The sequence below is a fragment of the Acetivibrio cellulolyticus CD2 genome (assembly GCF_000179595.2).
In the GTDB taxonomy this organism is placed as follows: Bacteria; Bacillota; Clostridia; order Acetivibrionales; family Acetivibrionaceae; genus Acetivibrio; species Acetivibrio cellulolyticus.
In genome coordinates this window covers 395,635-453,305 of record NZ_JH556653.1, presented here as the reverse complement: position 1 = coordinate 453,305, position 57,671 = coordinate 395,635, and the positions used below count along the sequence as shown (strand labels likewise).

At 38.0% G+C, this 57,671-nt stretch carries 51 protein-coding genes, 1 tRNA gene and 2 pseudogenes (1 of these 54 running past the window's edge); 41 read left to right on the top strand and 13 right to left on the bottom strand.

Annotation, left to right across the window (positions count from 1 at the left end):
* Positions 1 to 85 precede the first annotated feature (85 nt).
* Positions 86 to 6,190: an S-layer homology domain-containing protein gene (locus tag ACECE_RS26565; protein ID WP_456049005.1), complete on the top strand. Its 6,105-nt coding sequence runs from the start codon at positions 86 to 88 to the stop codon at positions 6,188 to 6,190.
* A gap of 625 nt (positions 6,191 to 6,815) precedes the next feature.
* On the opposite strand, the gene ACECE_RS0204210 is transcribed toward ACECE_RS26565, so the two are convergent.
* The 3 genes and pseudogenes from ACECE_RS0204210 to ACECE_RS26560 all read right to left on the bottom strand — a co-directional run.
* A complete protein-coding gene (locus ACECE_RS0204210) occupies positions 6,816 to 7,121 on the bottom strand; it encodes a hypothetical protein (protein ID WP_010244500.1) in 306 nt (101 codons plus the stop codon).
* 91 nt (positions 7,122 to 7,212) lie between these two features.
* Positions 7,213 to 7,509: pseudogene (locus ACECE_RS30005) on the bottom strand (transposase); the annotation flags it as partial.
* A gap of 561 nt (positions 7,510 to 8,070) precedes the next feature.
* Positions 8,071 to 8,214, bottom strand: a pseudogene (locus tag ACECE_RS26560) (demethoxyubiquinone hydroxylase family protein); the annotation flags it as partial.
* 178 nt (positions 8,215 to 8,392) lie between these two features.
* Between ACECE_RS26560 and ACECE_RS29035 the strand changes: the two are divergent.
* The 6 genes from ACECE_RS29035 (at position 8,393) to ACECE_RS0204175 (ending at position 12,933) form a co-directional block, all read left to right on the top strand.
* Entirely contained in the window at positions 8,393 to 8,845 is a 453-nt protein-coding gene (locus ACECE_RS29035; protein ID WP_010244496.1) for a cytochrome b5 domain-containing protein, read from the top strand.
* Positions 8,842 to 9,741 (top strand): hydrogenase small subunit, encoded by a 900-nt coding sequence (locus tag ACECE_RS0204195; RefSeq protein ID WP_010244493.1) that lies wholly within the window; start codon positions 8,842 to 8,844, stop codon positions 9,739 to 9,741. The genes ACECE_RS29035 and ACECE_RS0204195 overlap by 4 nt, the downstream gene beginning before the upstream one ends.
* On the top strand, positions 9,738 to 11,150 hold the full coding sequence (locus ACECE_RS0204190; protein ID WP_010244488.1) for a nickel-dependent hydrogenase large subunit: 1,413 nt from the start codon (positions 9,738 to 9,740) through the stop codon (positions 11,148 to 11,150). Before ACECE_RS0204195 ends, ACECE_RS0204190 begins: the two co-directional genes overlap by 4 nt.
* Entirely contained in the window at positions 11,147 to 11,596 is a 450-nt protein-coding gene (locus ACECE_RS0204185) for a hydrogenase maturation protease (protein ID WP_010244485.1), read from the top strand. The genes ACECE_RS0204190 and ACECE_RS0204185 overlap by 4 nt, the downstream gene beginning before the upstream one ends.
* A 294-nt stretch (positions 11,597 to 11,890) precedes the next feature.
* On the top strand, positions 11,891 to 12,484 hold the full coding sequence (locus ACECE_RS0204180; RefSeq protein ID WP_010244481.1) for a ferritin: 594 nt from the start codon (positions 11,891 to 11,893) through the stop codon (positions 12,482 to 12,484).
* A 2-nt stretch (positions 12,485 to 12,486) separates the two neighbouring features.
* A complete protein-coding gene (locus ACECE_RS0204175) occupies positions 12,487 to 12,933 on the top strand; it encodes a staygreen family protein (protein WP_010244478.1) in 447 nt (148 codons plus the stop codon).
* Between the two features lie 205 nt (positions 12,934 to 13,138).
* Here the strand turns inward: ACECE_RS0204175 and ACECE_RS0204170 are convergent, their stop codons facing one another.
* The 3 genes from ACECE_RS0204170 to ACECE_RS0204155 all read right to left on the bottom strand — a co-directional run bounded on the left by ACECE_RS0204170 (position 13,139) and on the right by ACECE_RS0204155 (position 15,772).
* Complete coding sequence (locus ACECE_RS0204170; RefSeq protein WP_010244476.1) at positions 13,139 to 13,630, bottom strand: hypothetical protein; 492 nt, start codon at positions 13,628 to 13,630, stop codon at positions 13,139 to 13,141.
* 140 nt (positions 13,631 to 13,770) lie between these two features.
* A complete protein-coding gene (locus ACECE_RS0204165) occupies positions 13,771 to 14,346 on the bottom strand; it encodes a cupin domain-containing protein (RefSeq protein WP_010244473.1) in 576 nt (191 codons plus the stop codon).
* Between the two features lie 745 nt (positions 14,347 to 15,091).
* Positions 15,092 to 15,772, bottom strand: coding sequence for a DNA/RNA nuclease SfsA (locus ACECE_RS0204155; protein WP_010244468.1), 681 nt, complete (start codon positions 15,770 to 15,772; stop codon positions 15,092 to 15,094).
* Positions 15,773 to 15,966: 194 nt separating this feature from the next.
* On the opposite strand from ACECE_RS0204155, the gene ACECE_RS26550 reads away from it, so the two are divergent.
* The 6 genes from ACECE_RS26550 (at position 15,967) to ACECE_RS29030 (ending at position 25,233) form a co-directional block, all read left to right on the top strand.
* Positions 15,967 to 16,248, top strand: coding sequence for an ATP-binding cassette domain-containing protein (locus ACECE_RS26550; RefSeq protein ID WP_010244465.1), 282 nt, complete (start codon positions 15,967 to 15,969; stop codon positions 16,246 to 16,248).
* A 311-nt stretch (positions 16,249 to 16,559) separates the two neighbouring features.
* Complete coding sequence (locus ACECE_RS0204145) at positions 16,560 to 16,979, top strand: Fur family transcriptional regulator (protein WP_010244462.1); 420 nt, start codon at positions 16,560 to 16,562, stop codon at positions 16,977 to 16,979.
* A gap of 27 nt (positions 16,980 to 17,006) precedes the next feature.
* Positions 17,007 to 17,543: a rubrerythrin gene (rbr, locus tag ACECE_RS0204140; RefSeq protein WP_010244460.1), complete on the top strand. Its 537-nt coding sequence runs from the start codon at positions 17,007 to 17,009 to the stop codon at positions 17,541 to 17,543.
* A 115-nt stretch (positions 17,544 to 17,658) separates the two neighbouring features.
* Positions 17,659 to 18,216, top strand: a complete 558-nt coding sequence (locus tag ACECE_RS0204135) for a hypothetical protein (RefSeq protein WP_010244457.1) — start codon at positions 17,659 to 17,661, stop codon at positions 18,214 to 18,216.
* A gap of 283 nt (positions 18,217 to 18,499) precedes the next feature.
* Entirely contained in the window at positions 18,500 to 21,115 is a 2,616-nt protein-coding gene (locus tag ACECE_RS0204130) for a cation-translocating P-type ATPase (RefSeq protein WP_010244454.1), read from the top strand.
* An 851-nt stretch (positions 21,116 to 21,966) separates the two neighbouring features.
* On the top strand, positions 21,967 to 25,233 hold the full coding sequence (locus ACECE_RS29030) for an S-layer homology domain-containing protein (protein ID WP_010244452.1): 3,267 nt from the start codon (positions 21,967 to 21,969) through the stop codon (positions 25,231 to 25,233).
* A 132-nt stretch (positions 25,234 to 25,365) separates the two neighbouring features.
* Here ACECE_RS29030 and ACECE_RS0204120 read toward each other — a convergent pair whose 3' ends face one another.
* On the bottom strand, positions 25,366 to 25,641 hold the full coding sequence (locus ACECE_RS0204120) for a hypothetical protein (RefSeq protein WP_010244450.1): 276 nt from the start codon (positions 25,639 to 25,641) through the stop codon (positions 25,366 to 25,368).
* A gap of 182 nt (positions 25,642 to 25,823) precedes the next feature.
* Between ACECE_RS0204120 and ACECE_RS29025 the strand changes: the two genes are divergently transcribed.
* Together ACECE_RS29025 and ACECE_RS0204110 are read left to right on the top strand one after the other, a co-directional pair.
* The gene (locus tag ACECE_RS29025; RefSeq protein WP_010244447.1) at positions 25,824 to 26,393 is read left to right on the top strand and encodes a FecCD family ABC transporter permease; all 570 of its coding nucleotides are present in this window, start codon (positions 25,824 to 25,826) and stop codon (positions 26,391 to 26,393) included.
* Positions 26,386 to 27,153 (top strand): ABC transporter ATP-binding protein, encoded by a 768-nt coding sequence (locus ACECE_RS0204110; protein ID WP_010244443.1) that lies wholly within the window; start codon positions 26,386 to 26,388, stop codon positions 27,151 to 27,153. Before ACECE_RS29025 ends, ACECE_RS0204110 begins: the two co-directional genes overlap by 8 nt.
* 455 nt (positions 27,154 to 27,608) lie before the next feature.
* On the opposite strand, the gene ACECE_RS0204105 is transcribed toward ACECE_RS0204110, so the two are convergent.
* Together ACECE_RS0204105 and ACECE_RS0204100 are read right to left on the bottom strand one after the other, a co-directional pair.
* Positions 27,609 to 28,562, bottom strand: coding sequence for a nitrate/sulfite reductase (locus ACECE_RS0204105; protein WP_010244440.1), 954 nt, complete (start codon positions 28,560 to 28,562; stop codon positions 27,609 to 27,611).
* 27 nt (positions 28,563 to 28,589) lie between these two features.
* Positions 28,590 to 30,215: an FAD-dependent oxidoreductase gene (locus ACECE_RS0204100; protein WP_010244437.1), complete on the bottom strand. Its 1,626-nt coding sequence runs from the start codon at positions 30,213 to 30,215 to the stop codon at positions 28,590 to 28,592.
* Positions 30,216 to 30,362: 147 nt separating this feature from the next.
* On the opposite strand from ACECE_RS0204100, the gene ACECE_RS0204095 reads away from it, so the two are divergent.
* From ACECE_RS0204095 to ACECE_RS0204075, 5 genes are all read left to right on the top strand, one after another.
* Complete coding sequence (locus ACECE_RS0204095; RefSeq protein ID WP_010244435.1) at positions 30,363 to 31,289, top strand: LysR family transcriptional regulator; 927 nt, start codon at positions 30,363 to 30,365, stop codon at positions 31,287 to 31,289.
* Between the two features lie 208 nt (positions 31,290 to 31,497).
* The gene (locus ACECE_RS0204090; protein WP_010244432.1) at positions 31,498 to 31,758 is read left to right on the top strand and encodes a type II toxin-antitoxin system Phd/YefM family antitoxin; all 261 of its coding nucleotides are present in this window, start codon (positions 31,498 to 31,500) and stop codon (positions 31,756 to 31,758) included.
* Positions 31,751 to 32,044, top strand: a complete 294-nt coding sequence (locus tag ACECE_RS0204085) for a type II toxin-antitoxin system RelE/ParE family toxin (protein WP_010244429.1) — start codon at positions 31,751 to 31,753, stop codon at positions 32,042 to 32,044. Before ACECE_RS0204090 ends, ACECE_RS0204085 begins: the two co-directional genes overlap by 8 nt.
* A 109-nt stretch (positions 32,045 to 32,153) precedes the next feature.
* On the top strand, positions 32,154 to 32,471 hold the full coding sequence (locus ACECE_RS0204080) for a hypothetical protein (RefSeq protein WP_162862478.1): 318 nt from the start codon (positions 32,154 to 32,156) through the stop codon (positions 32,469 to 32,471).
* Between the two features lie 86 nt (positions 32,472 to 32,557).
* Positions 32,558 to 32,633, top strand: a tRNA-Met gene (locus ACECE_RS0204075).
* Between the two features lie 80 nt (positions 32,634 to 32,713).
* On the opposite strand, the gene ACECE_RS0204070 is transcribed toward ACECE_RS0204075, so the two are convergent.
* Positions 32,714 to 32,935: a hypothetical protein gene (locus ACECE_RS0204070; protein WP_010244423.1), complete on the bottom strand. Its 222-nt coding sequence runs from the start codon at positions 32,933 to 32,935 to the stop codon at positions 32,714 to 32,716.
* A 613-nt stretch (positions 32,936 to 33,548) separates the two neighbouring features.
* Between ACECE_RS0204070 and ACECE_RS0204065 the strand changes: the two genes are divergently transcribed.
* From ACECE_RS0204065 to ACECE_RS0203960, 21 genes are all read left to right on the top strand, one after another.
* Positions 33,549 to 34,190 carry a DUF6273 domain-containing protein gene (locus ACECE_RS0204065; protein WP_010244421.1) on the top strand — a complete coding sequence of 214 codons (642 nt, stop codon included), beginning with the start codon at positions 33,549 to 33,551 and terminating at the stop codon, positions 34,188 to 34,190.
* A gap of 292 nt (positions 34,191 to 34,482) precedes the next feature.
* Positions 34,483 to 35,328, top strand: coding sequence for an IclR family transcriptional regulator (locus ACECE_RS0204055; protein ID WP_010244418.1), 846 nt, complete (start codon positions 34,483 to 34,485; stop codon positions 35,326 to 35,328).
* Positions 35,329 to 35,713: 385 nt separating this feature from the next.
* The gene (locus tag ACECE_RS0204050; RefSeq protein ID WP_010244415.1) at positions 35,714 to 37,501 is read left to right on the top strand and encodes a hydantoinase B/oxoprolinase family protein; all 1,788 of its coding nucleotides are present in this window, start codon (positions 35,714 to 35,716) and stop codon (positions 37,499 to 37,501) included.
* Between the two features lie 12 nt (positions 37,502 to 37,513).
* Complete coding sequence (locus tag ACECE_RS0204045) at positions 37,514 to 39,622, top strand: hydantoinase/oxoprolinase family protein (protein WP_010244412.1); 2,109 nt, start codon at positions 37,514 to 37,516, stop codon at positions 39,620 to 39,622.
* A gap of 127 nt (positions 39,623 to 39,749) precedes the next feature.
* Complete coding sequence (locus ACECE_RS0204040) at positions 39,750 to 41,009, top strand: ABC transporter substrate-binding protein (protein ID WP_010244409.1); 1,260 nt, start codon at positions 39,750 to 39,752, stop codon at positions 41,007 to 41,009.
* A gap of 80 nt (positions 41,010 to 41,089) precedes the next feature.
* Positions 41,090 to 41,977, top strand: a complete 888-nt coding sequence (locus ACECE_RS0204035) for an ABC transporter permease subunit (RefSeq protein WP_010244406.1) — start codon at positions 41,090 to 41,092, stop codon at positions 41,975 to 41,977.
* Positions 41,978 to 41,982: 5 nt separating this feature from the next.
* Positions 41,983 to 43,017 (top strand): branched-chain amino acid ABC transporter permease, encoded by a 1,035-nt coding sequence (locus ACECE_RS26535; protein ID WP_010244403.1) that lies wholly within the window; start codon positions 41,983 to 41,985, stop codon positions 43,015 to 43,017.
* Entirely contained in the window at positions 43,017 to 43,736 is a 720-nt protein-coding gene (locus ACECE_RS0204025; RefSeq protein ID WP_010244402.1) for an ABC transporter ATP-binding protein, read from the top strand. The genes ACECE_RS26535 and ACECE_RS0204025 overlap by 1 nt, the downstream gene beginning before the upstream one ends.
* A 101-nt stretch (positions 43,737 to 43,837) precedes the next feature.
* Positions 43,838 to 44,536, top strand: a complete 699-nt coding sequence (locus ACECE_RS0204020; RefSeq protein WP_010244400.1) for an ABC transporter ATP-binding protein — start codon at positions 43,838 to 43,840, stop codon at positions 44,534 to 44,536.
* 17 nt (positions 44,537 to 44,553) lie between these two features.
* Positions 44,554 to 45,879, top strand: a complete 1,326-nt coding sequence (gene glnA, locus ACECE_RS0204015; protein WP_010244397.1) for a type I glutamate--ammonia ligase — start codon at positions 44,554 to 44,556, stop codon at positions 45,877 to 45,879.
* Positions 45,880 to 45,924: 45 nt separating this feature from the next.
* Complete coding sequence (locus ACECE_RS0204010; RefSeq protein WP_010244395.1) at positions 45,925 to 47,163, top strand: aspartate aminotransferase family protein; 1,239 nt, start codon at positions 45,925 to 45,927, stop codon at positions 47,161 to 47,163.
* Between the two features lie 2 nt (positions 47,164 to 47,165).
* Positions 47,166 to 48,314: an iron-containing alcohol dehydrogenase gene (locus ACECE_RS0204005; RefSeq protein WP_010244394.1), complete on the top strand. Its 1,149-nt coding sequence runs from the start codon at positions 47,166 to 47,168 to the stop codon at positions 48,312 to 48,314.
* 103 nt (positions 48,315 to 48,417) lie between these two features.
* Positions 48,418 to 49,092: an L-serine ammonia-lyase, iron-sulfur-dependent subunit beta gene (gene sdaAB, locus ACECE_RS0204000; protein ID WP_010244392.1), complete on the top strand. Its 675-nt coding sequence runs from the start codon at positions 48,418 to 48,420 to the stop codon at positions 49,090 to 49,092.
* Positions 49,082 to 49,981, top strand: a complete 900-nt coding sequence (sdaAA, locus tag ACECE_RS0203995) for an L-serine ammonia-lyase, iron-sulfur-dependent, subunit alpha (RefSeq protein WP_010244390.1) — start codon at positions 49,082 to 49,084, stop codon at positions 49,979 to 49,981. Before sdaAB ends, sdaAA begins: the two co-directional genes overlap by 11 nt.
* Positions 49,982 to 50,206: 225 nt before the next feature.
* Entirely contained in the window at positions 50,207 to 50,794 is a 588-nt protein-coding gene (locus ACECE_RS0203990) for a TetR/AcrR family transcriptional regulator (protein ID WP_010244388.1), read from the top strand.
* A gap of 16 nt (positions 50,795 to 50,810) precedes the next feature.
* Positions 50,811 to 51,050, top strand: coding sequence for a zinc ribbon domain-containing protein (locus tag ACECE_RS0203985; protein WP_010244384.1), 240 nt, complete (start codon positions 50,811 to 50,813; stop codon positions 51,048 to 51,050).
* A gap of 125 nt (positions 51,051 to 51,175) precedes the next feature.
* Positions 51,176 to 52,000, top strand: coding sequence for an MBL fold metallo-hydrolase (locus ACECE_RS0203980; RefSeq protein WP_010244381.1), 825 nt, complete (start codon positions 51,176 to 51,178; stop codon positions 51,998 to 52,000).
* A gap of 301 nt (positions 52,001 to 52,301) precedes the next feature.
* Positions 52,302 to 52,712 (top strand): YjdF family protein, encoded by a 411-nt coding sequence (locus ACECE_RS0203975; RefSeq protein ID WP_010244378.1) that lies wholly within the window; start codon positions 52,302 to 52,304, stop codon positions 52,710 to 52,712.
* A gap of 96 nt (positions 52,713 to 52,808) precedes the next feature.
* Positions 52,809 to 53,342 carry a rubrerythrin gene (gene rbr / locus ACECE_RS0203970; protein ID WP_010244376.1) on the top strand — a complete coding sequence of 178 codons (534 nt, stop codon included), beginning with the start codon at positions 52,809 to 52,811 and terminating at the stop codon, positions 53,340 to 53,342.
* A gap of 18 nt (positions 53,343 to 53,360) precedes the next feature.
* On the top strand, positions 53,361 to 53,747 hold the full coding sequence (locus ACECE_RS0203965; RefSeq protein ID WP_010244373.1) for a desulfoferrodoxin family protein: 387 nt from the start codon (positions 53,361 to 53,363) through the stop codon (positions 53,745 to 53,747).
* A 353-nt stretch (positions 53,748 to 54,100) separates the two neighbouring features.
* The gene (locus ACECE_RS0203960) at positions 54,101 to 54,829 is read left to right on the top strand and encodes an alpha/beta hydrolase (RefSeq protein WP_010244370.1); all 729 of its coding nucleotides are present in this window, start codon (positions 54,101 to 54,103) and stop codon (positions 54,827 to 54,829) included.
* A gap of 186 nt (positions 54,830 to 55,015) precedes the next feature.
* On the opposite strand, the gene ACECE_RS0203955 is transcribed toward ACECE_RS0203960, so the two are convergent.
* From ACECE_RS0203955 to ACECE_RS0203945, 3 genes are all read right to left on the bottom strand, one after another.
* The gene (locus ACECE_RS0203955) at positions 55,016 to 55,810 is read right to left on the bottom strand and encodes a mechanosensitive ion channel domain-containing protein (protein WP_162862477.1); all 795 of its coding nucleotides are present in this window, start codon (positions 55,808 to 55,810) and stop codon (positions 55,016 to 55,018) included.
* 95 nt (positions 55,811 to 55,905) lie between these two features.
* Positions 55,906 to 56,946 (bottom strand): mechanosensitive ion channel family protein, encoded by a 1,041-nt coding sequence (locus ACECE_RS0203950; protein WP_010244365.1) that lies wholly within the window; start codon positions 56,944 to 56,946, stop codon positions 55,906 to 55,908.
* A 12-nt stretch (positions 56,947 to 56,958) separates the two neighbouring features.
* A protein-coding gene (locus tag ACECE_RS0203945) for a hypothetical protein (protein ID WP_010244360.1) crosses the window boundary here: on the bottom strand, positions 56,959 to 57,671 show its 3' portion. It continues 139 nt past the right edge of the window; only the last 713 of its 852 coding nucleotides appear in the window; the start codon falls outside the window, past its right edge; its stop codon occupies positions 56,959 to 56,961.

The window sequence follows — 57,671 nt, the reverse complement described above, 5'->3', positions numbered from 1 at the left end:
CAACGAATACGATTACATCTGGTCGGGAAACGGAACGAGCAACGAGACGACATCGTCACTGACGATAAATACGCTGAGCAACGCGGTGGACGCGACCTGCACGGTGACGGGCGCAGCGGCGGCTTCAGTTGAACTCACTGATATTGACTGGTCAAATTCGCCGTCCTATACCTGCAGATTGGATATGTCCGAGACGTCTAGAATGGTGACCATTTCCGTAGACAGCGGGTATTTTACTATACCGTCGATTGGTACAGCTCTCACCTATCAAGGCGGCACGAACGCCTCAAACTATATTGATACATATTCCAACTCGACGCAATACGATAGCATAGTCTTTTCCTTTAGCGATGTTGCAGTGGCGGAGACGCTTCTGAGTGCAATAATTTATACGCCGGCAGATACGACGCAGAAGATCACGGCCACCTCCAGTACGGTATCACCCATAGACGGCGATTTGTATTTTGAAGGACACTTTTACCGATATGTCCCCGTTGGCCTCCGAATCGACTGGCCGAGTGCGGTGGTCGCCGCCGGCAGCACAGCGGACACCCATTACTTCGGCGGACGCGGATATATCGCCACGGCTACGAGTCAGGCGGAAAACTCAATCCTTCTCAAGCTGACAGACACGGGCGGCGTCGGCGATGACCACTGGTACGATGCTTGGATGGGCGGCCTCTGGCAGCGAAACACAGGCACCGTTGATTCTCCGACTATCACTCGGGGCATAGACGGCAATGAGATTACGTATACCGACCTCTCTGGCGCAACATCCGATCAACGCGTCAGTATTCTTAAAGATTTCTCTCAAACCTACAGTGATGATACTGTCTGTACCGGCACGACAAGCGGAAAATATATCTATGAGCATTCGGACGTCGTGCGTTATTACTGGATTGACGGTCCCGAAGCCGGACAGGAAATAGCATACAATACAACTGATTTCTCGCCGTGGCATGGCGGAGAACCTAACGGCGGTGACTTCGTCTATATCGGCTGGGAAGGTGCGTATTGGGACGATCTTAGTGCCTATAATAACGATACAGGTTTGAGTTTTGACAAGCTTGATGGTTACATTGTCGAATTCTCCGGCTTTAATGGCGGTTCAACAGCCAGCAAGATTGCAAGTGCTACAAAAACGGTTAACTCCGTTTATACGGTTACTCTTAATACAAACGGCGGAACCGTCAACAGCGGAGACATCACGTCTTATACCTATGGCGTGGGCGCCACACTTCCCACCGATGTTACTAAGTCCGGTGCTACCTTCGGAGGCTGGTTTGATAACGAAAGCCTAACCGGCGATGCTGTAACAACGATCAGCACAACAGATACCGGCAATAAGGCCTTTTGGGCAAAGTGGACGTCCGATTTGTCAGTCAATCTGGGCAATTCGGTATTCTCAAACGATACTGACTACAGCTTTCCTGATTTGACACTTGCATCTTCAATCAACATTGGCGTTGTGACTATCAGCGTAGATAAAGCGGCAGCTGAAGGCAGTACAATCACCCTGCCGAATTCGACACCCGGTGGGGATCCAACAGTACTAACTGACCTTGATGGACTGACCAAGACGGTGGTTTTTGCTTCAGCACAGAGTGCATCAAACGTCCAGGCTTATCTGCGTGCTGTTCAATTTGCTCTGAGTCCGGAGGGTACACAGACTGTCACGATGACAACAGATGCTAACCAGACAAGCGGCTTAAGTTCGACCATGAAACTTACTGCCTTCTATAACCATCCTGATGGTACGACCCATTATTATCTATATGCGGGCACCAATAGAGTCAGCTGGGTTGATGCCTATAACGCTGCAAAAAATATGAAGTTTATGGGAATGACCGGCTATTTGCCGACGATTACCTCTGAAGATGAAAATAATGTATTGCATAATATCTCCGAAAACGGTGCTTGGTCGGGAGGGACTCGACTCAAAGCAGGCGGTACTACCATCCTAGAAGATCCGTCCTCATTGACCAGCAATGACTATGCCGCGCTGAATACGACGACTGATTATTTCTATTGGGCGTGTGGTCCGGAAGCAGGACTTCAATACTACACAGGTAATAACACAGAAGGATCTTTAGTCGACGATGCCTTTTATGATGACGCTCCATTGGCTTCGTTCTGGTACAGCGGCGAACCCAATAATGCCAATGGCAATGAAGCTGAACAGTGCATGCAGGTGAATTTTAATAATCAGGCATGGAACGATGTGCCGTATACGTTCGATGGAAACTTGTACTATTTCGTTGAATTTGGTGGCTACATAGGTAGCACGGGTACAATTAAGAAAATTGCCAATGATCCGGGCAGTCCTGACGCATTATTGACAGTCAGCGCTTCGGCGACAGTAGTAACCTATACCATCACCTATAACCTCAACGATGGTACAAATCCTGATAACGCACCTACAGGCTACACCCACGGGACAAGTGTGACGCTGCCGACACCAACAAAGTCGAACTTCACCTTCGGCGGCTGGTTTGACAACGAAAGCCTAACCGGCAATGCTGTAACAACAATCAGCACAACAGATACCGGCAATAAGGCCTTCTGGGCTAAGTGGTCTATCATTCCTATCACAGCAGCAGGTGTGACGGGAATGGTAGCACCTTCAGCAGGCGGCACACCCATAGCAGTGGGAAGCCTGACAGCTGAAGCAGGAACCTACACCGTAACAAGCCTTACATGGAAGAACAATGACGGAACAGCTGCAACGCTGACCCCGGAAGAGAAATTCAAAGCAGATACCATATACAAGGCAGAAATAGAGTTGACATCAGCCGTAGGAAATAAGTTCCAAGCATCAGGCTTCACCCCGACGGTAAATGCAGGGACAGCCGGTGCAGGAACCGTAAGCGGTGGCGATGTTGAAGGAAATAAACTGACTTTTATGGTTACCTTTGATACAACCGCGGCACAATCTGTAACAGGCATCGGTGTAACCATCCAGCCAACCAAGATGAGCTACACCGAAAGCACAGACGGAATCCTTGCGTTGAACGGCATGGCGATAACAGAAACCTATAATGACGGGTCAACAGGGACAGTGACCTTCACAGACGGGACAGCGGCAGGCTATACCGCAAGTCCGGTAAATGGAGACACACTGACCAATGCAGCCCACAACAACATAAAGGTAACCATTACACATACAGCATCAAGCCAAACGGCACAGACCGTCAACCTGACTGTAAACCCAGTGCCGGATACACAAGCAACACCAAGCTTCAGTCCTGCATCCGATGCTATTGCCTTCGGCAGCACAGTGACCATCACCTCAGCTGGAGCAGACCATATTTACTACACTACTGACGGAACCAACCCGGCCACGACGGTAGGCGGTTCCACATTAGAATACACTGCACCTGTCACAGTAAATGCGGCAGTAACCATCAAGGCAATTGCCGTAAAAGCAGGAAACCTTGACAGCGACATAGGAAGTGCGAGCTACACCCAGGCGGCAAGTGCAGACCTGGCAAACATCGTGATAAGTGGCACCCCTGCAAACTTCACTTTTGCAGGAAGTACATATACCTACAACGGAGTAACCGTTGCAAATGGAGTGTCTGGTATCACCGTCACCCCATCGGGAGCAGGAACGATTACAGTGGACGGAACACTGGTAACCAGCGGTCAGGCATCGGAAAGTATTGCCCTGACAGCAGGAGTTGAAAAGACCATCACCGTAGTGGTTACCGAAACTGGCAAGAGCCCTAAGACATACACCATCAAGGTGACAAGAGAAGTAATAAACGCACCGGCAGCAACTGCCATTCAGTCTGCAGTTGCTGGTGACGGCCAGGTCACAATAACATGGAGCAATGTTTCAGGAGCTACAAGCTACAAAGTATATAAGAGCTCTACATCGGGTACATACGGAGCACCGGAACAAACTGTTGCTGAAAATGTGTACAGCTATGATGCTGTAGGCCTCACCAACGGAACTACATACTATTTTGTAGTAAAAGCAAGTAATGCAGGGGGAGACAGCATAAATTCAAATGAAGTAAGTGCGACACCACAGGTAGCAGCACCGGGAGCACCTGTTCTGCAGACTGCGGTTGCAGGAGACGGACGTGTTACATTGACATGGAGTGCAATAGAAGGTTCTGATGGATACAAGGTATATGAAAGTACAGCTTCCGGAACTTATACTACACCTGCAAACACAGTTGCGGGATCGGTATATAGCTGTGAAGTGATAGGACTAAACAATGGAATGGCATATTACTTTGTAGTAAAATCAAGCAATCCTGGAGGAGACAGTGCTTATTCTAATGAAGTAAGTGCGACACCGCAAGTATCTGCACCTTCTGCACCAACAGGTGTAACGGCAACAGCAGGAAACGCAAAGGTAGTATTGAATTGGACTGGTGTATCGGGTGCTACAGGCTACAAAATATATCAGGCTGCTTCAACTGAGGCATATGAATCACCATTAACAACAGTTGCGGGGGATGTTTACAGCTATGATGCTACTGCGCTTACAAATGGAACAATCTATTACTTTGTCATCAAAGCAACAAATGAGGGTGGAGATAGTACCAATTCTGTGGAAGTCAGTGCAATGCCTAAAACTGTACCAGGTACGCCTACAAATGTATCAGCTATAGCAGGAAACGGTGAAGCAACGATTACATTTACGGCACCAGCCGATAATGGAGGAAGCCCAATTACAGGATACATTGTAACATCCGGTCCTAGCAATATAACAGCAACGGGCACCGGTACAACAATTACGGTTACAGGCTTGACTAATGGTACGACCTATACCTTTACAGTCAAAGCAGTCAATGCTGTAGGGAATGGAGCAGATTCAACAGCTTCAAATTCTGTTACGCCGCGTAGGCCATCAAGCGGAGGAAGTTCAAGCGGAAATACAACACCAGCAACCCCGACTGAACCAACAAAGCCTACGGAAACTGGTGTTGAAATACAGGTGAATGGCAAAGTCGAAACTGCTGCAACAGCAACTACCATTAAGGTTGATGAAAAGACCGTTACAACCGTTACAGTGGATGATAAAAAGGTAGAACATAAGCTTGAAGAAGAAGGTAAAAATGCTGTTGTAACCATTCCCGTAAATAATAACGCAGATGTAGTGGTTGGGCAGTTAAACGGGCAGACTGTCAAGAACATGGAAACAAAGGAAGCTGTTCTTGAGATTAAAACTGCCAATGTTACATATACGCTGCCAGCATCAGAAATAAATATTGATGCTGTATCCAGTCAAATTGGTCAGCAGGTGGAACTTAAGGATATAAAGGTTAATGTTACCATCGCAGCACCACCCCAGGACACTGTGAAGGTGGTAGAGAATACAGCAAGTAAGAACAACTACCAGGTGGTTATTAAACCAGTTGATTTTGAGATTACCTGCACAAGTGGAAATAAGACTGTTGATGTTTCAAAATTCAACGGATATGTAGAAAGAACAGTGGCAATCCCTGATGGAGTAGATCCAAGCAAAATAACAACAGGTATTGTGCTGAACGGTGACGGAACCTTCTCGCATGTTCCGACAACCGTCACTGAGATTAACGGAAAGTATTATGCAAAAATCAACAGCTTAACTAATAGTACCTACTCAGTGATATACAGCCCTAAAACCTTTAAGGATGTTGAAAATCACTGGGCAAAGGATCAAGTGAATGACATGGGCTCAAGGCTGGTTATCAGCGGGGTATGCGAAGATAAGTTTGACCCTGACAGAGATATTACCAGGGCAGAATATGCTGCAATCGTAGTAAGGGCACTTGGGCTTATGCGTTCGGGAGCCGGAAAAGATATCTTTACTGATATGAAAAAGGATGCATGGTATTATGATGCAGTAACAATTGCCTATGAATACGGAATCATATCGGGTTATGGCAACGGCAAATTTGGATCGGAAGACAAAATAACCCGTGAACAGGCCATGACAATGATATCCAGAGCAATGGTTATTACTAAGCTGAAGGCTGAGTATAAATCTGAAGATGCAAAAGCACTGCTTGCAGATTTTGGTGATTCAGGAGAATCATCAGAATGGGCGAAGGAACACATTGCGAAATGTATAAAAGCAGGAATTGTATCAGGAAAGGGTAATAAAATGCTTGTTCCGAAAGACAATATCACTAGGGCAGAGGTAGCAGCGATCACAAGAAGGCTTCTGCAAAAATCGAATCTGATTAACTAAAAACAAGTATATCTATCTATATTAAACCCTTAAAGTAATCTCAAAAAGCCTTGAAAATTCATCTGTATAGACGTTTTTTCAAGGCTTTAACTAAGTTGAATTTTTTTAACTTAGTTAAAGCATAAGGCATCTTTATTGATATGTAAATGTGTTTTCTAAAAATAAACTATGTTTTTATATAGTGTATTTGGTGTAATTGAAATTAGAAGTTGGTTGGCTAGATTAGCATTGAATTTGGTACAAAATTTTGGGTAAGGTAATCCACTAGCACCTCATGAGGTGAGTTTCGTAGAAAAGTATTATTATCAAAAATGTATTACTAAATTGTATACGACCTATGTGGTAACGCATCTCGTACAAGGAAACATACAAATAATTGAGAATAGATTAAAATGTAATTTATGGTGATGCACCCCACTATAAAGTTTGCACCCCCTCTTAGAATCATCAACCAAGGAAAAATTAAATTGTATCAATGACGCTCATTTTAGACACAATTTGTCTGAAAACCCTTGTGTATCAAGGGTTTTTGGCATTTTAATGAGAAAAATAGCAGCAAAATTTAATGTTTTTCATTATACTTTGCTGCTATTTTTTATGAATTTATCTTTTTTATCTTGAATCCTTATTGTATTGCTTGAATTAATTTCCTTACTCCCACCATATTTATTGCTCTTCTCATATTATAGGCAAGGAAACTAAGTCCCAGCTCTGCGGTTGCTTTTTCTTTACCCTTGCATAATAGATAATGTGCTCCATGATACCATTTGACTGTTCCAAAAGGATGTTCAGACAGGCACATTAGTTCTTTTATCTTTTGAATATCTTCCTTGATTTTAAGAACGATTTTCTTTTTAGTAGAGAAATCTTTTCTACCAAGAGTGTGATTGAATGGATTCATAGGAATGTCATGAGGAATTGGGTTCAACATACAGCCTGGACTACCTTACATATGGACAGGTACATATTTTGTATTTGGTCCGAAGCTTACTGTTTTAGGGCCATTAGAACTAGTACACTCATAGCTTTACAAAAGCACGGAACACATTTTTTAAGGCTTTTGCGTTGCCCTTTCGAAAATCTGCAATAGTTCTGAAATCAGGCGTAAGTTTTCTAAGGAGGTAGAATAGTTCAATGTTCCTTGTGCATTCTATCATCAGCTTCCGGCTGGAGCGTATTTTATTGAAGTAACCATATACATACAATCTGAGCATGTCCTTTGGCGAATAGGGTGGTCTTCCTGTTTCATTTGGAGTAGAATGGATAAAGCCGGTTTCTGTAAGTTGAAGACTTTCAACAAAAGCATCTATGATCCTGACCTTGTATATATTTCATAATGCCCTCACATAATTTGTATTATATACATTATATCATAATTATGGTATAATGTGTTAAATAAAAGGTTGTTTTTGTGGACTTTTCGGACAGCCTGACCAAATTAAAAGACTGTCGTTGATACAATGGCAGTTTTTTATTTTGCCATGAAACGGTTTGTATTAAGCACTTTGGGTGATATTTGCGTTTGTATTGGGGATAAAACGAACTTTAATGGTGGTATAATTTGTAAATTACGAACCCGGTATAGTTATTTTATACTCCCCTTTAAATAAATTCTTTGGAATAATTAAAAGGTTTAGGTATCGTTAAAAGGTTTGAAATGATATTTTTATTTATATAGGGGGTCGCAATTTTACGTACCTTAAACAAATATGCAAAAGGAAAGATGGTCTTGCATATTTGTTTAAGGTAAAAAATGGCAACAACCATCTTATGCCTGAAATGGAATATTCTGTAGTGATCATCTCGCCTCGTTTTACCTATATAGTTTCATTTAGAGTATCAACTTCGGGAAGAATTAGAGGATAGCGGCCGTCGATTACATCATTTGTTGCCATTTCGTGAGCCTCATATCCGATGATTGCTTCAAGTTCTCCTGCAATATCGACTCGCAGCGCCTGAGCCAATTCATCATTAGACATTTGTCTTGGTATATTTGCCACAAAAGGGTTTCCTAAAAGGGCCATAAAAACACATCCTTTTTTAAGAGTCTAACATTTATCTTTCGCAAAGTACAAATTTATATGTATTAATTTGAGTAACTGAAGCAGTAAGTGCAGCATAGTATATATTATCTTTATCTGTTCTGTTTTAATGAGCTAATATTTATTCAACTAAATTAATATATTTGTAGGAGTGGGTTTTATGAATTGCTATGATAACACTATATGCGAGAGGATAAAAACAATTACCGCAGAAGTGGAGAACTATATTAATTTAGTATATGCAGCACCGTGTATGTACACCAGAAATATGCTTCTGTATCAACTCAGGGCAAAAATGAACGAGATTGATTTTTTAAGTGGCATGATATGCTGTCAGATGCAGGTAAGCCCTGCAGCTTTGCCACAACAGAACCAGCAGAACCAAAGAGACCTTATACTTCAGGAACTGGCGAAGTTTAACGGAAAAAATGGAAATCCTGCTTATGTGGCAGTGAACGGAACAATATATGATGTCACAAATAATGCTGCCTGGGCTGCTGCATCACACTTTGGCCTTACGGCGGGAAAAGACTTAACAAGTGAATTTGCATCATGCCATGCAGGACAGACCATATTAAACAAATTAAAAGTGGTTGGGAAGTTGATTGGATGAATACAACACAGACTTGTCCCGAGTATGCTGCCCGTCTTCAGACAGCATCGGATTTATTTAATAAAGTGAAGGATGAAATCAGAAATGGTACCTTGGTTAAGAAGAATCTGGTTTGGCTTGAACTAACAGGTTGCTCAGGAAACATCATTTCACTTTTGGATGGATCAAATCCTGATTTCAAATATTTAATCTCTCAGATGACCGACTTTGTCTATGATAATAGCTTGATGGCAGCTGAAGGTGAAAGTGCCATGGAGCAATTAATAGGCATTACTGATAAAGAGTATATTCTTGCAGTAGAGGGAGCGGTGGCAACAAGAAATAATGGTCTATATAATGTGATCGGCCGATGGAAGGGTGAGCCTGTTACTGCCCTTAAGGCAATCAAGCTGCTGGGAGAAAAAGCTTCACATGTTATAGCACTTGGGGCCTGTGCTACTCATGGGGGAGTTTCAGCAGCTAAACCAAACCCTGCCGCATGTGTCAGTGTGCAAAGTGTACTAAAAAGAAAGGTTATAAAGCTTCCGGGATGCCCTTGCCATCCGGACTGGTTTTTAGGAACACTGGCACATATTCTCCTATACGGTGAGCCCGAGCTTGATAGCAGGGATAGGCCGTTATTGTTTTACAGTACCTTAATCCATGACCGTTGCCCCAGGAGATCGTTTTTTGATAAAGGAATTTTTGCAAAGAAGCTGGGTGAAAGCACCTGTATGTTCAAGTTAGGGTGCAGGGGACCTGTTACCCGTATTGACTGCCCGGTACGAAAGTGGAACCAGTATGTGAACTGGCCCATCGAAGATGACACGCCGTGCATTGGCTGTGCCCAGTTTGGATTTCCAGATCAAATGGAACCGTTCATCACCTATAATACTACAAGAGAGGTAAAAGAATGACAAAGAGGATTGTTATAAACCCAGTCACTCGAATCAGTGGGTTCATGGAGATAGATGCAACAATTGAAAATAATACAGTGGTTGATGTTAAAACTGAGGGACTGCTTTTTCGTGGGTTTGAAAAGATGCTTGTAGGAAGAAATCCTTTTGATGCTGTATATTTTACACAGCGCATCTGCGGCATATGCTCTACAGCCCACTCCATGGCATCAACCCTTGCTCTTGAAGCTGCGATGGGTGTTGTTCCAACCGAGCAAGGAAGGTATCTGCGCGATATCCTTCATGGGTGTGAGTTCCTGCAAAACCACATTAGGCATTTTTATCAATACACTATCCCTGATTTCGTTAGGCTACCAGACAAATACCCGCTATATGTGACGGATCATAATGATTTCAGACTTCCTAAAGATAAAAATGATGAGATAGCTGCTCACTATTTCGAGTCCCTGGATATCAGCAGGAGTGCTCATGAAATGCTTGCAGTACTCGGAGGGAAGGCACCACATAATCACGGGATTTTTGTGGGTGGAATTACTACTCAGGCAACGACAGACAGGATTATCAAAATCAAATCCATATTACATACCATACAGCAATTTATAATTAGCAGAATGGTACCGGATGCTTACACCATTGCCCGGTATTATAGTGATTACTATAAAATTGGTGGAGGATATGGAAACCTTCTGAGCTATGGGTGTTTCAACGGATATAAGGAGCTTGGGACTCTTTATGTGAATCCTTTAGTCTACTCGCAGGGAAAGGTGAATATGTTTAATCCAGGTGAAATAACTGAGGAGATTGATTACTCATGGTACCAGGATAAGATGGATGAATATAAGCCTATGGATACAGTGCCGGAAGCAGAAATGAGTAAAAGACAAGGGTATTCCTGGGTAAAGGCTCCTCGATATAATGGTATGCCCTATGAAGTAGGACCTCTGGCAAGACAATGGCTCTCTGGTGAATATAGAAATGGGATATCCACAATGGACAGAACTGTTGCGAGAGTTCTGGAAGCAAAGAAAATCACAGAAATTTTAAGCATACTTATAGAAAACTTAATTCCTGGAGTATCTGTACAGAAGGAATATGCTATTCCAACTTCCTCAGCAGGGGGAGGTCTTATAGACACAACAAGGGGAGCTCTTGGACATTGGCTTAAAATTGATAATGAAAAGCTTGCTTTTTATCAGATAATAACTCCTTCCGCATGGAACCTTTCCACCCGTGGAAATAACAATTTGAGAGGAACCTCTGAACAAGCATTGGTGGGAACAACAATACAGAACCTTGACAACCCGGTTGAACTGGGGAGGATCATACGTTCCTTTGATCCTTGCGTATCCTGTGCAACCCATGTATATTCAAAGGGGGAGTGTATTAAAAGCATACAAGTGATACCATGAAAGAAGTGCTTGTCCTTGGAATCGGAAACCGGTTAATGATGGATGACGGGATTGGTGTGTATGTAGTAGAAGAGTTGGAAAAGAGAAACACAAATCCCGATATCCGCTATGTCATTGGAGAAACCGATATTTACTACTGCCTGAATTATATCAAAAAAGCAACATATATAATCGTTGTAGATGCAGCTTGTCTTAGTAAAGAGCCCGGAGAAATAAGTACCATTCCGCTTGAGCAAGTCTTTAAGAATCCCATACAACCAATATCAATTCATGACTCACATTTACTCAGCGAAATTGAAATGACAGGTAAAAGCATTGAAGGTCTGTTTTTTGGTATTGAACCATATGAGATTAATTATTCCTTTGGTTTGTCGGCAATTCTTCAGGAACAGTTTTTCAAAATTGTTGAGGGGATAGAAAACATAATTACTTCCCATGTTCGGTGAAGGTGCATATATAACCCCTGACACAAGAACCTTTTTAATCTTCTATGCATAAAATATTATGTAAAGGTATAACGAGCATACTCTATGTATTGCAGGACAGTGTTCAAGTCAAGATCCTTCTTATACAGTTATTTGTATTACAAAACGGATGCAGGGTATATGTTGAATGCGTTCTAAGCTTGATTGATACATTACAACTATTTTATGGAGGGAAAAATTATGTATAGTAATGACATGAGAAATGGACAGCAGGCTTATCCTATGTATCCTTCACCTATGTAATGGAGCCCTTATGTGCAGCAGTACAACACACAACCAATGTTTAATGGACCGGTTATAGGATATACTGTGCGCCAAGGAGAAACTTCAAGAATAAGTCCGTCCATGCAAAAGGTAATCAATGATTTAATACAGGTAGATTTAAACTCTGCCTATTTATATATATCTATGTCCAATTATTTAAATAGGAATGGATTTAGTGGTTTCGGGAGCTTTTTAAGAGCTCAGTATACGGAAGAACTTAAACATGCGGATACGCTCATAAATTACTTATCCAGAAGAGGTGGTGTTGTAGAAATTAAGCAAATTCCAGCCCAGCCTGTAAATTTCGGTTCGCTTTTGGATACCTTCCAAGCACTGCTTGAGCATGAACAACTCGTGACAAAGACTTACACACAGGCCTTGAATATTGCGATAAGGGAGAATGACATTCAAAGCCAGAGTGTTATACGCACGGCAATTGATGAGCAAGTAGACGAGGAAGCAGTTCCAGCAGAGATTATTGATAAGATAAAAATGACAGGCGGAAATTCTGCTGCGCTCTTAATGCTGGATCAGCAGTATGGGCAAATGGCAGCACAACCTGCAGCTCCTGGACAGGGAGGATAATTATGGAGAAACTGAATCCAGATAAATTATACGTTGAATTCAGACCAGGAGTTACAATGACTGAACCTATAATAGGACGTAAGTATACATTAACACACTCAGATATAACTGCAGACCTCTTTCTCACTATAGGTCTGCAGTTTGCCTATGATAAGGTAAATGCCATGAGAGATGAAGTGCTTGCAGAATGGAGAACAAATAATAGATTTCAGTTCCTATATGTATATGTGTATGTAGATGGTCAGTTCGGTCCAGCAGTATCTGGAGTGCGTAACGCTGTTTTCAGGCGTGAGCTGCCATTGGCTTTGGAAGCTATCAGGTATGGTGATAGAAGATTCTTTGCTGCACATCCAGAGTTGGACAATGCACCGATATGGATACATTTTGACTCGACAAACCCGGAATATAACCGGTTTGAAAACTGGGGTACTCCTAATGATTATAAGTAATGCGATATCTCTTTAATAAAACCAACTTTCAATGAGAATTTGATTTTTCAATAGAAAGTTGGTTTTAATTTTAGTACCCTTTTAGTTATGATGTTGCTAACTTATGTGAATGCTATATAAGCAAAGGGACTTCAGTACATGTCTTTTTGCAAGTTACAACAAATTTGAAATTATTAATTTATAATAGGATTACTATGAATTACACCTACTGGCACATGACAATAATCTTATAAGGCACCGTTTGGGCAGGAATACTCATTGTTGGTGCTCCATAAATTACAATTAAATTCCTGTTTGCAATATTAGCTGTAAACAGTTGACCATTTTCTTGAATTATTTGAGTAAGGGAACTAATTATAAGCTTTAATATACCATCACTACTGATTAATTGGGTGTTGAAAAAATCTACCTTTATGTTTTGATTTTGTGTAACCCTTGCCATTACAATTGCCCGATATTGTGGGGGATATATTAACGGGACAGGAGCATTGAGATCATAAAATCCGATTACCGGATCTCCAACCGATATCATTACATGATTTACAAAGTAGGTAGTTGGCGTTATTACGAAGTTAACCGTATTTCCATCTCTGTTTTGGATTGTCATTAATTTATAACATCCTGATGGTGATTCACTTCCTGTCCAGAAATCGCTGATCGTGGTAACAATGCCGAAAAAAGAACCAAAAGTCGCCATTTTTCTTCCTCCGTATCATAAATACTCTACAATAGAATATGAAACATTAATATATTATGTTACCCTTGAGTGTTATTATATAAAAAACTTTAGAAGTGATCATCGAAATCTTCTAAAGCTTTTTATATAGTTCTTAGATATTAGTGATCATGTGCTTCTTCCGCATCTGCTTTAGTTCTGTGAACTGTACCATGTGGATGCTGAGGTGGTGCATAAATAGAATATAATTTCAGTGGCGTACTGCCTGTATTGATTAAGTTGTGCCATTTACCCGCAGGTATAATAAAAGCATAGTCATCGCTTACATTAGCTTGAAAATCCAACCTGTCTTTCGAATCACCCATTTTTACAATGCCTTGGCCTACTTCAATACGTATGAATTGATCAAGGTTTGGGTGGATCTCCAAACCTATGTCTTCTCCAACATTTATACTCATTAAGGTAAGCTGCAAATACTTTCCTGTCCATAAAGCGAGACGGAAGTTATTGTTTTGTTTGGTAGCCTCATCAATATCAACTACAAACGGACAAGGTCCGTAGTCTTTTAAGATAATTGGGGTACTGGTTTTAGTTTGATTCGTATTAGGAAGATATTGGTTAGGAAACTGGTTTCGTAAATCAGGGTTATACATTGGGATATTGGCAAAGTACGGACACTGGTACATATTATATGCGTCACGCATTGGAGTATTAGCTTTATAAGGGTATTGATACATAGCATTCATTCCTTTCATAAGCTTATAGTATTATTATATGTTTTATGTAAAAGAGATGTGCATTGATTCATAGAAATGTGAATTTACAAAGGCTTGATTCATCAACATAAAATCAGCCCAAAAGCTATTTATATGTTTCCTTGTACGAGCAAAAGTAAAAAGTGCAAGTAACATCTTCGCTGTTTCCTCATGACAACTGGTATAGAGGAACATTTTAAAAATAAGTTTTTGCTTTGGTGAGACTTTAGGTGTTCGCAATTTTGGATGCACCCCCCGATACAATTTGCACCCCACTCGGAAAATCAACAATCGAGGAAAAATTAAATTGTATCAATGACGCTCATTTTAGACATATTAACTACCATCAATTGATAAAAAGATTTTATCAATTGATGGTTTTTGTTTTGCTCTGAAACGGCAGTAATAAAGCTTTTTCCTGCTTGCCGGCAAGAAGATTTTAGGTTACAGAGTTGTTTTTAGGAGACAAATAGGTTAGTCCAGGTCTATTTCAGTAATAATGCAGTATGGTAATCGTTGAAAGATAGATGGGGTGTGCATAGTAATAGGGTAATCGTTGAAAATTTGATGAAATCGTTAAAAATTGGATAACTGGCCACTTCTCTCGTTGTGCAAAATTATACTTATTATGCTACATCCTCTTTTCCATTTAAACATATAAAGTCTGCTAACATTCCCCTTGTCAGAAGCTGAGGATGAACATAAGGATTTCCTTTGCCTTTTAGAGCTACAATGCTATTTTGATTTTTTTCTTGATTCTTGCAACACCCTGATAAATATACAAAGATACAGCAAGTAGCTGCATGCCCTTATCAATGCAGGGATTTAATGCTTCATAAAACAGTGAAGCATGGTCAATTTGTATCTGTTCTACATAAGGACTCAAGGAAGCAATGACAAGTGCCGAATTATAGCCACTGTCCATTAAAGATGATATCTCCTTAAGCTGATCGAGTGTCCTTTGAGAAAATACCGATGGAAACACCGCATCCTTCCCTAAAGAAAGCACACTTTTGACCTCCAACAGGGTTCTAGTATTGGCAATATATAAATCGCTTTTATATGAACCAATTTTGTGCTCTCTATATATTTCTGAACGTTTGCCTAGAGAGGAAAAGCATCTTCTTTTAATATCATGCTCAACCGCCCTGTTGACCATTCCAATGTTCAGCAAAATATGATTACGTTTGAATGGAAGAGCAAACAATGAAAACCTTGTCCTTGCGTTCGGTGCTTCTGTCGGGAGTAGAAGCACTCGTTTACCATGTAAATCAATAAAATTATCAAGACGGCAGGAGGATGGGACATAGCATTCTATGGCCTCATCCTCCACCATAACCTCACATATAAAGCGGTTCTTTCGCTCTTCTATAAATATGCCCTCTGTGGGCTTCTCCAATGGAATCACACGTCTTATGCTCCTTTTTCTTCCGCTATGAAGCTTGATAGCCCCTTTTTAGATATATAAAAGTCCAACATCCTAATAATCAATATCAGTCATCGCTACGATATCGCCCTTGCAAAGCAAATCAGAGGTGCAAGGGTGATATCGTAGTATGGCCTTCAATGAAGAAATTAAAATTGTTTCTCTGAGATGAGCCTATGAACGGACTTGACCCAAAGACACAGAGATGGCTAGTTGATTTCTTAAACAAACTGAATAAAGCAGGAAAAACCTTGATAACTTCTACACATAATCTTGAGATTCTACATGAAATATCAAACAGATCAATTCTATTTGATGAAACACATACTATTGTAGCTGACCTACCTACAGAAGAAATACTGGAAGATATCGAGTTATTAAAAAAAGTTAATTTGGTTGATGAATATTATCATTTTCATGGGAGTAGAGAACATAGGCATTTTCATGATCATAATTAAAAGTGTTTTGAAGTCGAGAATGTTGTAAATCAGCGGTTTCTTTAAAACCTTATATAAATCGATACTTGGGAAGGGGCGTGCAAAATGAACACCTCATCTTTAAAATGGTTGAAATGGAAGTAGATGTGTTTGATTACAAACCGCCAATTGGCGAGATATGATCAGCTCTCTGGATTGTTTTTTACTAATTACAGCCAGGGTTTGTCTTGCATATTGACAAGTAAATTTTAAATGACTACAATATATTTGTAATCATTACAGTTATGAAACCATTTTAATTATACATTATTGACAAGAAGGAAGGGCTTCTCGTGGATGGGAAAATTGAAAATATAACCGAATATTTGATAAAAAATAATATAAGACCTTCTTTTCAGAGGATAAAAATTCTTGAATATCTTGCAAATAATAATAACCATCCAACAGCGGATGAGATATTTAAAGATGTTGTTAAAGAGATACCAATGTTGTCAAAAACGACAGTTTACAGTACATTAACACTTTTTTTAGAAGCAAAAATTCTACGTGGGCTTTATATTGAGGAAAATGAAATAAGGTACGATGCTATATTGTTCAATCATGGGCATTTTAAATGTAAAAAGTGCGGAAAAATCTACGATTTTGCAGTTGAGATTGATGAATTTAAGAGTGAAGGATTAGAGAAATTTCAAATACAAGAAAAAGGTGTTTATTTTAAAGGGATATGCCCTAAGTGCATTGAAAATAAATGAATTCAAAATCGAAGGAGGCAAAAAAGAATGCAGAATTTAAAAGGAACAAAAACCGAAAAAAACTTGGCGGCAGCATTTGCAGGTGAATCACAGGCAAGAAACAAATACACTTACTTTTCATCAGTTGCCAAAAAAGAAGGCTACGAGCAGATTGCAGCTATATTTGAAGCAACTGCAAATAATGAAAAAGAACATGCGAAACTTTGGTTTAAGGCGCTTGGAGAACTCGGAGACACAGCTACCAATCTGCTTCATGCTGCTGAAGGTGAAAACTACGAGTGGACTGATATGTACGAAGGCTTTGCAAAGGATGCAGAGGAAGAAGGATTTACTGCACTTGCAGCACAGTTCAGAATGGTTGCAAAAATTGAGAAGGCTCATGAAGAAAGATATCGTGCGCTTCTTAAAAATGTTGAAATGCAAAAGGTTTTTGAAAAATCAGAAGAAACCATGTGGGAATGCCGTAACTGCGGACATCTTGTAATGGGTAAGAAGGCTCCTGAGATGTGTCCTGTTTGCGCACATCCAAAAAGCTTCTTTGAAGTAAGAAAAGAAAACTATTAATTTGATTCATGTAAGGTATTTAAGCTTATAGCTTAATATAAAAATAAAATTAAAGGAGGAATTTACATGTCAAACGATAAGTAAAATACTTGAACAAAAAATGAGGAGGTATACTATGGAAAACTCAAACTATAAAAACAGTCTGGAAGAGCTGTTTTTCTTCAAAGAAAACGCACGCATACGGGAAAAATACAGGGAAATGCAAGCAATGAAGGAAACCAAAGAATCACTTAAGCAGGTTTCAGGTATTCAAGATGAAATGATTTTGGATAAATTTATAGCATTAAATATTAGACCTGAAACACTTGCTTCTCTTGCACTTATTCCGCTCATTGAAGTAGCATGGGCCGATAATGTTGTAAGTACCAATGAGAAAACAATGATTTTAAATACAGTAGCCAAATTTGGGTGGACGGATGAAAGCGTAGATTATGCATTGCTAGAAGAATGGCTTAGTCGCAAACCGATCGACTCTCTTTTTGACGTATGGCAACATTATATAAAATCTTTATGTATAAAAATGAACGAAGAAGAAATTAAGCATTTTAAAACTGAAATTTTATTACATGTAAACCTTGTTGCAGAAGCTGAGGGGGGATTTTTTGGTATAAACTCAATATCAAAAGAAGAAAAAGAAGTATTAAATAAAATAGAAAGCTCATTTTGCAGATAAGAATTTTTGTCTAAACAATATATCTTTTTGAGGCTTCGAATATTGGGACGATAGGATTTGCAATTGGTTTTATGATAATGATGGCCCTTGATGTGGCCCTTGGTTGATATTAGGTACATCAGCCACAGAGAGCCGATTTATTGCAGTAGGTATCTTCAGGTATACTTATAAAAGGGCTTTGTATAATCAATACTATTTTGCATAAGCCCTATTCTTATTGCAGAATTTTTTCAATGGGATGAAGGTATCTTAAGAAGCTGACTTTGATACGCGGAGGACTGGAATGAAATCTTTTTACCAAATGAAGTATGAAGAAGTGGTTAAACAGACAAATAGCCAGGTTACTGGTTTAACGAATAAAGACATAAATAAACAGCGCGAGACCTATGGCAGCAACCAAATTGAAGAAAGCAAGAGTCAATCTCCTGTTATTATTTTTTTCTCACAGTTTAAAGACTTTCTTGTTATCATACTGATGATAGCAGCCGGTGTATCGGCAATGATGGGAAAATTGGAGAGTACACTAGTCATTATTTCTGTACTAATTCTTAATGCTTTACTTGGTACGGTACAGCATATTAAGGCTGAGCAATCACTAAAAAGCCTGAAGGCTCTTTCGGCACCAAGCTCAAAGGTTCTGCGTGAGAGCAAGGTGATTGAAGTTCCTTCTACGGACGTTGTTGTTGGTGACATCTTGATTGTTGAAGCTGGGGATTTTATCGCAGCAGATGCAAGACTTATCGAAAGTAACAGTTTGCAGGTGAGTGAAAGTGCTTTAACAGGTGAGTCGGTTAGTGTAGAAAAAGTAACAGAGCCTATTAGTAAAGATGATGTAGCTATAGGTGATCAAGTGAATATGATTTTTTCCAGCAGTCATGTTACCTATGGTCGAGGAAGGGCTGTGGTCACCGGTGTTGGTAAAGGTACAGAAATAGGGCGCATTGCATCTCTGTTAAAGAATGCTAAAGAAAAAGCCACACCGCTCGAGGAAAATCTGGATCGTTTCGGAAAGAAGCTTGCTCTACTGATCATCATTATTTCTGCCATCGTCTTTGGGATGAGCCTGTATAGAGGCACGCCTGTTATGGATTCACTTATGTTTTCCATATCCCTTGCAGTAGCGGCAATTCCAGAGGCACTAAGTTCAATCGTTACGATCGTTCTTGCACTGGGTACCAGAAAACTGGCTGAAGAAAATGCGATCATTCGAAAGCTGCATTCCGTGGAAAGCTTGGGAAGTATATCAATAATATGTTCTGATAAAACAGGTACATTAACGCAGAACAAGATGACAGTTCAAAAGATTTTTACAGATAACAAGCTGATTGATGTTAATGATATAAATAAGGAAAATAGACTTCATCATAAACTTGTAATTGCGGGGCTCTTATGTAGTGATGCAATTACAACGAAAGAGAAAGAAATTGGCGATCCAACAGAAATTGCCTTGGTTGACCTTGGAGAACGCTTTCATTTGGACGAATTGATTGTTCGTGAAATTACGCCACGCATTTCAGAGTTGCCCTTTGATAGCGATAGAAAGCTTATGACTACATTACAGCACATTGATGGCAAAGCTGTCGTTTTCACTAAGGGAGCTATGGATGTCCTTTTAGAACGCTCATCACATATTGAGACAGCAGAAGGTGTTCGTCCTATTACACAGCAGGATAAAGACATTTATAATAAGATGAACTTTGAACTGGCCAATCAAGGCTTGCGTGTATTAGCCTTTGCATGGAAAGAAGTAGAGGAGCAAACCTTAACCTTTGCACATGAAGAGGAGATGATTCTTTTTGGATTAGTCGCCATGATGGATCCGCCAAGGGCTGAATCAAAAGCAGCTGTTGAAAGCTGTATGGAAGCTGGAATTAAACCAATTATGATTACTGGGGATCATAAGGTCACTGCATCTGCAATAGCGCGACAAATCGGCATCCTAAAAGAAGGCGAACAAGCAATTGAAGGAGCAGATATTGAACACCTTTCCGAGGTGGAGTTGATTGCTTTGGTGCCTAAAACATCCGTCTATGCGAGGGTATCACCGGAGCACAAGATACGTATTGTTAGTGCATGGCAGGCTCTCGGTCATGTAGTTGCCATGACTGGGGATGGTGTTAATGATGCTCCGGCTCTCAAAAGGGCGGATATTGGTATTGCTATGGGTATTACCGGGACTGAAGTTGCAAAAGACGCTGCAAGTATGGTTTTAACCGATGATAATTTCTCTACTATTGTCAAAGCGATAAACAATGGCCGTAGCATTTTTGGCAACATCAAAAATGCTATACGATTCTTGTTGGCAGGCAATACGGCAGGGATTTTGTCGGTTGTATATGCATCCGTTGTTGGTTTGGCGGCACCATTTTCCCCGGTTCATTTACTCTTTATAAATCTTTTAACTGACAGTTTACCTGCAATAGCCATTGGTCTCGAGCCAGCCTATGGGGGATTAATGAAAGAGAAGCCAAGAGATGCCAAGAAGCCAATTCTTGATAAGGCCTTTGGACTACATGTGCTTTTAGAAGGGTCAATTATTGCTCTTGTCACTATGATTGCTTATTATTTAGGTTATCAAAATGGCGGTCAGGGAGCAGGAATGACAATGGCCTTTGCGACATTAAGCTTATCTCGCCTTGTACATGGCTTGAACTGCCGATTTGATGCACCTCTTACTTTGAAAAATTTATGGGTTAATCAATATAGCTACCTTGCATTGATATCAGGAACTCTTTTGCTATCAGCGGTGTTGTTCCTGCAGCCTTTGCATAAAACCTTTGAAATAAGTATCTTAACGAATCAGCAATATATGAGCATTGCACTTTTATCAATAGTGCCTCTTATTGTTGTTCAGGTTATCAAACGTATTAGTCGAGTCTTTAAATATAAAAAGGCTTGAAAAACATAAGTAAGCACCTGAATCGGCTTATCCTCCTTGGTCTGTAGTGGTAGAAAGGGATAAGCGACTACATCAATTAGAACGATACAATGAAGAGTAATACTTGTTTATCTTGCACACCCCTAAGCCAAAATGCACACCCCTTATCTAGAATCGTTGAACTTTTGACAGGGGGGGTGTGCATTGTATCATTTGATAGTAGATTAGCCAAAAAGGACTACAATTATATTGTAGTCCTTTTATAATGCAATAAACCTTTTATAGAAGTCTTCTTTTGCTTTAATTTGTTGATCAGAGTATCTACCGTTTCTTGGAGTTAAAGATTTGTATTCGGAGATAATTAACTGAGATCTTTGTTTCTTTGATGCGTCGAATCCAGGCAGTTTTATGACAGCAGAAGAATTAAAAAAAGCCTATCCTCAGAATTAATCAATTCCACTCAACTGTTGAAAGGGAGTTTATTTCTAGTAAAAAAGATCTCATCATTCTTGTCATTTCAATAAGAAGAACAGAAAATTATAATAATATTTAATTTGCAAATAGAGCAGGCGATACACTCTTTGAGTGTGTGGGGCCTCTTGTGAAGATATTATAGAAAAACTCAATTTGTGGCAAATATCACCTTTTGGTGAGTCGAATAATGTTTGCTTTATTTAACAAATGCGTATAATCTAATGAATTACTTGAACCGATAAAACAATATGAAGCTTATGAGAAGGTTGGTGAAGATGAGAGATATATAAAGATTAGATTAATTATTGTTCTTCTCCTTGTTAGTTTGTTGATAAGCCTTGTTATTAATGGGAGATTTGTGGAGTATATAATCATCATGAAAAAAAGGAGGCTATATTATGTTGAAGCAGCAAAAAAGAAGAGGGAAAAGGCGAATGAAAAGTACGTTTTCGCTCATTGTTATTGTATGTATTCTGGCTATGTTTTTACCAGTACAGCCTGTATTTGCAGAAGTTGACAGTAGCAGATTTGGGGAGGTACTGGTTAGTGATTCGGGTACAGACTGCACGATAGAACAAGGTAATACCTCCAGAAACCTTGCAGTATCACCAAATGGTACCATCTATGCTGTTTATCAGTGCAATGAGGGTATACGTGTTGCAAAAAGTACTGATAATGGAGATAGTTTTGCGGCCAGTGTATCAGTTTATGAATCCAAATATGAGGCGGAAATTGCCGTATCATCTGCTGGGACTGTTTACGTGTGTTGGGTGGAAGACAATAATATCAAGCTTAGTAAAAGTACAGATGATGGAGCTACCTTTTCTGTTCCCGCAACAGTGGGGCCAATTACACTTGGAGAAATGGGAGGCAATGTTCATATGGCTACAGATGGCAGTTTCGTTTACATGATTGATTCGTGTGGCGAAAATTTCTATTCCAGTGGTAACGAGGGTGATGATTTTACCCACTATGATTTTAATGAACAAATGGTTTTTAGTGATGTACATGTGGATTTCTCAACGGGGGATGTTATTGTTCAAAAAGATGATCCAACAATTAAATATTATAAGAGTACTGATCATGGAGCAACATTTGAAGTAGCAGTTGTGCCCGGAGGAAGTGTTATGTATTCTGTTGGAAGCATTGCTTCCAGTGGCATCAACAAATATCTCCTGATTGCAGGTTCGGGGACGAACTTTCAAAAAATCAACCTGTCCACTGGAGTACAGACCAGTCCTTCCATTGGAGTCTGTGATTCTGAACAGGGAAGGTCGTTAAGTGCGGACAATTATGGGAATGTAGTTACAGGATACACTAATGAAGGCAATGTATTGTTTGAAGTAAGCAACGATATGGGTGAGAACTTTGGAGGTGCTACAACAGTTGCTGCATCTACCATGGCAAATGCAGCAATCAATACTACCAATGGAGATGTAATGTTTTTATACCAAAAGGCAGATGGGAAAGTTTATATGAAAGTATATGCAGGTTTGCTGACTGGGTATACCCTGAACGTATCAAACAGTAATCTCTTTTTTGATGCGGATATCAATGATTTAAACAAAACAGTTACTATTACCAATGTTTCAGGGGATACCATCACAATCAATGATATTACTGTAGAAGGTGCATTTACCATTGACAGATCGGACATTGGGGAATCCCTGGCAGCGGGTACAAGCGGAGACATTGATGTAACTTATGTTCCACCAGAAAGTGGAACACATACCGGAAAAGTGATAATATCCAATGGAGAAAATCCAGATAGAATTGTTTTTCTGACAGGTACAAAAACAGCTCAGGCATTGGAAGCACCTGTTCTCCAGAGTGCTGTTGCAGGAGACAGATGTGTTACACTTACATGGAGTGCAGCAGAAGGTTCTAATGGATATAAGGTTTATGCAAGCACAACCTCTGATTCTTATACGATACCAGCAAATACAGTTGCCGGATCAGTATATAGCTGTGATGTAACTGAACTAACAAATGGAACCATATACTATTTTGTTGTAAGATCAACAAGTATAGATGGAGACAGCGTTAATTCCAATGAATTGAGTGCAACACCGCAAACTGTGCCGGATGCTCCGACAAACGTATCGGCTACAGCAGGTAACGGTAAGGCAACGGTTACATTTACAGCACCGACTGATAATGGAGGAAGCCCAATTACAGGATATATTGTGACTTCAAATCCGGGATCCATAACAGCAACAGGCACAGGAGAAACTATAACTGTTACAGGACTACAAAATGGCATCACCTATACCTTTACAGTCAAAGCAATCAATGCTGTAGGGAATGGTGCAGAATCGGCAGTATCCAATGCAGTTACACCTTATACACCTATAAGTAGCACAACACACACAACACCAACTACTCAGACAGAACCAACCAAACCTGCTGAAAATTATGTTGAAATACAGGTGAATGGAAAAGCCGAAACTGTTGCAACAGCATCAACTATTAAGGTTGATGGTAAGACGGTAATCACGGTTACAGTCGATGATAAAAAAATAGAAGAAAAACTTAATAAAGAAGGTAATAATGCAGTTGTTACAATACCTGTAAAGAATGATGCAGATGTTGTTATTGGAGAGTTGAATGGACAGACAGTCAAGAATATGGAAGTAAAAGAAGCAGTCCTTGAGGTTAAAACCGATAATGTGACATATACTTTGCCGGCATCACAGATTAACATTGATAGCATTTCATCTCAAATAGGCAAAGAGGTTCAATTAAAGGAAATCACAGTAAATGTTAAAATTGCGGATGCTCCTCAGGATACTGTAAAAATAGTTCAGAATACAGCAAGTAAAAATAACTATCAAGTAGTTGTAAAACCGGTTGATTTTGAAATAACTTGTACAAATGGAAATAAGAGCATTGATGTATCTAAGTTCAACGGATATGTGGAAAGGACATTGGCAATTCCTGAGGGAGTAGATCCGAGCAAAATCACAACAGGAATTGTGCTGAATTATGACGGAACATTTTCACATGTTCCTACAACGATAATAGTTATTGATGGAAAGCATTATGCAAAAATCAACAGCTTGACTAATAGTACCTACTCAGTTATCTGGAGTCCAAAAACATTTAAGGATGTTGAAGGCCACTGGGCAAAAGATGAAGTCAATGATATGAGCTCCAGACTGATTATCAGCGGTATTAGTGAAGATACGTTTGATCCTGAAAGAGACATTACCAGAGCCGAGTTTGCGGCAATCGTGGTTAGAGGATTAGGCTTAAAATCTGGAACAGGAAAGAATCCGTTTACCGATGTAGGTTCTGATGAATGGTATTGCTCATATATAGAAACTGCTTATGAATATGGAATTATCGCAGGGCACGGAAACGGTAATTTTAGACCAAATGACAAAATTACCCGTGAACAGGCCATGACTATGATCGCAAGAGCGATGAAGATAACTGGATTGAAGGTTGATTTTAAAGACGGTGAGATGAAAAGTATTCTTGAAGTCTTTATAGATTCCGATGAAGCAGCAGACTGGTCAAAGGAGAGTATATCAGCATGCTTGAAAACTGGAATCGTAAAGGGAAAGAACGGAAAAAGACTTGAGCTAACAGACAACATAACTAGGGCAGAAGTTGCAGTAATTGTACGCGGACTTCTGCAAAATTCAAAATTGATTAACTGACAGAATATGCCGGAATTCCTGTGGTAGTAACTGCAATTTAGCATTAATCTAAACTTTTAGCGGAATTCGATTAATGCAAAATTGTATCAAAATCATAGTTGTTAGTCACAATTTGTCAAAAAACCTTGTGTATCAAGGTTTTTTGCATTTTAACGAGAAAAATAGCAGCAAGCATCCGTCGAAGGGAACCATAGGGTTCCCTAGCGAACAAGTAAAGTCCTGAGTGAAGCGAATTTTCTTAATTACATTCACTTTTTGAGTTCCTCTATCGGTTAGCGTGACAATAACGCGGCTATCTGCTGAAATAAGATCAAGGTCACTGGATTGATCGGTTTGCTCAGAAGCTTTTACCTTCTCACTGCTACTGTTGATATTTGCTCCAACTTCATTAAAATCCGCTGGCTCCAATTCAACTACTTTTCCTAAGGCAATCGTCTTTCCGTTTTCATGAACTTCGAAGTCAACCTTGCTTCATAGGGAAGACAAAAATTTATAGGTAATACCTATCATAATAATTACATAATTATATTTTACAATGAATAGCTAAAGTAATATGATAAAAGAAGTAAACAACTACGAGGTGTGAATAAATGAAGAATGTATTTAATAATAGAAAAATTAACAATAGCTTGAGAGTTAATAACTTCAAATCAATAGTAAGTGTAGTTTATATAGTACTTATAATTAGCTTGTTTTCACAGCTCCTTACAGGATGCAAAGTCCAGACAAAAGAAGCTTCTACTATTACGTATTATTATAGCTTTGTTGATTCATTAAACAATGAGGTTAATTTGAAAGACAAGCCTCAAAGAGTAATTTCACTTGCCAGATCCTTAGGTTTGAATGCAGCTAGGTTACGCTTTATCTATTTAATTCTTGCAGCAATACTAGCAGGCAGCGCTATAAGCTTTGCTGGCTTATTGGGATTTGTTGGACTAATTGTTCCTCATGCAGCAAGGCTTTTGGTCGGATATGATAATAGAATTTTACTTCCAGCATCAGCATTATTAGGAGGTATTTTCACTTTGTTGTGTGATTTACTTGCGCGAGTTATCTTTGCACCTTATGAAATACCGGTTGGTATTATCATGTCGTTCTTGGGAGGTCCATTCTTTATCTATTTATTAATAAAAGGCAAAAGAGGTCTGCTTTATGATTAAATTAAATAATGTTACTGCGGGATATAATAAAGTTGAAGTAATTAAAAATATAAATATAGGTTTTGAAAGAGGTAGTATTACAAGCATAGTAGGTAAAAATGGTTGTGGAAAGACTACCCTATTAAAAACAGCGTCAAACTTATTAGCACCTTTTCGTGGAAACGTTACTATAAGTGGCAAAGATATTTCAAACATATCAAACAAGGAACTTGCAAAGAAGGTTTCCTTTTTACCTCAGCTTAGAATGATCCCTAATATAACGGTTTTTAATTTGGTCATGCACGGCAGATATCCATATTTGGGATTTTCCCGTACTCCACAGAAACAAGATAAGGAAATTGTGAGAAAGGCTATAGAGAATATGAGTCTAAAAAAATATATAGATAAAAATATTCAGGAGCTTTCCGGCGGTCAGCGTCAAAAGGTTTATATTGCAATGGTTTTAGCCCAGAATACAGATATCATATTTTTAGATGAACCAACTACCTATTTGGACGTTAATCATCAACTTGAAATACTAGAAATACTAAAAAAGTTAAAGCAGATGGGAAAAACGATAATTATGGTGCTTCACGATTTAGGTAATGCGCTTTCCTATTCAGATAAAATTTGTTTGATGGAAAATGGAGAAGTAGTAATATATGAAACACCACAAGCTGTGTTTGAGAGTAAAGCAATTGATAGGATTTTTAAGATTAATTCTGCGCAGGTGTTAATTGAAGATAAAGGTGAGAAGCAGTATGTGTTTTATCTAAAGTAGAATTTAAAAAACCTTCAAATGAAAGCACAACCTACAATAGTGCAAGTGTATATTATGGAAAGAACATTGCGAAGAGCCTTAGAGAATGTAGACGAAGCGTAGGATAAGTCGAATCACCTGTTTGAGCGAAGCGAGTTTGATTCGACCCGCAGCGAGTCATACATTCTCTTAGGTTTGTAGCTTAGTTCTTGGAATAATATGCACTTGCACGGCGGCGAGTACCCATCTTTCTCACAAAGACTTTCTCAAACTTACTAATTCCAATCAATCCACTACATGAGTTTGAACGGGTGTCAGCCACATTTGTTCTAGGAACGTTACAATATGTAAGACCATATATAGAAACCTAGGTTGTAACTGCTGAAAAACATCTTCCATAGTTTGTTTTACGAATAAATGTGACTATACGTCTTTATTCGTAAAACAAACTGACAAGATCAGCACTTTCACCTAAATTAGCAGGTAGCACCACCTGCAATATGAAGTTTTGCTTCCAGAATTTCTTTCTTCCTAGTAAGAAGGTTATCTGATAATAATTGAGCTTCTACATTTTCTAAGCCAAGTCTTTCAATAGTTTGAGCAAATCGTTCACCGGTTTTGCCTTGTTCTCTATATAAAAGAATAGCCTTTTCTATTATATCCATAGCCTCGTCCTTGTTAGTAAAAATCTTGCTAATAGCCTTTCCATGAGCAACAAGTTTACCCCATCTTCCACCGATGTATATCTTATACCCGACCTTGCTGTCTTCAATAGCGTCGAAGTGACACTTACCATCGCAACGTCCGCAGTTATTGCATATTTCTTTATTTATTTCAAGAATACCATCTACAACTTTAGCTGCATTCATTGGACAAGTATCTTCTATGGAACATTTTTTACATCCATTACAGGAATCCTCATCATAATTAGGTATCATTTGTCCTATAATGCCTAAATCATTTAGATCTGGTTTTACACAGTTATTAGGGCATCCTCCAACTGCAATTTTGAATTTGTGAGGAAGCTTAACATCAGAATATCCATTGAAGAATCTCTCATGAATTTCTTCTGATAATCCAAACGTATCGATTAAACCATACTGACAGGTCGTACCCTTACATGAGACAACTGGACGTACCTTTGAACCGGTACCGCCTGTAACAAGACCCTCCTTAGCAATATAGGTTCTAAAGTCTTCAATTTTATCATAAGGAATTCCCTGAACTTCAATTGTTAATCTAGTAGTTAAAGTTACAACACCATTTCCATAGAGCTCAGCTGCCTCTGATAAACATTTGTTTTGAGCTGCTGTTATTTTGCCATTTATGGTAATGATTCTCCCTGAGAAGTTATCAGTTCCTTTGTTGCTCAGAAATCCTAAAGCTTTTACTCTTTTTTCGTCAGCAGCGCTGATAGTTAAACATGCCATAATAAAAACCTCCATTTAAATCGTTATTTATATTTTTATTTCATTAAAAGTGGTACCACCTTCAAGAACCCTTGTATTAGTGTATCCGAAATACTTTAAACGGTTTTGAAGCATGTAAGCTCTTTTACCTTTCGCACATACTAAAAGAAGTTTTTCATCCTTCCCAATTTCAGAAAGCACTCCATTAACCTTGGTAAGGTCTATATAAGGAACTCCATCTATGCTCGGATTAATAGAGGCATCTATTATTTTATAGTCCTCAGCTTCTTTTGCAGCGTAGGCAGCAGGCGTTACAGTTTCAAACACACCCTCAATTTTATTTATTAAAATATTCACAGTATGTGAGAAAGGATGAATTGCTGTTGAAAATGGCGGAGCATATGCTAAATCCATATTTTCAATATCATAAAGAGTTGCTCCCATAGTAATTGCTGTAACTGCAATATCGACCATTTTATCTACAGCACCTTTTCCAAGTACCTGCAGGCCTAATAATTGTTTGGTTTCTCTGTCAGCTATCATCTTAACGATAAAGGATGAAGCGTTGGGATAATAGTGAGCCTTGTCGTCTACAACTGTTACGACACTTACAGTATGAATGCCAGCCTCTCTGGCAGCTGATTCTGTTAAACCGGTTCTTCCTGCATTTAATTCAGGAAGCTTAGCAACTGCAGTTCCTAGAACTCCTGGATAAACTAGCTTGGCACCGGTAATATTTTTTGCGGCAATACGACCAGCAATATTAGCAGTAGAACCCATAGGAGACCAAACCGGTTCTTTCGTAAGCCGATTTGTTACAGTAGCACAGTCTCCAACGGCATAGATATCTTCAATATTTGTTTGTAAAAACTCGTTTACTTTAATCGTTTTATTTGGCATCAGTTCAATATCTGAGTCCGCCAGAAAAGCTGTGTTAGCTCGGATTCCTACTGAAAGAATAACGGCATCTGCTTTAAAAGTACGCTTATTTGTTTGAATTTTCTCAACCTTTCCTTCGCCAAGAATAGCTTCAAGCTTTGTTTCGGTAAAGGATATGATACCTTGGTCTGCTAGATAGTTTTCTACATACTCAGTAAACTCCTCATCAAAACCGGGAAGTATATGCTTTGCCATATCAATAACAGTAATCTTAACACCCTGAGAGGATAAATTTTCAGCAATCTCTAGTCCTATGTATCCTCCTCCAACTACAACTGCACGCTTTATTTCGCCTGATTCTATGGCATTACGTAAGGTGTCAGCATCATCTGGTGTTCTTAGAAAGAATACATTTTTTAAGTTTATACCATCAATTAGTGGCTTGATGGCTTCTGCACCTGATGCAATAACTAGCTTGTCGTATTTATATTTAAGAGGTTCCTGTGTTTTTAAATTTAGTGCATCTACGGTTTTTTCAGCAGGATTAACTTTTGTAACTTCTACTTCAGTTAGTACTAAAACTCCAGTTAATTCTGAAAAACCCTCGGGAGTATTGACAATTAATTGACTGCGATCTGGAATTACCTTGCCAACATAGTAGGGAAGACCACAACCAGCATAGGATATATCTTTACTTTTTGTTAAAATGGTAACCTCACAGCTTCGGTTTTCCCGTTTTAGCTTTGCTGCAACCTTAGTACCAGCTGCCACACCGCCAATAATAAGAACTTTCATATATTAACACCTCTTTGCTTAAATTATAACAACCAATAATAATAATATATCACTTGTTGAATTGATAATAAAATGATATTATCTAATTAAAGTGATAGGTAAAACCTATTAATGATTTAAGCTTAGCTTAGAATAGAGGAAGAAAATATGACCATAAGACATTTAAAAATATTTATTGAAGTTGTTGATAGCGGCAAAATGAGTACTGCTGCATCAAGACTTTTTATTTCGCAGCCTACAGTAAGCCAAGCAATTAGAGAGCTTGAAGAACATTATGGCGGGCTCTTGTTTGATAGGCTTTCTAAGAAATTATATATAACTGCAAAGGGAAAGAGGCTTCTTTCCTATGCAAGAGAAGTGGTAAAGAAGTTTGATGATATGGAAGAAATGATGCTGCAAGATAATTACGTAGAGAAAATAAGGATTGGTGCTACGAATACAGTTGGTAACTGTATACTTAGTGAAGTTGTCAAAAGTTTTGGAGAAATGAATCCTAATATTGAAATATACTCTTATACAAATAATACAATGGACATAGAAGAAAAACTGCTAAAATCGGAATTAGATATCGGTATCGTAGAGGGAAAGGTGAAAAGTCCGGATTTGATTTCAATTCCTGAAGTAAATGATTTCTTGGTTCTTATTTGCAGTACCAAGCATGCTTTTGCTAAGAAAAAAAGTATTAGGCTGGAAGAACTTCAATATGAAAGCTTTGCTATGAGAGAACAGGGCAGCGGAACAAGAGAACTTTTTGAAAGATATATGTCAGAGAAGGAAATACCAATCAGGATAACTTCTGAGGCAAACAGCTCAGATGCAATTAAAAAAGCTGTTATAGATAATCAATGCTTAGCAGTCATTTCTATACGGCTAGTAGAAGAGGAAATTAAAAGTGGGAAAATACATGTTATTCAGAATAAAGACTGTGACTGGGACAGATTTTTTAGTGTTGTATACCATAAAAATAAAGTTATAACCGATGAAATGAAGAGTCTTATTGAGATAGTAAAAAATTATAAACATGTAGATGTTCTTCAAGGAATTAGCACAGGGGAGATTTCGGTAAATGAGTAAACTGTATGAGAATTCCGAGAAGAATTCTGAAGATTATGCACAATGTTGATTGTGCAAGAATCTGGGAAGCTGAATCGAATTCTTTATTTTGGATAAGTGAGGATACGATTTGCACATTATGACACATATCATATTAAATATACGGATTTTTTCATCATTTTCGTTCAAATTGACGGTGTGGCATAATTGTGGGAAGGGAGTTGAAAATATGCCTGAGATTATTCCAATCCGTGATTTAAAAAATACAAGTAAGATATCTCAGAAGTGCCATGAGTCAAAAGAACCTATTTTTGTAACTAAGAACGGTTATGGAGATATGGTAATTATGAGTATGGAAATGTATAAGGAAAAAATGTTTATGTTTGATGTATATGATAAACTTATTGCAGCCGAGGAGCAACTTAAGGAAGGAAAAGTGCTTGATGGGGAAGCATCTTTAAAAAGCATAAGAGAAAAATACAATGTATAAATCGGTTGTTACTGAGCTCGCCCATCAAGATCTTGATAAAATCGTTTCGTATATTGTAGTTGAACTAGTTAATCCAAAAGCAGCCGGAGATTTACTGGACGAAGTTGACAAATGTTACAGGTATCTTAAATCCAATGCATGGATGTATGGGAAATGCCAGAATAAGCGCTTGGATAAGGAAGGATATAGGAGAGCATCAATCAGGAATTATTTGGTTGTTTATAAAATTTATGAAGACTCAAAAATAGTTAATATAATGCCATGTATTGTACTATTTATTAATTGAAATGATTTTAGATAATGCTGAAGGAAAATCATCATGATTAAAAAGATTCATTTAAGCATACTATATATTCGTAAATATTTGTAAATATTTGTACATTAAGGGAGCTAAAATGATGAGAGTATGTTATGTATGTGGTAGAGTTGGTAATCTAGGTAAGCATCACATTATACATGGGCATGGAAAGAGAAAAGCTTGCGAAACAAGGGAGAGTCGTATAGATATATGCTATGCTTGTCATAAGCTGGTACACAGCACTGAAACATCTGAACTAGATGTCAATTTAAAGTTGCAGCTTCAGAACATATACTTTCAGAAAGGCTATCCAGAACAAAAAGTCCGGATGTTAATGGGTGGAAAGATTATGACCGACACGCGCAATTGTATAGGCAACTACTATAATGGAAGATCTATTGTTGAAACTATTTGAGCCTGTAATACAGGGCAAGCAGTATACTGAAATTTACATTTACTTTTATCAGAAAGTGTGTTATGCTACAATAACACACTAGATATCGCGGGGTGGAGCAGTTGGTAGCTCGTCGGGCTCATAACCCGAAGGTCGTTGGTTCAAGTCCAGCCCCCGCAACCATAAAAAAATGAAGGCTTAAAAGATTTTTAATCTTATAGGCCTTTGTTTTTTTATGGTAAATCAGATACTTACCCAATAACCTATTTAAGCGGTGCAAATTCAACAGCTTCTTTGTTTTTAAAAATAGTTGTCCTCCCCTCCCTTAAGTCGGATAACAAGAGGCTATCTTTGTAATACGGGAATTGAATGGTAAGGAAGTTATCATTTGCTGAAACATATTTGCCTTGCCGCTCACGAACTTTTCTACTTGGTTTATCAAAAACGAGTAATTCATCCTCGGGTTTTATATCACTAAAGTTCATTTAATTACCTCCTGTATAGTAAGGTTTGTGTTATCATTGGATAGATATTTCAAAACATCTTATCTTAAACTAGGATGGTCCAAATATTTTTAACGGATTCTTCTGACCCGAAGGGGTAATTTCAGAATTCTGTATTATACTTACTATTTATTTAGTGTTCCCTGTTACAACTAATATAAACAAATATTTAATATAACGTGATACATATGTTATGTTTGGAAGGCACTTACAATAATTGCACGATGTTAATTTAGTAACGACAAATGAGAAACCAATTTTTATTATCTATTAAGTTTTTGCTGTGCTGATATGTCCTATTTATTTTGTTTTGTGCATGTACTATTTTATTATTATAATTCTGCTGGATATTGATGTAAACAATGCAGTCCGTTGCCAAAATATTTGTTTGGATGCTTGAATAATTTCGTTCGAACGAATAAAATGAAATATGGGGCTGACTACCTGGAAAAATTCACCCCGATAAATCAGTTTTTCAATATATCCATGTCAATAGATATACCTATGATCATTTTGCTTTTGAAAGTCTTTTTCAAAAATGTAACACAGAATATATGAAGATTTATGTTGCGATAAAATAAGAAAGAGGAGAACTATGAAGGTTGGAGATCAATTAGTATTTGGGGAATATGAATGGATTGTTGTTGAAGTGCAAGAAGATAAAGCTTTGATTCTAACTCAAGAAATCGTTGAGTTACGGGATTATCATAATAAGAATACAGATATCACCTGGAAAGACTGTGAATTAAGAGAATATCTAAATAGTGAATTTTATAATAAATTCAGTGAGGAAGATAGAGAAAAAATAATTGAAACCTTAAATATTAATCCCGGAAATTCGTGGTATAAAGTGGATGGTGGAGAAGATACAATGGATTATATTTTTATATTATCTATTGATGACGTTGTCAGATCATTTTTTGGTGATAGTAGTAGGCTATTGGATTATCCGGGAAAAAATCAGAGGTACTGGTTTCAAAGAAAAGATGAGAACAATAGCAAGCGAATAGCAAAATTCTTAAATTCAACATGGTGGTGGTGGATACGTACATCAGGAAAGAATAATCGTGTAGCAGCTTATATACATGGGGATGGCAACATTGGAATACAAGGAAATGGCGTTTCAAAGCGAAATACGAACGTAATTCATCATTTAGCCAATGACACAAGAGGCGGAGTTCGTCCGGCTCTTTGGATAAAAAGTGATAGAAGGAGACTTGAAAATGGACAAATATGAAATTTTTCCCAAAGGCTTTTTAGCAAAGGAATTCCCCCTCCGGGGCCATATTCTTTGTTTTCAAGGATCGGTTGCTCTAATTTAGTCATTTGTATCACCCAAATCATCAAAGTAACAGTAAAAAATACTATCCTTTTTGATTTTTGGGAGATTTTGAAAATGTCAAGTGTTTTTCGACATTTTCTTAAAATTATTTTTTGGTATCAATTTACATCAAGTGCATAACACCTGTATAATACAAATAAAGGTTAAATTTTAAGAATTTAGAGTAATATTAATCAAATGGCACTTTGTGTCTCATTTAATATTTTGTGTTGCACTTAAAAATGATGATGCTTTCATTAATGGTGAAAATACTGTAAAGGGGAATAAAAGCTTGGGTAAAAATCATCAACCAAAAGTCAAGTCACTTTATAAAGCATTAAAACTGTTGGATTATTTTGATGAAGAACACAAGGAACTTGGTGTAACAGAAATAGCTGAAATGAGCGGAATAATAAAAAGCAGTGTTCATAATATACTTCAGACCTTTGAGTGTTGCGGTTTTGTTACTCAGATCTATGGCAGCAATAAATACAGAATAGGTAGTGCTGCTTTAGAGTTGTTTGAAAAGTACAGAACTTCACATCATATTGACTATAGGGTTTCGGAAAGTCTTCAGGAAATTCGCAATAAATATCATGTTAATGTTTATTTGGGGATGAGAAACGAATTTGAAGTTATTTATATATGTGCCGAGGTTGAAACAAAGAATAGCGGCAATCTCCATAAGATAGGTGCAAAAACTCCTCTGCATTGTGTTGGCTTAGGAAAGATACTTCTGGGATATTCGGAAGTTGATATAAGAGAAGCATTTTATAAGACCGAGTTACAAAGATTTACACCATATACAATTTGTGATCAGGAAGTTCTTAGAAAAGAAGTGGAAGACGCAGTTTATTTGGGGTATGCAAAAAGTAATTCCGAATATGTTATTGGAATGAATAGTGTTGCTGTTCCGATAATAGTTGGATACGAACCGATTAAATATGCTTTGGGAGTATCTTCAAATGAGCCTTTCAGTGATTTTGACCTAAAGAAAGTTCTTGCAGAGCTAAGGGAAAAGAGTAAAATTATAGCAAGTCTTTTGAATGAATAGTAAACAATTTAATAAGTAATTAAGAGGCAGTTAAATATTACTTCCCGGCTTAGATGGAGCTTATTAGTATATCAAACTATTAAGCTAAACAAGTAATGGAAGTTTTATTTTTTGGTGTTTTTTTGGGGCTGTATTCATTAATGATGAAAAACTTTAAAAACGTATTGACAGTAAGAATTTTTATTGCTATAATAAATTCATCATTAATGAACGGCATGCTGAAATTTTAATATTTTCACAAAAAACAAAGGTGTTTTTACTAAAAAAATGCCTTTGTTTTTTTATAAGGTTAAATTAACAAATCGAATACTCTAAGTTTCAGAGATTAAGGTCTTTAAATTTCAATGGTGAAAAATGAAAAGTATAATCAGGAGGTGTTATATTTATGAGCAGCAAAAAAGTAGAACCCTACTTAATGTCTGTATTATCAAGCAGACTATACAGTATTGGACTGGAAATGACAAATACGTTAATGAGAACTGCAAGATCACAGTTGATGAGTGTGTGCCATGATTTGTCAACAGCGATTTGTGATAGAAACGGTAAAGTTATTGCGTTGGCTGAAAGTATACCGGTACACTGTGCAAATATGGGATTGACCGTAAATCCGTGTTTTAAACATCCGGAAGGAATAAAGGAAGGTGATTTGTTCTTGAATAATTCACCGTATCATGGAAATACCCATCATGCGGATTATACATACATTGCTCCTGTGTTTTATAAGGGTGAACTCATGTTTTTCGCAGTTACCAAAGGGCATCAAGCTGATTGCGGCAACAGTATTCCAAGCACATATCACCCAACAGCAAAGGATATGTATGAGGAAGGTGCGCTTGACTGGCCTTGTATAAAAATTCAGAAAAACTATCAGGACATACATGATATTATCGCAATAGCAAAACAAAGAATTCGTGTACCAGAAATGTGGTATGGAGACTATCTTGCTTGTGTTGGTTCCTCAAGAACTGGCGAGAAGCGTTTGATTGAGATGTGCGAAGAATATGGAAATGATATTGTAAAAGATTTTTGTGATGCTTATCAGGAATATGGCTCAAAGAGAATGATGGAGGAAATCAAGAAGTTTCCGGCAGGTCATTGGGAATATGATGTTACATGTGATGAGATTGAAGGTATTGTTCCTGAGGTTACTATACACATTAAGTGTGATGTGTTTCCTGAAGAAGGTAATATTGTTTTTGACTTAAGAGAGAATAGGGATTCCCTTCCGTGTGGTTTGAATATGTGTGAAGCGACCACTCTTGCAAGTGTTGTAACAGGTGTATTAAACCATATAACGACTGATATTCCATGTAATGAAGGAGCGATGAGTCATATAAAGGTTCTGATGAGAGAAGGCTGTATTGTTGGGAAATCTAAAATGCCGTACTCTTCTTCGTTAGCAACAACTAACTATGCAGACCGTTTGATTTCAGGAGTTCAGGCACTTATGAACCAAATAGTTGTCCAATATGGTATTGCAGAAGGTGGAGCAGTTCAATGTCCGGCTGTGGCGGTTGTGTCCGGTGTGGATTTTAGGAAGAATTACAGTCCTTATGTTAACCAGATTTTTTGTGGTATGACAGGTGGTCCTGGTGTTTTAGGGCATGATGGATGGGTGACTTATCAGTATCCGGTAACAGGCGGAGCAATGAATTGGAATTCAACGGAAGTTCTTGAACAGCAGTATCCGTTTAAGGTGGTTCATGAAGAAATTATGATTGATACAGTAGGTGCAGGCAAATATGACTCAGCACCGTCCTGTAAATTTGTTCTGACACCTAGAAAAGAGCCTGTGACTTGTGCATATTCGTGTGACGGTATAAAGAATCCTCCAAAGGGAGCCTGCGGAGGATTTAGTGGGCATGAAGCTGGAGCATGGAAATACATAATTGAAGAAGGAGAAACCTCAAGAGTTGATCTTCCACCCTTTGCGGAGCCTGTTATAGAGTATGGTGAAGCAATAGTTTCCGAAAGCTCAAGTGGCGGAGGATATGGGAGCCCATTAGAGAGGGAACCCAAGATGGTTTGTCATAGAGTTAGGGAAGGCTGGATATCAAAGGAATTTGCTGAGAAAGTATACGGCGTTGTATTGGATACTTCAAAGGAAGAATATACGGTTGATCTTGAAAAAACAAAAAAATTGAGAGAAAAATTATCTTTAGAAAGAAGATAGGGGGTTATTGTTATGGCAAAGTATGCATGTATAGATGTAGGCGGAACATTTACTGATGCAGCTATCTTAGACGAAAATGGAGCACTTAATGTATTTAAATCTCCTACAACTCCTCATGACTGGACGGAAGGTATTTTAGGGGCATTAAAGGTAGCGGCTGAATTTTACAATCAAAGTGTTTCCGACTTTTTGAAAGATATAAGCGTGTCAAGCGGAGGATTTGCAACTCATGGTTCTACAATAGCAACAAACGCAATTGTAGAAAGAAAAGTAGGAAAGATAGGAATTATCTGTACAAAAGGTTTCAGGGATGTATTCCTATTCCGTGAAGGACCTAATAAGAATCCTTTTGATTTTGACTTGGATTATCCGGAGCCATTTGTTCCAAGATATCTGACACTTTCGGTAGAAGAAAGAATTAATTCCGAAGGGGAGATTGATACACCGCTTAATGAAGAAGAAGTAAGGGCTGTAACGAAACAATTGAAAGAGTATAATGTTGAAGCAATATGTATATGTTTTTTATGGTCAACTGCCAATCAGGTACATGAAAAACGTGCAGAGGAAATAATACATAAAGAATGGCCGGAAGTACAGGTGGTTTTAAGCTGTGAAGTAAATCCAAACAGCAGAGAATACCGCAGGTGGATTTCAGCTGCAATGGATGCGTCCTTAAGAAAGCTTGTATCGATCTATGCAAATAATTTAAATAACAGGTTGAACGATTCTGGATTTATTGGCGAAATTGGAATGCTGAATTCGTCCGGTGGTGTTATGAGTACAAAGGAAATTGTGGGCAGACCAATATTTTCAGTGGATTCAGGCCCATCCATGGCACCTGTATCTGGGCGTGAATATGCTTTGAGAGATTTAGGGGATAAGAATGCTGTGGTGCTTGACATGGGAGGTACAACCTTTGATGTTAGCTGTGTAATAGGTGGAAATATATCGGTTTCAAGGGAAACTGTTATTGGAGATGAAATACCTGGTATATCAAGAGTTAATGTGCACAGTATAGGTGCAGGAGGTGGTAGTATTGCATGGGTAGACAGTGGCGGAATGGTACGTGTCGGACCGAGAAGTGCAGGATCGGTTCCTGGACCTGCTTGTTACAATCGTGGAGGTACACAACCTACTGTTACAGATGCAAATCTGGTGTTGGGGTATATAAATGCTGAATTTTTTAACAACGGAAAAATGAAACTATATCCTGAGCTAGCTTATAAGGCGATAAAAGAGCATGTCGCAGATAAACTGGGTGTCAGTGTTATGGATGCCGCTTATACTATCTGGACGACCGTAAATGTCAATATGATTGCAGCAATTAAAGATATTACCATATGGCAGGGCATAGACCCAAGAAATTATGTAATGGTAGCGGGTGGTGGTGCTTGTGGACTTCATGCCATTCCGCTTGCAGAAGGTCTTGATATGAAAAAATTGCTTATACCAAGGACAGCAGGTGGTTTAAGTGCTGTAGGAGGGATATTCTCCGATGTTGTATCCGAATATAATGATAGTTTTTATACTACCACAAGAGATTTTGATTTTGATAGGGCAAACAAAGTGCTTGAGTCACTTTATCAGAAGGCAGTACAATTCTTTGAGAGGAATAAAATTAAATCCCAAAATAGGAAAATTGAATTATATATGGAAGGACATTATCCATTTCAGGTATGGGAACTTTCGGTTAATATAACAGAATTTTTAACAAACGACTTTAAAATAGATGAAGATTCTGTGAAGAGTATTGAGATGGCTTTCCATGAGGAGCACAAAAGAACATTTACAATCAAGGAAGATACTTTTGTAGAGTGTATTTACTGGAGAATAAAAGCAATTGGAAAAACTGAAACTGAAGCAGTAATTCCAGAACAGGAATATCATAAGGAAAATGTGGTGAATTTACCGGACAAAAGGACCGGTTCGCGAAAAATATATTTTAAAAAGTATAATGAAATGATTGTTACTCCAATATATGCAGGGGAGAACCTTGTATATGGGGATGTTATTGAAGGTCCTGCAATAATAGAAGAGCCGACAACAACAGTAGTTGTGCTGCCAGGATATGAAGCAAAGGTTACGAAATTCAACAACTACTATATAGAAGCGGGTAAATAGTTGAGAAATACTATAGAGGTTTTTTTGAAAACAAATAATAATCAAAATAAATAGTGAAACGTTAATGTAATGGCAATGGCGCTGGTTGGAACATTGCCATTACGTATTTAAAAGGAGGATTAAATTTATGAAAAAAATAATTTCAGTGATCACAGTATTAAGTGTAGTTTTTTTACTGATGACAGCATGCAGTAATAATACAGCTGGTGATAAAGGCAACAATTCTGATGGTAATGGTGATGTAATTAAAATAGGGTATATGCAGGATATATCCGGTGACTATTCTATAGCGGGTTTGCCAAAGTATCATGCAGCCCAGGTTGCTGTGGCTCAGATTAATGAAGAAGGCGGTATATTGGGAAAAAAAGTTGAAATGATTGTTTATGATACACAGTCGGATACAACAAAGGCTCAGGAAGGCGCCAAAAAACTGATATTACAGGACAAGGTTGATCTTATTACTGGATTATATTCAAGTCCTGCGAGAGAAGCAGTACGGGTAATTGGAGAGCAAAACAACAAATTGGTTTTTTATAATAATGTATATGAAGGAGGAGATGCAAGCCATAACCTGTTTTGCACTTCTATCACAGAGGATACACAGCTAAAGACACTAACTGAAGAAATGGTTACTAAGTATGGTAAAAAGATCTATACGATAGGTGCTGATTACAGTTGGGGTCAGATTAGCGGTGCATGGGTGAAAAAATTTGCCAAAGAATACGGAGCTGAGGTTGTGGGAGAGGAATACCTGCCCCTTACAGTATCTCAATTCAGCAATTCTATAACAAAAATCCAACAGACTAATCCCGATGTATTATTTGTTTTCCTTGTTGGTAATGCACAATCGGCATTCTTTGAACAGTGGGCAAATGCAGGTATGACTTCAACGCCAATGGCTTGTACGGTTAATTTGTCAAATGGAGAACATATAAGATTTGCAGCACCAGCACTTGCAAACATGCATGTAACAACACTGTATGCCGAGGAGCTGGAGAGTGAAGCATCCAAGTCTTTTGTTGCAAGGTTCCGCAAGATGTTTCCCAATGAAGAATATATAGGAGCCGATGCCTGTGCCGAATATTCAGGAATCATGCTTTATAAAGTGGCTGTCGAAATGGCGGGGACAACTGAGACAGACAAGGTGATAGAAACACTGGAAACGGACAAGGTTTCTTATGATAGTCCGGCAGGTGCTATAACGATGAATGGTGCATCCCATCAAGTTATATCCAATCAGTATCTGGTTAAATGTGAAAAAGATCATTCTATCTCTATACTTAAAACTTTTGAAAATATTAAGCCTACCTGGCTGACTGAGGAACTAGGTATAGACCTCAGAAAAACAAGTCCTAACAAGCAATTCACTCCTATTGATGCTAAATAGTACAAACAGAGGAAGTATATTTGTAAAATCTCTAATCAAAGTAAAGAATGAGATTTTACAAAGTACATAGGAGGGATAATATGTCATTATCACAAATATTATATCAATTTGGAAACAGCTTTTCATTCCTCATCATTGCATCTATGGGCCTTGCAATTATTTATGGAATGATGGGGATCATAAACTTTGCACATGGAGAATTTTTAATGATAGGTGCATATATGACGACAGCTCTGGCTCAAAGTGGAATTCCATTACCATTGGCGATTCTTGCTGCATCCATAATTACAGGACTTATAGGATTTATACTGGACAGGTTGATCATATCCAAGCTGTACGCAAGACCGTTGGATTCTGTTGTAGCAACATGGGGTGTAAGTATGGTCATTAAGCAGGGAATGGCACTGCTTATGACCAGTTTTACAGGGAATCTTGCGTTGTCAGGTGTTTCGACGCCATTAGGATCAATTAAATCAGCAAATGGAAGTTTTTCAGTTTACAGACTTCTGCTTATGCTTATAGCATTGCTTTTGATAGTAATAGTATATGTAGTTTTCATCTATACGAAATTTGGTCTTCAATCCAGAGCAACCATGCAAAGAAGTGATATAGCGGCAAGTCTTGGAGTAAATACGAATAAAATTTACGGAATGACCTTTATGATTGGGTCAATGCTAGCAGGACTTGCGGGAGGTTTATTTGCACCAACTATGTCTATAACTCCAGAGTTTGGTTCAACCTTTCTTATGCCAAGTTTCATTACTGTACTAATGGGGGGGGCAAACCCTTTGATAGGAACTTTGGCTTCAGCAATTGGATTAGGAACAGTGGACAGTGTTGTGACCATATTAAGCACAGCTTTTTATGGAACTATGGTTATGTTAATTATAGCAATTATATTTATCAGAGTTTGTCCAAAGGGATTTTCAGACTTAATAGAAAACAAATTGTTAGGACGAAAGAAGTGATATAGATGATAAAAGGAAAGAGGTTAAATTCGGAAACTATAATGGTAGTAATTATTTTTTTGTTTGCATACATGATGCCGCTTTGGGTAAATCCATATCAAATCAATATTTATACTTATTTTATGACGACCATATTATTATGTCTCAGTTTGTCACTGATATGGGGAATGACAGGAATATTCAGTTTTGCACAGGCTACCTTTTTTGGTATAGGTGCATATGCATATGGTATATTGGGAAGATTAATGGAAAATCCTTCGATTACAATTCTGATAATGGTACTGGCTGTCTTGCTAGCTGCTCTGGCAGCGGGAATATTAGGTTTCTTTATGTTTTATGGTGGTGTAAATGATGTGTTTGTAGGTTTGATTACATTATGTTTTGCAATTGCATTTCACACTTTCATGATGCAGACAGCAGGTCCGGAATGGTCAATAAAAGGCATAGAATTAGGAGGATGGAACGGATTGTACCAGATACCTAAGCTAACTATTTTCGGACTTCAGATGAATGATATTGTTTATTATTTATTTGTTTTATCGATAGTTCTCTTTATTTACCTTGGTATGAAAAAGATACAAAAAACAAAAATTGGTTATTCAATGCTTGCGGTTAGGGAAAACCGTTCAAGAAGTGAGCTTTTGGGATTTAATGTTCCAGCAGTGCAAACACTTGTATTTGCTGTTGGAGGCGGAATTGCAGGGCTTGCCGGTGTTTTGTACAGCTCTTGGGGCACTTATGTATCACCTTCGAATATTACTATTGCTGCATCAACTTTGCCGGTTGTGCTTGTAGCAGCGGGGGGACGAAAAAACAGCACTGCTTCAATGATTTTTGCCGGAATTTATTGTGTTTTTACAAATCAATTGGCAGTCAGTACTACAGGTAGTCAATTTTCATCCATAATTATTGGGGTATTGCTCATCATAGTGATTCTGTATTTGCCGGAAGGTTTAATTTATTCCCTGTTTAAAAGCCTTGATTATCTAGTTGGCAAAATGTCTGCCCCAAAAACATCCGACAAAAAGGAGGTGTTTTGATGGGCGAAAAGTACAGTATACTGGAACTTATAAATGTATCCAAGCAGTTTGGTGGAATTCAGGCTGTAGAAGACTTTAGCATTAAAATAAACAAAGGGGATCTTCACTGTTTGATTGGCCCTAATGGGGCAGGAAAAACAACGGTTTTCAAACTTATAACTGGAGTACATCCAGTTTCCTCAGGAAGAATTATTTTTAAAAGCCAAGATATTACCAACAAAAAACCAACAGCTCGAGCAAAAATGGGAATAAGCCTTAAAATGCAAATTCCGGGAATTTATGAAGATTTAACCCTGATTGACAATTTAAAACTTGCTGCTACCAATTACATGTCTGAGGACAAAATGATGAGTGAAATTGAACGATTGGTTCATCTTGTAAAACTGGATACGATTGGGAATCCAATTGTAAAGAATATGTCCCATGGTCAGCAACAGTGGTTGGAAATAGCCATGGTACTTGTTGCATCACCGGAACTGTTACTATTGGATGAACCTGTTGCAGGAATGGGGCCAGAGGAAACGAGCTTTACGGCGGACCTCATTAATGAGCTTAACAGGCAGGGAATTACAATACTTTTTATTGACCACGACATGGACTTTGTTCGTAAGATTGCGAAAAAAGTTACCGTTTTGCACTTCGGAAAGAAATATGCAGAAGGAGCGATTGAGGATATTGAAAATGATGAAGGTGTGAAGAGGATATACCTTGGAAGCTAGTTTACGAACATAGACTTTTCAAATGGTGATAACTATGAATTTATTTCTGGCATGTGAAAGGTTGAAATTTGTTGGCATGAAAAGTATCAGGAGGTGTAAGTATGCTGAAAGCAGAGAATATAGTGTCGGGATATAATAAAGTAATGATTGTAAATAATGTAAATATTAAGGTGGAAAAAGGTGAGATGGTATCAATCATTGGACGAAACGGTGTAGGAAAGAGCACACTTATGAAAACACTGATAGGTCTCAATAAGACAGAAAAAGGTAGGATATATTTTGGTAACAGGGATATTACAAAAACAAAGGCACATTTCAGGGCTCAAACAGGAATAGGATATGTGCCTCAGGGACATGGTGTTTTCCCGCTTTTGACGGTAGAAGAAAACCTTAGAATGGGGAAGAGTATAAACTCAAAAAAATCAAACGATAATTTTGAAATTGTATATAATTACTTTCCAATACTAAAGGAAAGAAAAAAACAAAAAGCCGGCACAATGAGCGGGGGAGAGCAGGCGATGCTGTCTATCGGAAGAGTGCTTATCGGTTCGCCGGAAATTATTCTATTAGACGAACCGAGTGAGGGTGTTCAACCTAATATTGTCAGCCAGATGGGTGAAATTCTCACAAAAATTTCAAAAGAGTTAAATATGACTGTCCTAATAGTAGAACAACATATGGGATTGATTCAGCAGGTTTCCGACCGTGGATATGTTATGGATAAAGGATGCATCATAGCTGAGATAACTAAGGAGCAGATTAACAATTCTGAGGGAATAAGGAGATACCTGACTATCTGAGATGGAGGTTTTAAGTTATGGATATGGAAACCATTTGTAAGTTGATTGATGATAACGATGTTCAATTTATTCGACTGCAATTTACTGACATTTTAGGGCACTTGAAAAATGTCGCAATTACTAAGAGTCAATTGGAGAATGCGTTTAATAATAAAATCATGTTTGATGGCTCGTCTATTGAAGGTTTTGTGAGGATTGAGGAATCCGATATGTATTTGCGGCCTGATCTGGATACATTTGTAATATTACCGTGGAGACCATCTGAAGAGCGTGTGGCAAGGCTTATTTGTGATGTATATGATCCGGAAGGATATCCATTTCAAGGGGATCCAAGGTATCAATTGAAAAAGGCACTTGAGGAAGCTGAGGAAATGGGATATATATTTCAGGTTGGTGCGGAATGTGAGTTTTTTATATTTCATACAGATGAATCTGGAATGTCTACAAATATAACTCATGACAAATCCGGTTACTTTGATTTGGAACCCATTGATTTAGGAGGGGATATCAGGCGTGAAATATGTCTGGTATTAAGTAAGATGGGATTTGAAGTTGAAACTTCTCACCATGAGGTGGCAGTGGGCCAACATGAGGTGGATTTCAAGTACAGTAATGCTCTTAAGGCTGCGGACAATATCATGACTTTTAAACTTGCAGTCCGGGCAATAGCAAAAAAATACGGATTATGTGCAACCTTTATGCCAAAGCCTCTGGAAGGAGAGAATGGTTCTGGTTTACACATTAATATGTCTTTGATGAAGGACGGACAGAATATTTTTTATGACAGGAATGATCCTAAGGGCAACGGCTTGAGTCAGGAGGCATATTATTTTATTTCAGGAATAATGGAACATATAAAAGCAATGACAGCAATAAACAATCCTACTGTCAACTCATACAAAAGGTTGATAAAAGGTTATGAGGCACCGGTATATATATGCTGGTCATGTAAGAACAGAAGTCCTTTGATCAGAGTGCCGGCGTCAAGAGGTTGTGCAACAAGGGTAGAACTCAGGTCACCTGATCCAACTGCCAATCCCTATCTTGTTTTAGCAGCATGTTTGAAAGCAGGACTTGATGGAATAAAGAAATGCTCTGAACCTCCTGAACAGGTCTCAAGTAACATATTTAAGATGAAGAAGAGTGAAAGAAGAAAACTGGGGATTGATAATTTGCCGGACAATCTGGAAAAGGCCTTGAAAGAGTTGAAAAAGGATGAAGTTATAAAAGAGGCGATTGGGCAGCATGTTCTGAAATGCTTTTTGAAGCTCAAGAAAAAGGAATTGAAGGAATTCAGAAATAACATAGCAGCATGGGAATTGAATAAATACCTGAACTATTAATGGTGTTAATAGCCTGTAAATGAATAATTAAAGGGAGGAATTGCGATGAAACTGAAAGATAGTGGTATGACAAGCAAGGAACTTAAGGATACCGTCAAAAAGTATATGATTGAGACTTACGAAAGATTTGATTTTATTGCAGAGACTGCAAAAGGTATATATTTATATGATGAAAATGGGGAGAAATATCTGGATTTTTATGGGGGAATTGCAGTAAACAGTGTCGGAAACTGTAACGAAAAGGTGATTGAAGCAATAAAGAATCAAGCGGAAGATATCATACATACGTTTAATTATCCATATACTATTCCGCAGGCTATGCTTGCAAAATTAATCTGTGAAACAATCGGAATGGATAAGATTTTCTTTCAAAGTACCGGGACTGAAGCAAACGAAGCAATGATCAAACTGGCTAGAAAATATGGAACTGAAAAGTATGGCCCTGAAAAATACCATATTGTAACAGCTAAAAAGGGCTTTCACGGAAGAACATACGGCTCTCTGTCTGCTACAGGCCAGCCTGACAATTCATGTCAGTATGGTTATAAGCCGACTCTTCCAGGTTTTTCTTATGCGGAATTTAATAACTTACAGGAATTTACGGATGCCTGCAATGAAAATACGATAGCAGTTATGATTGAACCGATTCAGGGAGAAGGAGGCGTTAATCCTGCAACAGCGGAATTTATTCAGGGCCTTCGAAAATTATGTGATGAAAGAGGGATGCTGCTGCTTTTAGATGAAGTTCAGACTGGATGGTGCAGAACAGGAAAGACAATGGCATTTATGCATTATGAAGTAAAAGCGGACATAATTTCTATGGCTAAGGCTATGGGAGGAGGGATGCCTATTGGTGCCATTTGTGCTACGGATGAAGTCGCAAAAGCTTTTACAGTGGGATCCCACGGAACAACTTATGGTGGAAACCCCGTTTGCTGTGCAGCGTCTTATGCAGCAATTAGTGAACTGCTCGACAGGAAGCTTGCAGAAAATGCGAAAATAGTGGGCGAGTATTTTATGGAAAAACTTACAACACTTCCAAAAGTAAAAGAAGTAAGAGGAAAAGGTCTGTTAGTTGGTGTTGAATTTGATGGTATTAGCAGTGTTGATGTAAAGCATGCATGTTTTGACAGAAAACTTATGATCACAGCAATTGGAAGCAATATAATACGAATGGTTCCTCCGCTAACAGTGACAAAAGAAGATTGTGACAAAGCTTTTAAAATTATTAATGAAGCGGTAAATGAAATACTGGCACATAGCTTAAATTGGGAGGAAGATTAACTATGCAAGATTTTATGTTCTCAGTTCCACAGAACATTGTATTTGGTAAAGGCAGTATTAAAAAGCTGTCATCATTAGTTGAGAAAATTGGTGCAAAAAAACTTTTGGTTATATCTGGAAGAAACCTTGAAAAGGTTGGCACAGTTCAGCGCATTACAGATATATTGGATAAATCAGGGATAGAACATGAAGAGTTTTTAGACGTTGAACCCAATCCGTCAGTTGAAACAGTAAATGCAGCTATGGCTATTTATAGGAACAGCAAAGCAGAAGCAATTATAGCACTTGGCGGAGGCAGTCCTATGGATGTTGCAAAAGCGGTAGGCATTCTTGCAGCACATGGTGGTGAGATTACTCAGTATGAAGGTTCAAATCTTGTACCCAGCAAAATTGTACCGGTTTTGGCGATTCCGACGACAGCAGGAACAGGAAGTGAAACTACTGCATTTGCGGTTATTACTGACAAGTCCCGAAATTACAAATTTACCGTATCCAGCAATGAGTTGATACCATGTTATGCAGTTATGGACCCGGAGCTTATTATGTCACTGCCGGCATTTGTTGCGGCATCTACCGGCATTGATGCTCTTGTCCACGCTATTGAAGCATATTTATCCAAAGTGGCATCTCCATTTACCGATGCTATGGCTGAGAAGTCCATGGAATTGATTGGCAAAAATATCCGGAGATTTGTTGCAGACAGAAGTAATGAGGAAGCAGCATGTTCCATGATGATGGCAAGTAATTTTGCTGGAATTGCTTTTTCCTGGGCAAGGCTTGGGAATGTTCATGCAATGGCTCATCCTCTTGGAGGCTTTTTTAATGTTCCACATGGAGTGGCAAATGCCATATTAATGCCTGTAGTTCTGGAATACAATGCGTTGTCTGATAATGGGAAATACGAGAAAATATACAACTTAATTAAGGAAGGAAAAACAAATACAGACTTTTTCACTCCGGATACTCTTGTTCATGAAATACGCAGACTGATAGAATCTCTTGGCATTCCCGGAAATTTAAGCAGTGTTGGTGTGACGGAAGATAAAATTCCACTTATGGCTTCAGATGCAATGAAGAGCGGAAATATAGCAGTTAATCCAAGAGTAAGTATCGCATCGGATATAGAAATGTTATACAAAAAAGCAATGTGATACGATTTATTATGGAACTGTGAATATTCTATTTTTAAAATATGTTGATCAATTAGTGAAACAAGGATGTGGGAAAAATGGATAAAAACGAGGTGTTGCAATTGTGAATATTTTCGACATAATCGGACCTGTAATGGTTGGGCCGTCCAGTTCTCATACGGCAGGAGCAGTAAAAATCGGATTTAATGCAAGACAGCTGATAATGGATGAAATTCAATCTGTTGATATTTTACTGCATGGCTCTTTTTTAGCGACAGGTAAAGGACATGGAACGGATAAAGCGTTAATTGCAGGATTACTTGGAATGAAGCCCGATGATGAGCGAATTCCTTACAGCTTTCAAATTGCAGATGAAAGGGACATGAAATATAGCTTTTCAGGTATTGAGTTGAAAGATGCACACCCGAATACGGTCATGCTTAAGCTTAAAGGGGTAAATGGACGGGAACTTGAGGTTGTCGCAGCTTCACTTGGTGGAGGTACAATTAAGATTTGTCAGATTGATGGATTGCATGCAAACATTTGTGCGACTTATCCTACACTTATTGTTCATAATATGGATCAGCCGGGTCATGTATCCGAAGTTACTTCAATGTTGGGACATAAATCCGTTAATATTGCTGCTATGCAGCTATATAGGGATAAACGTGGCGGAAATGCTGTAATGGTAATTGAATGCGATCAGGAAGTTCCGCTTGAATCACTTGACTGGCTGAGAAAATTGGAGGGTGTTGTTAAAGTGACATACCTCAGTTTGGAGGAGGACAATGAGTTTTAATTCAATAAATGAGATAGTAAGAAGATGTGACGATACCTCTAAAACTTTCTGGGAAGTAATACTTGAAGATGATATAAGTGAAAGGATGGTTACAGCCGAAGAATCCGTGGGGAAAATGAAAAGTCTTTATATGTCCATGAAGCACAGTGACAACAGTTATGATCCAGACATTAAATCTGCAAGCGGACTTGTTGGAAATGATGGGAACAAGTTCAGTCTTGCATTGGAAAAAGGAATACTTTGCAGCGGTTCTTTTATTGGTGAAGTTATATCGAAGGCACTCAAAATAAGCGAATCAAATGCCTGTATGAAAAGGATCGTTGCAGCTCCAACTGCTGGTTCTTGTGGAGTAATCCCGGCCATACTTCTGACTTATGAGAGGCAGAACAATATAGACTTGGACAAAATGGTAGAATCAATGTACGTAGCAGCTGGAATAGGAGAAGTAATTGCAGTAAGGGCATTTATTTCAGGAGCAGCAGGCGGCTGCCAGGCTGAGATAGGTTCTGCAAGTGCTATGGCCGCAGGAGCATTGGCTTATTTGAATGGAGGGAGCAGTGAGTGCATAACTCATGCTGCGGCAATGGCTTTGAAGAATCTGTTAGGGCTGGTATGTGATCCGGTTGCAGGTCTTGTTGAGGTTCCGTGTGTAAAAAGAAATGTGGTGGGTGCTGTTAATGCCATAGCATGCTCTGATATGGCTATTGCCGGAGTAAGAAGCAGTATACCTCCGGATGAGGTGATTGATGCTATGAGAAGCGTAGGAGAATCCATATCGGTTTCGCTTAGGGAAACAGGAGAGGGAGGGCTTGCTGCGACGCCTTCAGCTAAGGAATATATGCGTAAAATTATTAATTGCAGCATGAAATTAAAAAGTTTTAATAATTGAATTGAAAATAGCAAATAGGTGCTTTTAAGTGTTAGTCAAACAATTTAGCAGAATTGGATTATCGCTAAATTGTACCAAAATCAGAGTGATTAGCCAAATTAGAAAGACTGTCGTTGATACAATGGCAGTTTTTTATTTTGCTATAAACCTTGTACATTCCATATTGACAGTGATCCCAAGTTTATTTATAATGAGTATATACTCAATGAGTTGGGAGTAAGTGAAATGATAAAGTCGCAAAGACAACAACAGAAGGAGAATACAAAGCAGCTTATTATCGACGTGGCACTTAACCAATTTGCTAAGGAGGGTCTGACAACGGCGAGGACTTCGGATATTGCAATTGCTGCAAAAGTATCCCACGGAACGATATTTGTCCATTTCCCCACTCGCGAGATTCTCTTGGATGCTGTAATTGAGGAATTCGGCATGCGCATTACCAAGCGGCTTCATGAACTTGTGAGTGAGAACTGTGGTATCAAGGAGGTACTTGAAGCTCATGTTAAAGGATTAAGTGAGCATGAGGGGTTTTATACACGCTTAGCTTCAGAAGGCAGATTACTGAATGAAAGCTCACGGAATTCATTAATTATGATACAGTCTGCTATTTCATTTCATATTAGCCAAGTCGCTGATCGGGAGATGGAAGCTGGTAAAATACGTTCAATGCCTGTTGCTCTTCTTTTTAATACATGGATAGGACTGGTACATCACTACTTAGTCAACAGCGATTTATTTACACCTGAAGGTTCGGTTTTAGAAAGTTACGGCAAACAACTAATCGACCACTTTATAAATCTGATTTCAAAATAGAAAGGGGTTAATAAATATGAAGACATGTATTGCATGTGGTATGCCAATGAAAACAAAAGAAGATTTTGCTATGGGTGATGAAAGTAAGGAATATTGCAAATACTGTACAAAGCCTGACGGTACAATGCAAAATTATGATGAAAAGTTGAAGGGGATGACAGGGTTTATAATTAAAACTCAGGGGTTAGATGAGAAGGCAGCACAGAAAGCAGCAATAGGAATGATGGCGAAGTTGCCAGCATGGAAGGATTGTTAGGCATTTACTGAAAGGTGAAAAAAACTAGTTGCCACAAGGGATGAAATTAAAATTGCTGAACGAATGAATGCAGAAATTTAAATGATTGCTGATTTTATATCTATTCGAAAGGAAATTTGTTATTTATGATTGTAAAAACTCTGGTTGAAAACACATCAATATCAGATAATTACAAGTGCGAACATGGCCTTAGTTTATACATTGAAACCAAAGCGCATAAGCTTTTGTTTGATTTGGGGCAGAAGGACTTATTTATCGAAAATGCGGCCAAAATGAAGATTGACTTGTTACAGGTAGATACTGTAATTATATCCCATGGGCATTATGATCATGGTGGTGGACTTTCGGAATTCTTAAAAATAAATGATAAGGCAAAAATATATTTACAGGAAAAAGCTTTTGACAAACATTATTCCTTGAGAACAGAGGACACAAGAGACAATATTGGATTGGATGAAGCGTTAAAATCAAATGATAGATTGGTTTTTAATATCGGATACCTGAAAATTGATGATGAGCTGGAATTATTTGCAGGGGTTAAAGGGAATAAGCTTTTTTCCCTGTCAAATAAAACCTTATTGATGGAAACTGAAGAAGGTATTAAAGAGGATACCTTTGAACATGAACAAAGCCTGATTATAACTGAAGGCGGCAAGCAGTATTTAATAGCAGGGTGTGCACATAAAGGGATAGTCAACATAGTTAATCATGCGACATCTCTTAAAGGTAGAGATATGGATCTGATTATAAGCGGATTTCATTTGTATAACCCAAACACGCAAATACCTGAAGCGGCTGAATTAGTCGAAGATATTGCCAAAAAGCTCAATTCAACAGGTTCTGATTATTACACATGCCATTGTACAGGACTTGAGGCATACTCAATTTTGAAAAAAGCTATGAATGAAAATATTAAATATCTGGCAACAGGAATGGAAATTCAAATTTAAATACAAAATGAGCAGGAAAACGTGAATAAGTGAGAGAATCATAGAGACAAAACTTTTTACATAAAGATATTTCGAGACAGATTATAGCAGTGCTTTGACTAAAGGAATTTTTGACTTATTCAGGTAAAATTAGCTATAATTAATGTAGAGAGATAAAAACACGATCCGGGCTGGTCGCAAGCTAAGCTTGCTGCTCGCCCATGCTTCCCGGTTGGTAGTCCGGATGCAGGATATCCTGTCAGTAACCTGCCCTCCTGGGGTTGTCCATTCTCTTGAAAGTAAACTTACAGGAGGAAGTAAAATGAATGCTAAATTGACGGTCTATTTTGATGACCCTTTTTGGGTTGGAGTATTTGAAAGGATTGACGAAGGTTTGCTGGAAACTTCAAGAGTTGTTTTTGGGGCTGAGCCAAAGGATTACGAGGTCTATGCTTTTGTTCTTGAAAACTATTATAAGCTTAAGTTCAGCAGACCTATTAGAGTTGACTTTGAATCAGAAAAAAGGATAAACCCAAAGCGACTTCAACGAAAAGTTAGGAAAGAAACTTCGGATTCAGGTATTGGCACCAAAGCACAGCAAGCAATAAAATTGGAGCATGAAGCTCGAAAACAGGAACAGAAAAAGACCTCTAAGGAAAAACGTAAGGAGTGGGATCAGCTTAAGTTTGAAAAAAGGCAGGAAAAAAAGAAGGAAAAGAAAAAGGGGCATTAATATAAATTAGGAGTTTTGGCTTCACTTAGTAAAAATCTTCAGAAGGAAATTCTGGAGAAGGATTGATATAAATAATGAAAATAAAGGAGAAAAAACATGAATATTAAAGGAACAAAAACGGAGAAAAATCTTGCAGCGGCATTTGCTGGTGAATCACAGGCAAGGAACAAGTACACATACTTTGCATCTGTTGCAAAAAAAGAAGGCTACGAGCAAATTGCAGCAATATTTGAAGAAACCGCAAACAATGAAAAAGAACACGCAAAACTATGGTTCAAGGCGCTTGGTGAACTCGGAGACACAGCGGCTAATCTTCTTCATGCAGCAGAAGGTGAAAACTATGAATGGACTGATATGTATGAAGGATTTGCAAAGGATGCAGAAGCAGAAGGCTTTACTGCACTTGCCGCTCAGTTCAGAATGGTTGCAAAAATAGAGAAGGCTCACGAGGAAAGATACCGTGCGCTTCTTAAGAATATTGAAATGCAAAAGGTATTTGAAAAAGCAGAAGAAACCATGTGGGAATGCCGTAACTGCGGTCATCTTGTAATGGGGAAGAAAGCTCCTGAGGTTTGTCCTGTCTGCGCACATCCAAAAAGCTTCTTTGAAGTGAGAAAAGAAAACTACTAAATTTATGGAGGGATTGCTATGTGTAGTAAACAAAAATTCTTTGTCTGCAAGCATTGTGGAAATTTGATAGGTATGATTGAGAATAAAGGCGTTCCAATGATCTGCTGTGGTGAAAAAATGAATGAACTGATTCCAAACACAGTCGAAGCTTCGGTTGAAAAGCATTTACCTGTTATCTCAGCTATAGGCAATAAGATTGAGGTTGCAATTGGCAGTATCTCTCACCCCATGGAAGAAGCACATCATATTGATTTTGTATATGTTGAAACAGAGTGCGGCGGTCAACGGAAATGCCTAAAAATTGGTGATACTCCAAGAGCCGTCTTTAGCTTTGAAGAGGATAAACCAATAGCTGTATATGCATATTGTAATCTTCATGGCCTTTGGAAAACGGAAATTAAATAATAATACTGAGTTAAAGATTAGCCAAATAAACAACCATCTGATGATAAAAAGCATTTTATCAATAGATGGTTTTGTTTTACCATAAAAAGGCTTGAAACAAGCGATTTTCGAATATTTTAGAGGGTCGCTTGTTTCAGTTATTAGTCATTGATATTATGGTTTTTCATCATTATTCGGTTACTGAAGCCGAGAGGCAGGTTAGTAATCGATAAAATAACAGTGAAATAGGCTAACCAACATTCTAGAAATATGGTAAAATGACAGTTAGCCATCGATAAAATTATTGACCGAAGGACCATGGAATTATAAAAAGAGACGGGGAATCAAGTCTCCTAACGGAAAAGAAAAATCAGATGAGTAAAAATGGTGAAAAGGGAGAAAAATTGGAAATGAAGAAAGAAATACTTTGTATTGATGGTATTCCTGCAATCCTATGGGGAAAAACGTCTGAAAAAATATATATCCATGTTCATGGTAAAATGAGCAGAAAAGAATACGCTGAACAATTTGCAATAATTGCAGATAATGAAGGCTATCAAACGCTCAGCTTTGACCTTCCGGAGCATGGTGAAAGAACAGATAATGCATATAGATGTGATGTGTGGAATGGAATGCATGATTTGAATGTGATAGCAGATTATGTTTTTGGCAAATGGAATCAAGTATCACTATTTGCTTGCAGTCTGGGAGCTTATTTTTCATTGAATACATATGTTAACAGACCTTTTGATAAATGTTTGTTTCAGTCACCGATAGTGGATATGAAATGGCTTGTAGAACATATGATGATGTGGTCAGGTGTAACAGAAAAGCAGCTTGAAGAAGAAAAAGAAATAGTTACAGATATTGATACTCTTCGATGGGATTATTATCAATATATTCAAACACACCCAATTACCAAATGGCTATTTGCTACATCAATTCTTTATGGAGGCAAGGACAATTTGCAGCCACTTGAAAGCCTGCAATCATTTACTGATAAATTTCAATGTAGGCTAACTGTATCTGAACAGAGTGAGCATCCATTCATGAGCCCATCTGATTATGGTGTTGTGGAACAATGGTTGCTAGAAAATATATAAAATTAATCCAGCCATCAGGTTTACTGATAACTAAGTTAAGAAGGCTTTTGCTACGTTATTAAGAAATTGCATAACTACTTTGGTTAAAGGTTTACAGTTATGTTTAATTATCAATGGAGTCGGAGGGAATTGATTATTTCAATTCCCCACCGCTCACTGACACGGTATCACTCACATCTATAACACTCAATATTCCACATGTTGCAAAAATATATTCTTATCCTTTTCAATAAAGTTTTTATGTAATTGCATTGTCAGACTAACAATTGCTTTTTTTCGGTCCTTTCCCTTACATCTTCCCATAAACCTTAAAAACATTTTTCCGTCTTTGAATTTCTCAATACCTAAAAATTGGGGTTTTTCAGTAAACTGGGGATATTTGGTTTCGGGATCAGAAAGCACATTGTTTACAATCTCGTCAATTTCTTTCATGGGTATTTGGGCCGATACTTTTGCATCTAAAAAAATAGTGCTAGGATTAAAGGATGCGTTATTAAAATTTGTAAACTTGCAACTTTCTATTTTTTTACGATTTTCATCTCCATCTTCAATCATCGTATAAAACAAATTTGTCTCCACGACGATACCAGCATATTTTTTGATTACAATAAAATCAAAGGGATGAATTACGTCTTCCGCAGCAATAAACACGCCAGCAAGGATATTTTTAATGGTTTTTTTGCTTGCAGTCGCAACCATCACCGCCAAGACTGCACTGATTGCTTTTAAAGATTTTGCATCCACACCATAAGCCACTAATATATCATAAACCATGTTTATAATCAGCAAACATATTACAACATTCCCCAAAAAACCCAAGAGCGTTTCATTCGCCCCAAAATAGTTGATTGCAATATAGGCAATTTTTTGAACAAAATAAATGATTATACCCGTATAAAAAGCAACCGAAACCATAGACAACAACTTCTCTGAAGAAATGGGCAAAAAAAGTTGCGGTTTATAGGTTACTACCAAAAACATAACTATCGTTAAAATTAGAAATAGTAATACCCAAAGATCATTTGTGCTTTTTCGCTTATTGATAACATTCACCTTCGTTCTTTAAAATAACAACCTTAATTCATTCCATCTTCCATATGCTTTGATAAAGCTTTTTGAGCACGCACAAAGTTTAATGCCTTTTCCTTTTCCTTTTCTGTAACCTTTTGGAATACAGTATTGTCATTTACCACAATGTGCTGGAATGGAATAGATATGTTATGTTCATCAAACAACAACTTTATTTCACGGTTTAAATCACGGGTGATCTGAAATTTGTCTAATTCCCTACAGTTTGCAATGATTTTTAAACCCACACCATTTGCACCCAAAGTTCCAATGCCTTTATAAAACGGTCCTTCAACAATACCTTCTATTCTGGAACCAATTGATTGAAGATTTTCGGATAAAATACTTTCTACCCGCTCTAATGACTCTCCATATTCGATTTCTACATCACACACAGCCAAAGATAAGTGATTGGTCATATTAATGATATCTCCAGCTTTTGAATTGTTGATTATTTTGGTATCCCCACCTATATCAACAATTTTTATTGTTCGAATACCAATTTCTTTTACTGTGCCGCGAAAACCTCCAATTACAACAATATCGCCAACATTGAAAGTTTTTTCAAATACCAAGAATAATCCGGCAATGATGTCTTCTATTAAGCTTTGAGCACCCAGGCCAACTGCAAGGCCTAATATTCCAGCACCTGCCAACAATGTACCAGTATCAACACCAAATGCGCTTAAAACTACAAAAACAACCGCTATACCACATGCGTATTTTATAAAACTGTCTAAAAGCTTAATGACTGTTACGCCCTTTTTGCTTTTTTTCAGTATAAGATTAAAAATCATCCGTACAATCTTTTGACCCGCATAAATTAATATAATATAAGTAATTGATTTAAGAATGACGGGTAATTTATTTGCTAGATTGGTTTTGATAGCAAAGATAGATCCTATATTGGCAGTGAATACATTATCAGGTCCAAAGATTTTTTCCGCAAAAACACCCAGGATAATAAATCCAACCACCACTGCATAAATCATAATTTTCAAAATAAGTGAAATTGTTTTTATAACATTCTTTTTGTTGTCTTCAGACATAATCAGCACCCCTTAGTTTTTTATAATTGCTGAATAAATTACCTTATTGTATATTTTTTCAGTTATATCCCTTGGTTTTTTTGTATCTGCCGTCAGCTCAAGGGTATACATAGGGCTGTCAAGATTTTCAAGACTGATTGGAATTGTATCGGATATGTTTATATTCTTGTTGAAAACTGTAGTATCTTGGTTTTTAATCGTCAACATAAAATTACTGTAATAAACATAGATATCTGACAAGTTAAACTGTACATAAATCATATTTTTGTCATTGTCTCTGTTTATCCTAATATCAGTTACTTTTGCATCATACTCGGTCGGGTCTCTTGTCGTCTTAAAGGTCTTTGAGTAATAAGTTCGTTCTAACCCCTCCAAAGATTTAATAGAAAACGTATATTGTGTATTTGGCTTCAAGTCTTTTACCGCTTCATTAATCAATCCATCAGTCAACTTTTTTTGGTAGGAGTAGCTGTCGTTTGAAATACCTATCACCAAATCATTGCCTGTTTCATTAGTGATATTGGCTTTATATTCAACATAGTTACTACTTATATCAAATTGGGATACATTAACAACGGGTGCGCCGCTGAAAGTGACAGCTACGGCAGTAACAGCGGTAATGGCTACCGATGCAAAAACTCCAGAAATAGATTGAACTTTTTCTCTTAAGGTACTGCGATCACTTTCTTCCTTTTCCGCTTGTTGAGGGCTGTAATTTTCATCTC

What these genes read in the sequence shown, in the direction of transcription:
- ACECE_RS0204175 (WP_010244478.1), top strand. Translation starts at nt 12,487, where the DNA reads ATGGAGAAACTGAATCCAGATAAATTATACGTTGAATTCAGACCAGGA.
- rbr (WP_010244376.1), top strand. Translation starts at nt 52,809, where the DNA reads ATGAATATTAAAGGAACAAAAACGGAGAAAAATCTTGCAGCGGCATTT.
- ACECE_RS0204210 (WP_010244500.1), bottom strand. Translation starts at nt 7,121, where the DNA reads ATGTTGAACCCAATTCCTCATGACATTCCTATGAATCCATTCAATCAC.
- ACECE_RS0204025 (WP_010244402.1), top strand. Translation starts at nt 43,017, where the DNA reads ATGGGCGAAAAGTACAGTATACTGGAACTTATAAATGTATCCAAGCAG.
- ACECE_RS0204035 (WP_010244406.1), top strand. Translation starts at nt 41,090, where the DNA reads ATGTCATTATCACAAATATTATATCAATTTGGAAACAGCTTTTCATTC.
- ACECE_RS0204110 (WP_010244443.1), top strand. Translation starts at nt 26,386, where the DNA reads ATGATTAAATTAAATAATGTTACTGCGGGATATAATAAAGTTGAAGTA.
- ACECE_RS0204090 (WP_010244432.1), top strand. Translation starts at nt 31,498, where the DNA reads ATGCCTGAGATTATTCCAATCCGTGATTTAAAAAATACAAGTAAGATA.
- ACECE_RS29030 (WP_010244452.1), top strand. Translation starts at nt 21,967, where the DNA reads ATGTTGAAGCAGCAAAAAAGAAGAGGGAAAAGGCGAATGAAAAGTACG.
- ACECE_RS0204010 (WP_010244395.1), top strand. Translation starts at nt 45,925, where the DNA reads ATGAAACTGAAAGATAGTGGTATGACAAGCAAGGAACTTAAGGATACC.
- ACECE_RS0203985 (WP_010244384.1), top strand. Translation starts at nt 50,811, where the DNA reads ATGAAGACATGTATTGCATGTGGTATGCCAATGAAAACAAAAGAAGAT.
- ACECE_RS0204065 (WP_010244421.1), top strand. Translation starts at nt 33,549, where the DNA reads ATGAAGGTTGGAGATCAATTAGTATTTGGGGAATATGAATGGATTGTT.
- ACECE_RS0204040 (WP_010244409.1), top strand. Translation starts at nt 39,750, where the DNA reads ATGAAAAAAATAATTTCAGTGATCACAGTATTAAGTGTAGTTTTTTTA.
- ACECE_RS0204100 (WP_010244437.1), bottom strand. Translation starts at nt 30,215, where the DNA reads ATGAAAGTTCTTATTATTGGCGGTGTGGCAGCTGGTACTAAGGTTGCA.
- ACECE_RS26535 (WP_010244403.1), top strand. Translation starts at nt 41,983, where the DNA reads ATGATAAAAGGAAAGAGGTTAAATTCGGAAACTATAATGGTAGTAATT.
- ACECE_RS0203960 (WP_010244370.1), top strand. Translation starts at nt 54,101, where the DNA reads ATGAGTAAAAATGGTGAAAAGGGAGAAAAATTGGAAATGAAGAAAGAA.
- ACECE_RS0204190 (WP_010244488.1), top strand. Translation starts at nt 9,738, where the DNA reads ATGACAAAGAGGATTGTTATAAACCCAGTCACTCGAATCAGTGGGTTC.
- ACECE_RS0204095 (WP_010244435.1), top strand. Translation starts at nt 30,363, where the DNA reads ATGACCATAAGACATTTAAAAATATTTATTGAAGTTGTTGATAGCGGC.
- ACECE_RS29035 (WP_010244496.1), top strand. Translation starts at nt 8,393, where the DNA reads ATGAATTGCTATGATAACACTATATGCGAGAGGATAAAAACAATTACC.
- ACECE_RS0203965 (WP_010244373.1), top strand. Translation starts at nt 53,361, where the DNA reads ATGTGTAGTAAACAAAAATTCTTTGTCTGCAAGCATTGTGGAAATTTG.
- ACECE_RS0204020 (WP_010244400.1), top strand. Translation starts at nt 43,838, where the DNA reads ATGCTGAAAGCAGAGAATATAGTGTCGGGATATAATAAAGTAATGATT.
- rbr (WP_010244460.1), top strand. Translation starts at nt 17,007, where the DNA reads ATGCAGAATTTAAAAGGAACAAAAACCGAAAAAAACTTGGCGGCAGCA.
- ACECE_RS0204135 (WP_010244457.1), top strand. Translation starts at nt 17,659, where the DNA reads ATGGAAAACTCAAACTATAAAAACAGTCTGGAAGAGCTGTTTTTCTTC.
- glnA (WP_010244397.1), top strand. Translation starts at nt 44,554, where the DNA reads ATGGATATGGAAACCATTTGTAAGTTGATTGATGATAACGATGTTCAA.
- ACECE_RS0204195 (WP_010244493.1), top strand. Translation starts at nt 8,842, where the DNA reads ATGAATACAACACAGACTTGTCCCGAGTATGCTGCCCGTCTTCAGACA.
- ACECE_RS0203950 (WP_010244365.1), bottom strand. Translation starts at nt 56,946, where the DNA reads ATGTCTGAAGACAACAAAAAGAATGTTATAAAAACAATTTCACTTATT.
- ACECE_RS0204080 (WP_162862478.1), top strand. Translation starts at nt 32,154, where the DNA reads ATGATGAGAGTATGTTATGTATGTGGTAGAGTTGGTAATCTAGGTAAG.
- ACECE_RS0204170 (WP_010244476.1), bottom strand. Translation starts at nt 13,630, where the DNA reads ATGGCGACTTTTGGTTCTTTTTTCGGCATTGTTACCACGATCAGCGAT.
- ACECE_RS29025 (WP_010244447.1), top strand. Translation starts at nt 25,824, where the DNA reads ATGAAGAATGTATTTAATAATAGAAAAATTAACAATAGCTTGAGAGTT.
- ACECE_RS26550 (WP_010244465.1), top strand. Translation starts at nt 15,967, where the DNA reads ATGAACGGACTTGACCCAAAGACACAGAGATGGCTAGTTGATTTCTTA.
- ACECE_RS0204185 (WP_010244485.1), top strand. Translation starts at nt 11,147, where the DNA reads ATGAAAGAAGTGCTTGTCCTTGGAATCGGAAACCGGTTAATGATGGAT.
- ACECE_RS0204005 (WP_010244394.1), top strand. Translation starts at nt 47,166, where the DNA reads ATGCAAGATTTTATGTTCTCAGTTCCACAGAACATTGTATTTGGTAAA.
- ACECE_RS0204050 (WP_010244415.1), top strand. Translation starts at nt 35,714, where the DNA reads ATGAGCAGCAAAAAAGTAGAACCCTACTTAATGTCTGTATTATCAAGC.
- ACECE_RS0204130 (WP_010244454.1), top strand. Translation starts at nt 18,500, where the DNA reads ATGAAATCTTTTTACCAAATGAAGTATGAAGAAGTGGTTAAACAGACA.
- ACECE_RS0204165 (WP_010244473.1), bottom strand. Translation starts at nt 14,346, where the DNA reads ATGTATCAATACCCTTATAAAGCTAATACTCCAATGCGTGACGCATAT.
- ACECE_RS0203990 (WP_010244388.1), top strand. Translation starts at nt 50,207, where the DNA reads ATGATAAAGTCGCAAAGACAACAACAGAAGGAGAATACAAAGCAGCTT.
- ACECE_RS0203955 (WP_162862477.1), bottom strand. Translation starts at nt 55,810, where the DNA reads ATGTTTTTGGTAGTAACCTATAAACCGCAACTTTTTTTGCCCATTTCT.
- ACECE_RS0204085 (WP_010244429.1), top strand. Translation starts at nt 31,751, where the DNA reads ATGTATAAATCGGTTGTTACTGAGCTCGCCCATCAAGATCTTGATAAA.
- ACECE_RS0204045 (WP_010244412.1), top strand. Translation starts at nt 37,514, where the DNA reads ATGGCAAAGTATGCATGTATAGATGTAGGCGGAACATTTACTGATGCA.
- ACECE_RS0203980 (WP_010244381.1), top strand. Translation starts at nt 51,176, where the DNA reads ATGATTGTAAAAACTCTGGTTGAAAACACATCAATATCAGATAATTAC.
- ACECE_RS0204070 (WP_010244423.1), bottom strand. Translation starts at nt 32,935, where the DNA reads ATGAACTTTAGTGATATAAAACCCGAGGATGAATTACTCGTTTTTGAT.
- sdaAA (WP_010244390.1), top strand. Translation starts at nt 49,082, where the DNA reads ATGAGTTTTAATTCAATAAATGAGATAGTAAGAAGATGTGACGATACC.
- ACECE_RS0203975 (WP_010244378.1), top strand. Translation starts at nt 52,302, where the DNA reads ATGAATGCTAAATTGACGGTCTATTTTGATGACCCTTTTTGGGTTGGA.
- ACECE_RS0204105 (WP_010244440.1), bottom strand. Translation starts at nt 28,562, where the DNA reads ATGGCATGTTTAACTATCAGCGCTGCTGACGAAAAAAGAGTAAAAGCT.